The sequence below is a fragment of the Marinobacterium sp. xm-d-564 genome (genome assembly GCF_013283345.1).
In the GTDB taxonomy this organism is placed as follows: Bacteria; Pseudomonadota; Gammaproteobacteria; order Pseudomonadales; family Balneatricaceae; genus Marinobacterium_E.
Genome location: NZ_WBYO01000011.1, coordinates 1 through 57671, shown reverse-complemented (window position 1 = coordinate 57671; position 57671 = coordinate 1). Strand labels below are relative to the sequence as shown.

Here is a 57671-nt window from a genome sequence, read left to right as displayed (position 1 = left end):
TCCTTATTCACGGCACTAATAACCAAAAAACGACAGCCAGCTTTCGCTAACTGCCGTTTTTTATAAGGATCTAAACGAGGTTTAGATCCATTACTCAACAATAATTACTGCTGAGCCGGCTTAAGAGCTTCTTCGTAGCTGACTTTAACTTCCTTCACCTTAGCAGATGCAAGAAGGTGGTCAACAACTTCGTCTTCTAGAGCAAGGCTACGGATCTGATTTAGCATCTGTTCGTTGCCTTTGTAGTAGCTGATCACTTCATCAGCATCGTCGTAGCTCTCTGCGATATCCGCAAGAATCGCATCAACACGCTCGTCAGTCGCTTCAAGGTTACCCGCTTTGATCACCTCTTGTACTAGAAGACCGATCTTAACGCGACGGATTGCCTGCTCTTCGAACAGCTCTTTAGGTAGAGTGTTTGGATCGATTTGAGCCTGGCCACCAAACTGCTGAACCGCTTGCTGACGAAGTACGTTCACTTCATCATCGATCATTGCAGCTGGTGCTTCGATTTCGTTCTGAGCGATCAGTGCATCGAATACAGCTGTTTTAGTCTTAGTTTTAAGCGCGTGGTTCATTTCACGAGCCATGTTCTTTTCAACTTCCGCTTTGAATTCAGCTTCGTCTGCAGAAGAGACACCGAACTTAGCGAAGAACTCTTCGTTTAGCTCAGGAAGTTCTGGTTTAGACACTTCGTTAAGCTTCATCTTGAAGGTTGCAGCTTTACCCGCTAGCGCTTCAGACTGGTACTCTTCAGGGAAAGTGACTTCTACGTCGAACTCTTCGCCTTTCTTCTTACCGATGATGCCATCTTCGAAACCAGGGATCATGCTACCAGAGCCGATGACTAGGTCTTGACCTTCTGCTTTACCGCCTTCGAACGCTTCGCCATCTACGAAACCTTCAAAGTCGATGTTAACTTGGAAGCCTTCTTTAACCATGCCGCGAGTCGCTTTAAACGTGCTCTGCTGCTTGCGAAGTGTGTCGATCATGTTCTTAACGTCAGCCGCTTTGATCGATGCTGTTGCTTTCTCAACTTCAACGCCCGCTAGATCTTTTAGTTCGATCTCTGGGTAAACGTCGAATGTCGCAACGTATGCAAAGTCTTCACCTTCTTTATCGGTTTTGAACTCGATAGAAGGAGCGCCTGCTGGCATTAGTGATTCCTGCTGAACAGCTTCGTAGAAAGTCTCTTGTACGACGCGGTTTAGTACTTCGTAACGAATCGCGTCACCGTACATACGCTTAATTACTTTTGCAGGTACTTTACCTGGACGGAAACCGTCCATACGGCGAGTGCGAGCCTGCTGTACAACCTGCTTCTCAACGTCAGTATCGATACGTTCGGCCGGAACAGTCACGGTTAGTTGGCGCTGAAGGCCTGAAGTAGTCTCTACAGAAACTTGCATGGAATTCCTCATTAATTCTTTTGAGAGTGTCAAACTCTTCTGTCATCAAAAATGACGCAGTCCGAGTCATTAAAATCAAGCGCGAAATTTTCCGGTAACTGAGCCCATTAGTCAAGTAAACATGCCAACAGAACTGAAAAAGTTACAAGGTATAGAAAACGAATATGAGCTTGATAATGTGAGCGATAAAAAAGAGGGAACTTCTAAGGGGTGTTTCCAGATGGTGCGGTCGGAGAGACTCGAACTCTCACACCTTGCGGCACCAGAACCTAAATCTGGCGTGTCTACCAATTCCACCACGACCGCATCTGGATTGTTGCGATTCGGCTGAGCCGAATAGTGTTGCTCATTATAAAAGTATGGTGCGGTCGGAGAGACTCGAACTCTCACACCTTGCGGCACCAGAACCTAAATCTGGCGTGTCTACCAATTCCACCACGACCGCATACTTTTATGATGTACCCAAAAATTGGGGTGGATGATGGGGCTCGAACCCACGACCACCGGAATCACAATCCGGGGCTCTACCAACTGAGCTACACCCACCATTGTGGTACATCTGGACAGGTTGCTTGGCGCGCCCAGCAGGGCTCGAACCTGCAACCTACGGCTTAGAAGGCCGTTGCTCTATCCAATTGAGCTATGGGCGCCTAACGTGCTGCCCGACCTCACAAGTGACTGGATGGAAGTCGTCATCTGCGAGGAGGTGCGTATCCTACGACCTGACCTGCAGAGGGTCAATACCCTGTTTTACTTTTTTAAAGATTTTTTTTGGTTTTGATTAATAGTTGATCAGAAACCGGGGATTTCGGTGCTTTAGCAGGGGTTTCTGGAAGACGGTGAGGTGGCGGATGACAGGCTGAAGGCCTGTCACCGGTGAATTAACTAAGCTACGGAGTGGCAGTGACTGGCTTTCAGCCTGTCACCGGAGAATTATGTTCGCGGTTTGTCGCTTCGCGCCAATTCGCTCCTACAGTCACGCTAAGCAAAAAGAGCGTTGCGAAGTCTTACTGTAGGAGCGCTCTGCCTCTAAGGCAGACCGCGATCAGGAGTGGCGGTGACTGGCTTTCAGCCTGTCATCCGCTCTCAAAGGCAACTACCCTTCCCGATACCAGGTCGTACCCTCTGGACCATCTTTAAGGATGACTCCCGCTGCAGCCAATTGATCACGAATTTCATCAGAGCGGGCAAAGTCTTTGTTCGCTCTCGCCTCTTTACGCTCAACGATCAACGCTTCCACTTCATCGCCACTGATCTCTCCGGCACCGCCCTGCTGTAGAAAATCTTTAGGGTTTTGCTGCAATAGACCGACAACTCCGGCAAGCGCCTTAATCTGACCTGCCAATTGTGAAGCCGCTGCCTCATCTTTACCTTTCAGGCGGTTTAGCTCACTGGCCATCTCAAACAGCACGGCAAACGCCATTGGGGTATTAAAGTCATCATCCATCGCGGCAAAGAATCGATCGCTGTAGTCGTTTGAGGCGATCTCGACTTCAGGTATCTCTACCCCGTCGAGTGCTTGATAGAAACGATCCAGTGCCGAACGGGCCTCTTTAAGGCTATCCAGCGAGTAATCGATCGAAGAGCGGTAATGCACACTCGATAAGAAGTAGCGAACCACCTCTGGATTATGCTCTTTAAGCACTTCACGAATCGTAAAGAAGTTACCCAACGACTTGGACATCTTCTCTTTATTCACTCGCACAGGGCCAGCATGCATCCAATAGTTTACATAGGTCTTGCCATTAGCAGCTTCCGACTGAGCAATCTCATTTTCATGGTGCGGGAACGGAAGATCAGGTCCGCCACCGTGAATATCAAAGGTTTCACCTAGACAGCATTTAGACATTGCTGAACACTCAATGTGCCAACCTGGACGGCCAGCTCCCCAAGGCGACTCCCAACTGGTCTCACCTGGTTTAGCCGCTTTCCAAAGTACGAAGTCGAGTGGACTCTCTTTTGCTGCCTCAACCTCGACACGGGCACCTGAACGAAGCTCGTCAATCACCTTATTGGTTAGGCGTCCATATGTCTCAAACTTCTCAACACGGTAGTAGACATCACCGTTGGCCGCTGCATAGGCAAAACCTTTGTCGATAAGGGCTTGGACCATGTCGATAATGTCTTGAATGTGATGGGTTGCACGCGGCTCTTGATCAGGACGCAGTACGCTTAGCGAAGCCTCATCTTCATGCATCGCCGCGATCATACGCTGAGTCAGCTGATCAGGAGTCTCACCGTTCTCAGCTGCGCGCTTTAGAATCTTGTCATCGACATCGGTGATGTTTCGAACATACTCAACCTCCCATCCACGCGCCCGCAGGTAACGAGTGATCACATCAAACGAGACCATGACTCGCGCATGACCTATATGACACAGATCGTAGACGGTCACCCCGCAGACATACATGCGAATTTTACCCGCTTCAATCGGAGTGAAGGGCTGCTTTGATTTTGAAAGTGTGTTGTATAGTTGAAACATACTCTATCCGTATTAATGCATTTGAGTTGGCAGCTTAACCTCTGCCAACAACGCGCCACCCAGCGGACTGGTTTCGCGTGAAATCAATAAATGACCTTGGTACCAGTGAATCGCTTCCCACTGCCCCATCTTCGCCAGTGAGTAGCGCACCGCCTGATCAAACTCTGCCTCTCCCTGATACACTGGAACTATCCAGATGAAGGGCTGGGTGACGGCAAAGCCACTGCCATAACCTATAAGCGCTAAACGACGACTCTTTGCGTCATAATCAACACCGGTAATTAAACCGGCCACATCAAAACTCTGGTGCGAACTTACCGACTGTTGATCAGAGTTTGGATCGACTATATAGAGCCGACTCTTTTGATCTCGCCAATTCTTAGTAAAGAGCCAGTAGTTACCGTCAACCTCTGTGACTGCTTCACAGTCACGATTGTGATCCTGGCGCTCTACCGCTGGCGTGACATCAGCCAATTTCACATTAATGGTATTGGCATCCACCAAGCCTTGGCTCTCCTCTAGCTGATCCCAACTGATTGAGTGGAACTGAAACCAGATACGATCACCGCGATTATTTCCGCAATCAGCAATGACCAGCGCCTCACTGGTGGTAATCAGTGACTCCCAATCAAGATTAGCCGCATTCCTTAGGGTAACCTTTTCCACCTTTGTGGCTGAGTCATCCGTTAAATCAAACCCATAAAGGATGGGATCATTACCGCCATCATTAATGGACCATAGGGTCTGATTGTGAAGCGCCAAACCAGAGCCTTCTGGCAAATTTTCGCCTAAGGAGCGAATCGATGTTGGCATCAATCTCAGCTCTGACCACTGCGCTCGATTCACCGGTGACGATGAACAACCGATCAAGATCAGCAGTGGAAGAGCCAGAGAGATCCAGCGCATCTATTTCGCCATTTTCGCCCAAGAGTCACGAAGACCCACAGTGCGGTTAAAGACTAAGCGATCTGAGTTACTGTCTGGATCAACCGCAAAGAAACCCTGTCGCTCAAACTGATAACGGCTCTCGATTGCCGCATTAGCCATACCAACCTCTACACGTGCATTGGGGAATACCGATAGAGACTCTGGATTGATGAACTCCAAGAAATCGCGCTCTTTATCCCCATCTGGATTCGCTTCAGTAAATAGTCGATCGTAGAGACGCACTTCACAAGGAATTGAGTTGTCTGCACTGACCCAATGAATGACACCCTTGGGTTTGTAGTCGATTGGGTTTTCACCTTTAGTCGCCGGATCATAGGTCACTAATAATTCGGTTACTTCACCCTGCTCATTGGTGATCACCTCTTCACAGGTGACACAGAAAGCGCCACGCAGACGTACGGCAAACCCTGGTGCCAAACGTTTCCACTTCTTAGGCGCTTCCATCGCAAAATCTTCGCGCTCAATCAGAAGGTTCTTAGTAAACGGAATACGACGTACACCCATCGACTCATCTTTAGGGTGTACAGGCACCTCAAACCACTCCTCTTTACCCTCTTCGTAGTTGGTAATGGTCAGTTTTATAGGATCGGTCACACACATAGCACGAGGCGATTTAGCGTCTAGATCTTCACGAATAGCCGCTTCCAGCATACCCATGTCGACCGTTGAGTTAGAGCGTGTCACGCCGATCATGTCACAGAAATTACGAATTGAATCGGGTGTATAACCGCGACGACGCAAACCAGAGATGGTTGGCATACGCGGATCATCCCAGCCTGAAACGTGCTGCTCATCGACAAGCTGTTTCAGCTTGCGCTTAGAGGTGATGGTGTAGTTCAGATTGAGACGTGCAAATTCATACTGACGGGGTGATGCCGGTACTGGCAGATTGGCAACAAACCAGTCGTATAGTGGACGGTGATCTTCAAACTCTAGCGTACAGATCGAGTGTGTAATCTCTTCAATCGCATCCGATTGACCATGTGCGAAGTCGTAGCTCGGATAGATACACCACTTATCACCCGTCTGGTGGTGATGTGCTTTGCGGATACGGTAGATAACCGGATCACGCATGTTCATGTTAGGCGATGCCATATCAATCTTGGCACGCAACGCCGCTTCACCCTCTTCGAAGCCACCATCACGCATCTTTTCAAACAGCGCTAGGTTCTCTTCAGGTGAGCGATCACGGAACGGGCTGTTTTTGCCCGGCTCGGTCAAATTACCGCGGTACTGACGCATCTCTTCGCCATTCAGCTCACAGACAAAGGCTTTGCCCTCTTGAATCAGGTGAACCGCCCAAGCATAGAGTTGATCGAAGTAGTTTGAGGTGTAGCGGATGTCACCATTCCATTTGTAACCCAACCACTCAACATCGCGCGTGATTGCATCGATGTACTCTTGTGACTCTTTCTCTGGGTTGGTGTCATCAAAACGAAGGTTACAGACACCTTGGTACTTCTCAGCCGTACCAAAGTTCAGACAGATCGATTTGGCATGACCAATGTGAAGAAAACCATTGGGCTCTGGTGGGAAACGGGTAACAACCTTACCCTGATGCGTGCCCTGCTCTAGATCCTTTTCAACGATCTGATGAATGAAATTGGTAACGGTAACCGCTTCGTTTTTACTCATAATTCAACTTTGACGTGACTGTAAAATAATAAGCGCGGAATTATATGCCATCCGAACACGTCAATACAGGGCGAAACCTCTATTTGATCTGATATACTTCGCACAAATTTCAACTTAAAGGGAAAAACTGATGATCGTTCTTACGACCAACTTCGGCGAAATCAAAATTGAACTCGATTTTGACAAGGCTCCAAAAACTGCGGCGAACTTCGAACAGTACGTTAAAGAGGGTTTTTACGACGGTGTGATTTTCCACCGCGTCATCAGCAACTTCATGATTCAAGGCGGTGGTTTTGAGCCAGGCATGCACCAGAAAAAAACTCGCGAACCGATTGAGAACGAAGCCGATAACGGTCTAAGCAACGAGATGTACACCGTTGCAATGGCACGCACAATGGACCCACACTCAGCCTCTGCTCAGTTCTTCATCAACGTAGCGGATAACGCCTTCCTTGATCACTCTGGCAAGAACACGCAAGGCTGGGGCTACGCGGTATTTGGTAAAGTTGTTGAGGGCCAAGAGGTAGTCGACAAAATCAAACTGGTACCTACTACTATGAAAGTGGGTCACCAAGACGTACCGGTTGACGATGTCATCATTGAGAAGGCTGAAGTTCAGGCTTAATCTTGAAACGTCTATTCATTTCAGACCTTCACCTGCAAGCGGAGCGACCCGAGATCACTCGGGCGCTTCGTTACTTCCTCTCACATATCGCGCCTTCTAGCGATGAACTCTACCTACTGGGTGATATTTTTGAAGCCTGGATTGGTGACGATTTTGCCGACCCTGTTCTCAAAGAGATTCAACCCTACTTCGAAGCCTTAAGCCGAACGGGTACGAGCATCTATCTCATGCACGGCAACCGTGACTTCCTGTTAGGCAAGAAAAGTGCAAGTAAACTGTCAGCCGAACTACTACCTGAACAGATCAAGATTGAGCTACCCAAACGCGGCACCGCCCTACTGATGCACGGCGATGAACTCTGCATTGATGATGCCGCCTACCAGGCCTTTCGAAACCAGGTGAGAGACCCAAACTGGCAGCAAGGCTTTCTAGCGAAAAGTATTGAGGAACGCCTCGCCATTGCACGCCAAATTCGCGATGAAAGCCAACAGCAAAACAGCAACAAAGAAGATTACATCATGGATGTAAATTTTGGATTTTGCGAAGAATTACTTACAAAAGAAGAGTGTCAGATACTGATCCATGGACACACTCATAGACCCAGCATTCATACCAATATCAATGGTAATGATTCGCTAACCAGAGTTGTTTTGGGTGACTGGAGCTCAAGCGGGTATTATCTTCTGAGTCACAAAAAGGAGTTCACACTCTCTAAGTTTGAACCCCCAGAAGATTTCACTTAATTGAGTGTAGGCTTACCCGAATGAAAGCGGAACATATCATCTTCTGACTCCACTAACTCTTGCTCTCTCTGGCGGAAAAGTTCAATCCGATCGGTAATCGGCTCACCCGCATAATCTTCAGCCAGTTTTAGATAGTCCTGATAGTGACGGCCCTCAGAGCGCAGCAGTGAGCGATAGAACTTGGCCAACTCTTCATCAAGGTATGGGGCCAATGCAGCGAAGCGCTCACAGGAGCGCGCCTCAATAAACGCACCGACAATCAACGTATCGATCAATCGACCCGGCTCTTCACGTCGAACCAACTCATGCAGACCACTGGCGTAACGCGACGCAGATAGGTTGCCATATTTAAAGCCACGCCTGTCCATCAGACCCAACACCTGTTCGAAATGGATCAACTCCTCCCGAGCGAGTCGTGACATCTTATTGAGAAGTTCTGGACGATCGACGTATCGAAACATCAGTGTCATGGCCGTAGAGGCCGCTTTCTTCTCACAGTGAGCGTGGTCGGTCAGTAGCAGAGATTGATGCTTAGGATCTTTGGCGACTTGGATCCACTGATCCGGTGTCTGGCATCCTAAAAAGCTTTGAATCTCGGTTAACGCGTCCACGTCTCTCTCCATATAATCGTTGGGTGGTGCGAATTATAACGATCAGCGCACGCGTCCGGTAGCCTCTTAGATATGTTGCGCTGCAGCGATATACTTTTTCTTTGTAAAACAATAAGAAAAGGTTCTATAAACAGCCGGTTACAAGCCCAAAGTATAAAGGCCTTTTGGCCTTTGGGTGATTAACAGAGAATGGCGACTCCTGTAGAATAGTGGCGTTTTTTTAATAACCATTGATATCGGGAAGATATCCTCCTTTCGCCTCACAAGGGTGTTAGGTGTAGCCATTAATGAGGGCCATATCGTGCTTGAAGCTTACCGTAAACACGTTGAAGAACGTGCCGCAGAAGGCGTACCGCCAAAGCCACTAGACGCTGATCAAACCAGCGCACTGGTTGAGCTACTTAAAAACCCACCAGCAGGCGAAGAAGAGTTTCTTCTAGACCTTTTAACTAACCGTGTTCCTGCCGGTGTTGACCAAGCTGCTTACGTGAAAGCAGGTTTCTTGGCGGCGATCGCTAACGGTGAAGCTTCATCTCCTCTAATCAGCAAAGTTGCTGCGGTTGAGCTTCTTGGCACAATGCTTGGTGGTTACAACATTGAGCCAATGATCAAGAGCCTAGATGACGCTGAACTAGCACCTGCTGCTGTTAAAGGCCTATCACACACACTTCTTATGTTCGATGCGTTCCACGACGTTAAAGAGAAGATGGATGCAGGTAACGCATCAGCTAAACAGGTGATGGAGTCTTGGGCTAACGCTGAGTGGTTCACAAGCAAGCCTGAAGTTGCTGAAAAAATCACAGTGACTGTATTCAAAGTACCTGGCGAAACAAACACTGACGACCTATCCCCTGCTCCAGATGCATGGTCACGCCCTGACATTCCACTGCACGCTAACGCGATGCTTAAGATGGAACGTGAAGGCATTAACCCAGAAGTACCTGGTGTTAAAGGTCCTCTAGCTCAGATCGAAGAAGTTAAAGCAAAAGGCTTCCCAGTTGCTTACGTGGGTGACGTTGTTGGTACTGGCTCTTCTCGTAAGTCTGCAACGAACTCAGTTCTATGGTTCTTCGGTGATGATATCCCGAACGTGCCTAACAAACGTGCTGGCGGCTACTGTTTCGGCGGCAAAATCGCTCCTATCTTCTACAACACAATGGAAGATGCTGGCGCACTACCGATCGAGATGCCAGTTGACGACCTAAACATGGGCGACGTGATCGACGTTTACCCATACGAAGGTAAAGTATGTAAGCACGGCACTGATGAAGTGATCTGTGAATTCGGTCTGAAAACTCAGGTTCTTCTAGACGAAGTTCGTGCAGGCGGTCGTATCCCACTGATCATCGGTCGTGGTCTAACGGATAAAGCACGTGAAGCACTCGGTCTAGGTCAAACGGATCTGTTCCGTAAGCCACAACAACCTGCTGACTCTGGCAAAGGTTACACTCTAGCTCAGAAGATGGTTGGTAAAGCATGCGGCATGGACGGTGTTCGTCCAGGCATGTACTGCGAGCCTAAGATGACAACGGTTGGTTCACAGGATACCACTGGTCCAATGACGCGTGACGAGCTTAAGGATCTTGCCTGTCTTGGTTTCTCTGCTGATCTTACTATGCAGTCATTCTGTCACACAGCGGCTTACCCTAAACCAGTAGACGTTAACACTCACCACACGCTTCCTGACTTCATCATGAACCGTGGCGGTGTATCGCTTCGCCCAGGTGACGGTGTTATCCACTCTTGGTTGAACCGCATGCTTCTTCCTGACACTGTGGGTACTGGTGGCGACTCGCACACTCGTTTCCCACTCGGTATCTCTTTCCCTGCAGGTTCTGGTCTAGTTGCATTCGCTGCGGCTACAGGCGTTATGCCTCTGGATATGCCTGAGTCAGTATTGGTTCGTTTCAAAGGCAAACGTAACCCTGGCATCACGCTACGTGACCTTGTACACGCGATCCCTTACTACGCAATCAAAGAGGGTCACCTAACGGTTGCTAAAGCGGGTAAGAAGAACATCTTCTCTGGTCGCGTTCTTGAGATCGAAGGTCTTGAAGAGCTAACAGTTGAACAGGCATTCGAACTATCTGACGCATCTGCAGAGCGTTCTGCAGCAGGCTGTACTATCACTCTAGGTGAAGATTCAGTCGCAGAATACTTGAAGTCGAACATCGTCATGCTTAAGTGGATGATCGCTGAAGGCTACGGTGATGCGCGTACTATCGAACGTCGTATCAAAGGCATGGAAGAGTGGCTAGCTAACCCAAGCCTAATGCGTGCTGATTCTGACGCAGAATACGCTTGTGTCATCGAAATCGATCTAGCGGACATCAAAGAGCCAATCCTTTGTGCTCCAAACGATCCAGACGATGCTCGCCTACTTTCAACAGTACAGGGCGAGAAGATCGATGAAGTATTCATCGGTTCTTGTATGACTAACATCGGTCACTTCCGTGCTGCAGGTAAACTGCTTGAAGCATCAGGTGCCTCTATCCCAACGCGTATGTGGATCGCTCCACCAACGAAGATGGATGCGGCTCAGCTAAGTGACGAAGGTTACTACAACATCTTCGGTAAAGCCGGTGCTCGCATGGAGATGCCTGGATGTTCACTCTGTATGGGTAACCAAGCACGTGTTGCTGCGAAATCGACTGTAGTCTCTACTTCGACTCGTAACTTCCCTAACCGTCTAGGTGATGGCGCCGATGTCTTCCTAGCCTCTGCTGAACTAGCGTCAGTTGCTGCTCTAGAGGGCAAGCTGCCAACGGTTGAAGAGTACATGAGCTACGCTCAGAAGATCGACAGCATGGCAGGTGACATCTACCGTTACCTAAACTTCGATCAGATGGAAAACTACGTAGAGAAAGCCTCTTCTGTGATTCCAACGGTTCAAGCGTAATCGGTTGATTAACGCTTAAAAAACCCGGCTTTTGCCGGGTTTTTTTGTTTAATAACGAACCGCTCTGCGGTTGTTTCGCGGTTTACCACTTCGTGGTAATTCGCTCCTACAAACGGAGCATTAAATTGTAGGAGCGAATTGGCGCGCAGCGACAAACCGGGAAATTGTAGGAGCGAATTGGCGCACAGCGACAAACCGCGAAATTAAGATAGCGGATGAGAGGCTGAAAGCCAGTCACCGTCACTCCGTAGCTTGGTTAATTCTCCGGTGTCTGGCTTCAGCCTGAAATCCGCCCTATCAGCGTTTTCCAGAGATCAACTCTTGAATCCCCTTCTCTCCCATCTCCCGCAACAGCTCCACATTACGTTCCGGCACCGAATCGATGTCAGGGTGTGTCTCGACGGCCCAGGCGACGCTCGCTTCGCGAAGCAGATGCATCATGGGATAAGGGGATCGATTGGTATGGTTTGCAGGGTCGATCTCTGCGACACCGTCAAACTGATAATCTGGGTGGAAGCCAGCCACTTGGAAAACGCCCGAATAACCCAGTGCGTCGATCAGTTCATCGACACCGGCCAGATAATCTAAGTAGGCATCAAAGTCTTTCGTAAAGTTGGGGTGGATCAATAGGGTCGTTTCGATACTCTTATCGTTCACTAGTCGCTCTAGCTCTTCGACCAGCAGCTGAGTAATCGACTCAATGTCGTCACCGGTGTAGACAAGATAGCGTAACTGATTTTGATCGATGCTTTTCTTGGCAAAGGGGCAGAGATTTAGCCCGACGACCATTTTATCCACCCAATGCTGGGTCGATTTGATTACTTCATTTTCAAAATCAGTCATTTACCAATACTCGTCGAAAATTAGTGGTTAGTTAATTATACCCAAGGGCGAAGTAAGACAGTATTTTGATCTCTCCCTGTCAAGACCAAAAAGTGTTTTTTTCACCGTTTTTATTACTCACAGAATCTGTGGATAACTTGGTGAATAATGTTTGGAAGAAGTGCGCTACTACCGATGAACTGGGGCGTTCAGCAAATTGGTTCAATTTTGAACCGGTAAAAATATATCCTTAAAATTCAATAACTTAAATTATTCAACAGGATTTTATAATTTTTTTAAAATATTTTTTTACTTTTTTCTTATAAAAAACTTGCACTGTGAACAAAAATTATTTTGTCTCATTTTGGTGCGGATTTAGAGGGGCTGTTCGGCGTCTGGAATTTCGATCTCTATGTGCCCTTTGGGACGACAACAGCAGGTTAAAACCTCTCCTTCTGCACAGTCCACCAGTGCATCCTGAACAGGTTCAACTTCGCCATCTAACAGACGCACCTTACAACATCCACAGTATCCACCGCGGCAGTTGTAAGGTGCAGGTATTTGTTGAGCTTCCAATGCATCAAGCAGTGAAAACTCATACTGGTAGTAGAAGGTGTGATGGTTGCTGACTTTGATGCGTGGGATACCCGACATCGTCAAACCCTCAAATTAAAGGTCAAAGCCTTCGAAATCCTCATCCCCTACTTCGTTGTCGATTTGACCGACCAGGTAGGAGCTGATTTCTGACTCTTGAGGAGCCACTTGGACGTTATCGCTGACCAACCATGAGTTCATCCAAGGCAATGGGTTAGCGCGGTTCTCGAAGATCTCTTCTAGACCCAAAGCTTTCATTCGAACGTTGGTAATGTACTCAACGTAATCACCCAGAATTCGCGCGTTTAGACCGATCATTGAGCCCTGACTAAAGAGATACTCTGCCCAAGATTTCTCTTGTTCTGCCGCATCACGGAAGAGTTTGATCACTTCCTCTTTCTGCTCAATAGCGATCTGTTTGAAATCAGGATCATCAGCACCCGAGGCCATGATGTTGATCATGTGCTGTGTGCCGGTGAGGTGCAGCGCTTCATCACGTGCAATCAGACGGATAATCTTCGCATTACCCTCCATAACTGCACGCTCTGCAAATGCAAATGAACAGGCGAAGCTAACGTAGAAACGGATCGCTTCCAAAACGTTAACAGATACCAGCGTTAAGTAGAGTTTCGTTTTGATGTTGTAGAGCGTTGCATCGACCAGATTACCGTCGATTGTGTGCTTACCTTCACCATGAATGGTGAAGACATTCACTAGCTCTATCAACTCATCGTAAAGACGCGTCACCGCTTCGGCTCGCTCAACAATCTCAGGATTCGTTACGATGGTATCGAACACTTTAGACGGTTCAGTGACAATGTTGCGAATGATGTGCGTGTACGAACGGCTGTGAATGGTCTCACTGAACGCCCAAGTTTCAAACCAGGTCTCAAGCTCAGGGATAGAGACGATCGGCAAAAACGCGACGTTTGGCGACCGACCCTGCACTGAATCGAGTAGGGTTTGGTATTTAAGATTGCTCAAGAAGATGTGCTGTTCATGCTCTGGCAATGCCATGAAGTCTTTACGGTCAGTACTTAGATCAACCTCTTCTGGGCGCCAAAAGAAAGAGAGCTGCTTCTCGATCAGCTTTTCAAAGATTGGGTATTTCTGTTTGTCGTAACGTGCAACGTTAACACTGCGACCTAGAAACATCGGTTCGCGAGTTGCATCGTGATTACTGGTACTGAATGTAGAGTAAGACATCTGCCCTAACCTCTTCGTAAAAGTTTAAACAGCCGCCCGAAGTACTGGGCGGCGAACTACAGATTTAAAGTTTACAAGCGCCGCCTTCACAGCCACCCATGTCATCGTGCTGATCTTTAGCACCGTCACGAGTGTTGTGGTAGTAAAGTGTCTTAACACCGTACTTGTATGCGGTTAGAAGATCTTTCAACAACTGCTTCATTGGCACCTTCTCACCTGGGAACTTAGCCGGGTCATAGTTAGTGTTTGCAGAGATTGATTGGTCTACGAATTTCTGCATGATGCCGACCAACTGTAGGTAGCCTTCGTTGTCTGGGATTGACCACAAGAGTTCGTAGTTATCTTTCAGCTCTAGGTACTCAGGTACGATCTGTTTCATCACACCATCTTTACTCGACTTAACCGAAACATAACCACGTGGTGGTTCGATGCCGTTGGTTGAGTTCGTAATCTGCGAAGAGGTCTCACAGGGCATCAACGCCGTAAGGGTGCTGTTACGAAGACCAAATTCACGGATATCTTCGCGAAGTGTCTCCCAGAAGTAGTTCAATGGCTCTTCGCAGAAGGTATCAACTTCACGCTTGTAGGTGTCGATTGGCAGAATACCCTGAGCGTAGGTGGTCTCGTTGAATTTAGGACAGGCACCGAGCTCTTTTGCCAAGTTGTTTGATGCCTTCAACAGGAAGTACTGAATCGCTTCAAAGGTACGGTGTACTAGGCCATTAGCACTGCCATCGGAGTAACGAACAGAGTTCTTAGCTAGGTAGTAAGCCATGTTGGTGACACCGACACCCAGAGTACGACGACCCATGGTTGCAGTGTATGCAGCTGGAACAGGGTAATCCTGGTAGTCCAACAGACTGTCTAGTGCACGAACAATCAACTCTGACAGCTCTTCAAGCTCATCTAAGTTCTCTAGTGCGCCAAGGTTGAATGCTGACAGTGTACAGAGAGCAATCTCACCGTCCGGATCATTCACCTCTTTCAAAGGCTTAGTTGGCAGCGCAATCTCAAGACAGAGGTTAGACTGCTTAACCGGCGCCACAGTAGGATCGAACGGACTGTGCGTATTACAGTGGTCCACGTTCTGAATGTAGATACGGCCAGTCGATGCACGCTCGGATGCAAGAATACCAAACAGCTCTACCGCTTTGATCGTCTGTTTGCGGATATTTGGATCCTGTTCGTACTGCTCATAGAGACGCTCAAACTCATCTTGGTCAGCAAAGAACGCATCGTACAAGCCAGGCACTTCGTGTGGGCTGAACAAGGTGATGTTGCCGCCTTTGATCAAACGCTGGTACATCATTCGGTTGATCTGAACACCGTAATCTAGGTGACGCACACGGTTCTCTTCGACACCACGGTTGTTCTTAAGAACTAATAGTGACTCCACTTCCAAGTGCCAGATTGGGTAGAACAGAGTCGCTGCGCCCCCACGCACACCGCCTTGAGAACAGCTCTTAACCGCTGTTTGGAAGTGTTTGTAGAATGGGATACAACCGGTATGGAAAGCTTCACCCTGACGGATTGGGCTACCTAGGGCACGGATACTACCGGCGTTGATACCGATACCCGCTCGCTGTGATACGTATTTAACGATCGAAGAGGCTGTCGCGTTGATCGAATCCAGACTGTCACCCGTTTCAATCAATACACAAGAGCTGAACTGACGAGTCGGTGTACGAACGCCCGCCATAATCGGCGTCGGTAGCGACAGTTTAAACAGAGAACAGGCATCGTAGAAACGTTTCACATAACCCAAACGTGTCTCTTGTGGGTATTTAGAGAAGAGACAAGCAGCTACCAACATATAGAGCTGCTGCGGGCTCTCGTAAATCTTACCCGTAACACGGTTTTGTAGAAGGTATTTACCCTCTAGTTGCTTAACGGCCGCGTAGCTGAAGTTCATGTCGCGATCATGAGCAAGGTAGTCGTTCAGCTCATTGAATTCCGCTTCAGTGTAGTCTTCTAAAAGGTGCTTATCGTAACGACCGTCATTCACCATAGCTTGGACATGGGCAAACAAGTGGGGTGGTTCGAATTCACCGAAAGCTTTCTTGCGTAAGTGGAAGATCGCAAGGCGCGCAGCAAGGTATTGGTAATCAGGTGCCTCTTCTGAAATAAGATCGGCAGCCGCTTTGATTAGGGTCTCATGGATGTCTGATGTTGAGATACCCTCAAAGAATTGCATGTTGGCACTCAGCTCTACTTGAGAGACAGATACAGTCTTTAGACCGGTTGCAGCCCAAGTTACAACTTTGTGGATCTTCTCTAGATCCAGTGACTCTTGGCTACCATCGCGTTTTGTGACCTTTAAACCCTGTTGCATAACGACATTCCACTTCTTAGTCGGTGTTATTACTCGTGCTGCCTGAGGGTGCTGATCGCTACTTCACACAACACTGTATCTTGTGGTTGTCTATCTAACATAAATCACTATATATAGTTATTCGACAAACAACAGACACTAAATATAGTGATCTAAACGAACTTTGCAATAGCAAATATGCGTCAAAAATTTCTTGACTTATTGGGCAAGGGGCGAAGAATCAGCTGTGGTGCGGGCTAGAAGAAAATAGATAATTTCGTCACATTTATATGACATTTTTATGTAACAAAATGGGTTGTTATATAAGCGGTGATTAGCGGGTGTGAATCGGCACTCTTAGCGTGAAAGTTGTGCCCTTATTTGGTGCGGAATCAACCAAAAGCTCACCCTGATGGTGGCTAATAATGCCATAGGATATGGATAGACCCAGCCCCGTACCTTTACCAATATCCTTTGTTGTGTAGAAGGGTTCAAAAATACGTTGCTGTATCTCTTTGGTCATCCCTTTACCGTTATCGGCTATAGATATCTCAACCCAGCCTTGGTTCTCTTTGGACGAAATCTCTAGGGTTGGTTCACGCTGCCCCTCAAGCGCTTGTGCTGCATTGACAAGAATATTTAAAAGGACCTGATTGATCTCACCGGGGTTACAGAGCACTGGGGGAATCTCTTCAAGAGAGAGGTTGACCCGCGTGTTGGCACTGATCTGGTTGTTTATCAATTTAAGGGTACTTCGAATCCCCTCATTAAGATCGGCTTCTGTTCTAACCTGAGCATCCATTCGAGCAAAGCTTCTTAAGTTGCGAACAATCTCCTTCACCCTCTGGACACCGTCATTGGTATCAGAAACCAACTCATCTAATTCATCGGTGAAATATTCAAGATCTTCCTCTTCAAGGAACTTGAACACACGCTCAGCAAACGCAGCTCGTTCAGATTCATCTACCGCTAGAGACTCGATCAATAGAGGATAGAGTTTAGCAATGGCGTCACTGTGCTGACCCAAGGTGTCTACATTAGAGTGAACAAACGACAGCGGGTTGTTAATCTCGTGTGCCACGCCAGAGACAAGCGTACCAAGCGTAGCCAACTTCTCAGATCGAATCAGTGCATCTTGCTGCGCTTTTAACTGAACCAAAGAGGCTTCGAGCTCCTGGTTTTTTAGAAACAGCTCACGCGAACGAGTCTCCAGCACATCCTCTGCTGCAAGGCGCGCTTTACGTTCTCGTTCATACGCTTGTTTGTATAGCTCTAACTCTTCAGACATTCACTTTACTTATGCTGAGTTCGCAGTGGTCAGCCTCTCTGTGCATACAGATATGGTGCTCAATCTTGATAGGGGTTTGATAGTAAGTGGCCGCCCCCTGGATTAACCCCTCTGCCAAAATACAGAGTTTTCGCGGCGAACGATAGTTCATTACCAATCGATTGTTGTCACCATTGGCGCAATCAATTGTCGGAAGGTTAGCCTCTGTGTAGAGTTTTTGTACCTCTAAGTGAATCACCGGCTCGATACTTTTCAAGAAACCAAACAGATCGCCCTCAGCTTCAACAAACATAGGGTAACGTTCAGCCAGCTTAGCAAACATGAAATCACCAAAACTGCGAATCACATCCTCTAGGGGAATATCGAGCGCCTGTTGGACTTCATGAACAATCTTAAAGAGTTCGGCATCTTCATAGGTATCGACTGAAATATAGCTACCCGCAACGCCGGCCCTGTTAAGAAGCTGTTGCCAGAGAACAACACCGCCCTTTTCCACCACCATATCCTCAAGGATATTAAACACTACACCTTTCATTAACGATTTCTCTCTAAGCCCTATATGACAATTAGGTAATTAATGAGTTCAGTGTAGAACAGTTTTGAAAAGTTGCTAGCTAATCTCAGATTTATCTTAAGACCAGATAAAACATTGAGCGGCCACGCTGAAGTTGAATCAATAACTGATTGGCACTGCCAGAGAGTTCACGCTGTAGATCCTCTAGGGATCGAACCGAGCGTCGATTGATAGAGACAACAAGATCGCCAGCGACCAACCCTGCCCGAGCGGCCCGGCTTCCCTGTTCAACACCTTTGACCTGAACCCCTCTGCCACTGGTCACTGGCTCAAAGACGGCACCAGAGAGTAACGGATGAAGAGCCCCCTGTTCTGGATCAGATTTAGGTTGTTGATAGGCGACTATCAACTTGGCGGATCGCGGCTCAGCATTGCGCAGTAGTTCCAGCTTTAGTTTATCCCCTTCTCCTGCAAATGCAACGGCGTTAAGAATGGTAGCCGCTGAGATCAGTGCTCTACCATCCAGTGCGGTAATGATGTCGCCGACTTGAAGACCGGCACGATCAGCAGGAGAGCTCTTAATCACCTCGGAAACGATCACACCGTTTTGCTGATCATCCAGCCCAAACGCCTGACGTAAATCAGCGGTTAGCGGTTGTACCGAAAGCCCTGCCCAGCCACGTGTCACGCGACCCTCTTCAATCAATTGATCAGCAACACGTCGTGCCATATTACTGGGGATTGCAAAGCCTATTCCGACGTTTCCTCCGCTTGGCGCAATAATGGCAGTATTAATACCCACCAGGTCTCCATTCAAATCGACGAGAGCACCACCGGAGTTGCCGGGGTTGATAGAGGCATCGGTCTGAATGAAGTTTTCATACCCCTCGATACCCAAACCTGAACGCCCTAACGCACTGACAACACCCGTTGTGATGGTCTGCCCAAGCCCAAAGGGGTTACCGATCGCCACAACAAAATCACCGACTCTGAGTGACGAGGAGTCGCGGATCGATAATTCACTCAATCCCGTGGCATCGATATCCAATACCGCAATGTCCACTTCAGGGTCGGCCCCAATCAAACGGGCTTTAAAACTGCGCCCATCGGTAAGACCAATCTGAACCTCGTCAGCCCCTTTAATGACGTGATAGTTGGTAATGATCGTACCCTGCTCGGCATCGACAATCACACCAGAGCCGGCACTGTTCTGACTGCGTCGCTGTTGCGGAAAGGCATCTCTGGGAATGTTGAAAAAGCGTTGAAAAAAGGGATCGTTCAACAGTGGATTGACGATTTGTCGGGTCGAGAAGGTCGAGATGTTGACGACCGCTGGATTCACCCTCTCCAACATAGGAGCAATAGAGGGTAAAGATTGCCCCTGCGAGTCACTGACCGGCAAGCCAGCCTGACTCACTGAGCTTATCAATAGAGAAAAAAACCAAACAACCGCAATCCGCATAACAGACACCTTTAATCGATATAGTTAATTAATAGGAGCAGATCCATGTTAATTCAAGCTGAAGGTGACGGATTAAAGGGGTCAGACCCCGTTTTAGCTCACTGTTGGAGCGGTCTTGAAAAGGCCGCGATCGGAAGAAAATCGCCTCATCTTCGATAAGGCTCCAACCGTTTAAAACCGATCAATCCCTGAAGCGATTCTTAGCGCTTTTACGCGTGCGGGTTTGGCAGCACCTGCAATACCTAGCATTAGATTGCGTACCAATTTGAGGGGCTTTTTCTGATTACTGAAAAGGCGATAGAAGAGATCCATTGATTGCATCATCAATAGATTAGCGTTGCGGCGTTTCTGTTCGTAGCGTTTAAGTACATCAACTGAGCTGATCGACTCATTTCGCGATAGTGCGTCATGAATGACCTCAGAGAAAGCGGCCACATCCTGAAACCCGAGATTAACCCCCTGACCGGCTAATGGATTGATCTGGTGTGCAGCATCCCCCAGAAGAGCAACGCCCTCGTCCACATAGCGCTGGGCATGTAACCTGCGAAGCGGAAAACTGGCTCTTGCTTGAATCGATTTGATACCGCCTAATCGATTTGGGAAATTGGCTTCGATGGTCGTTTTAAGTTGATCAAACTCCATCGACATCAACTGCTGTACCCGCTCAGGCGCGTCATACCAAACCAAGGATGCATTTGATCCTGGCAGAGGCAGTAGCGCTCTTGGGCCTGACGGGTGGAACTGCTGCCAAGTGATATCTTGTTGCGGCAATAGCGTCTCAACGTTAATGACCATGGCCATCTGCTCGTAGTCCCACTGATGCGCACCTAATGCAGCAGCATCACGCACCATTGACTGTCCACCATCAGCGGCTATCACCAGAGGAATCATTAACGACTTACCCGAATCGAGTTCAATGATGGTCGATGCCGCCGAGTAGTCGATCCGCTCAACCCCGTCAGTGATTAAACTGATATTACTCTGGCCACTCAATTGATCTAATAACGCCCGTTGAACCAGGCGATTCTCAACTATGTAGCCCAGCTCGGACATTGAGATCTCTTGGGCAGAGAATTCTGTTGCTAAATTACGTGCTGCTTGACCTGCTAGACCTGGCGCATCTTCATCCATCTCCCAAACGCGCATGCGTTGATAGGGACAAGCTCGCCAAGAGAGAATGGGCTGCCAAGCACCTAATTGATCCAACAGATCGATAGAGGCAGGACTTAAAGCAGAGACGCGCAAGTCCATAGGTTGATCAGCGCTGAAGGCCTCAGGCAGAGAGCGCTCTAGTAGAGCGATATTAAGTTGGGTATCGGCTAGAGACAGAGCCACCGCAGCACCGACCATGCCGCCGCCAACGATGACTAGATCAAATCTACCTTCCATCTCTAACCTACCCGATTCGATTAGGCGCTGAGCACCTCAGTACCACCCATGTAAGGTTTCAGTACTTCAGGAACAACTACGGAGCCATCGGCTTGTTGGTAGTTCTCAAGCACAGCGACCAGTGTACGACCGACAGCCAAACCCGAACCGTTGAGTGTGTGAAGCAGTTCTGGTTTACCTGTCTCAGGATTTCTCCAACGAGCTTGCATACGACGCGCTTGGTAGTCGGTCATATTTGAGACAGATGAGATCTCACGATACTTAGCCTGACCCGGTAACCAAACCTCGATGTCATAGGTCTTAGCGGCAGAGAAACCTAGATCACCGCCACACAGATTTACCACACGATATGGCAGGTTCAGTGCTTGCAGAATACCCTCGGCATGCCCACACATTTCTTCTAATGCGTTCCACGAAGTATCTGGCTTAACCATTTGAACCATTTCAACTTTTTCGAACTGGTGTTGGCGAATCATACCGCGTGTATCACGACCTGCTGAACCCGCTTCAGAACGGAAACATGGACTGTGACAGGCGTAAGCCATCGGCAGTGTTGCAGCGTCGACAATCTCATCACGAACTAGGTTAGTCACCGGCACTTCGGCGGTTGGAATCAGGTAGTAGTGACGTTCACCGAACGGCACTTTAAATAGATCTTCCTCAAACTTAGGCAGTTGACCGGTACCTTGCAGAGACTCACTGTTGACCATGAAAGGAACATTGATCTCGGTGTATCCGTTCTTCTCAATATGAGTGTCCAGCATAAACTGCGCCAGCGCTCGGTGCAGACGTGCTAGAGGCCCTTTGATCACCGCAAAACGAGAGCCCGTTAACTTAGCAGCTACTTCAAAATCCAGACCGCCTAAGCCCTCACCTAGAGAGACATGATCTTGAACATCAAAATCGAATGAACCAGGCTCACCCCATACACGCACTTCAACGTTATCATCTTCGCTCTCACCCGCCGGTACAGAGTCATCGGGCAGGTTCGGTGTGCTCAGCAGGATATCATCCAACTTAGCTTGTACTTCGTTTAGTTTCTCTTTGGATTGATCAAGCTTAGCGCCTAGCTCGCCGACTTCAGCCAACAGTGGTGCGATATCTTGCCCCTGTGCTTTTGCTTGGCCGATCGACTTGGAACGGGTGTTACGCTCCTGCTGAAGGTTCTCTGTCTCAACTTGAATCTGTTTACGCTCCTGCTCTAGGGCATTAAATGCCGCTAAAGGGAACTCGTAACCTTTCTTTTTAAGCTGTTCAGCAATAGCCTCTGCGTTCTCACGAACCTGGCGTGGATCTAACATCGATCAAATATCCTTACAAAATTTATAGCAGTCGAGTAAACCAAATGGCAGCAGAAAGTGCTGCGACTGATAATACGACGGACAATAGTACATAAAAGATGGCTGCCGTTACATGACCTTCGTTAATCAAGGTAACAGTTTCCAGCGAAAATGTAGAAAAAGTGGTGAAAGCCCCCAAAAAACCGGTCATTAACAGCGGGCGCATCTCAGGTGGCAATTTAGCTCGCTCCATCACCAAAACAAACAGCACCCCCATTAACAACGAACCAACAACGTTAGCCGTTAGGGTACCTACCGGTAACTTTTGATCAGCACTGTTGAGCCAACCACTCAACCAATAACGAGCCATCGCCCCCAGAGCACCCCCTAAAGCAACACTTAATAGATGGACCATCAACTACTCTCCTTAGGGTAACGCTTAGTCGGACTGGCTTGATCAGCCGCTTGTAAGCGGCGCATCTTCTCACTCAGTTTAATCTCTAAACCACGCTCTTCAGGATGATAGTAGGAGCGATCTGCTATCTCCTGTGGCAGGTAGGATTCACCAGCTGCATAGGCGTTGGGTTCATTGTGAGCGTAGCGATACCCTTCACCAAATCCCTGCTCTTTCATTAACCGGGTCGGCGCGTTACGCAAGTGCTCTGGAACCTCGTAACTTGGATCTTTAGCCACATCAGCCAAGCACTGATTAAACGCCTGATAGACAGCATTACTCTTAGGCGCCAACGCACAGTAGATAGCGGCCTGAGCAATGGCTCGCTCACCCTCGGCAGGGCCGACTCGCTCAAAGGCATCCCAAGCACTCAACACCACCTGCATCGCCCTGGGATCGGCATTACCGATATCCTCTGAGGCGATGGCGACTAAGCGGCGCGCAATGTAGAGAGGATCGCAACCCGCATCCAACATACGACAGTACCAGTAGAGCGCACCATCTGAACTGGAGCCCCTCACCGACTTGTGAAAGGCTGAAATCTGGTCATAAAAGAGATCACCGCCCTTATCATAGCGGCGCACACCAGCAGCGAGCACATCAGATAGCGCGGCGATCGACACGTACTCTTTACCCTCGACGGGTTCAGAGAGGTCCGCAGCGATTTCAAGCAGATTTAACGCGCGACGTGCATCACCATCAGCCGCCTGAGCCAGCGCTGTCAAAGCCCCTTCCTCAAAAATTAGATCACGATCTGCAAGGCCTCTTGGGCTACTGAGGGTCTGTTCTAGTAACGCCTCTAAAGTCTCTGCCGTTAACGCTTTTAACGGATAGACACGGGCGCGCGACAGCAAGGCATTATTCAATTCAAACGAGGGGTTTTCAGTTGTGGCGCCAATAAAGATCAGCGTCCCCTCCTCAACATAGGGGAGGAAAGCATCCTGCTGAGATTTATTGAAACGATGAACCTCATCAACAAAGAGGATCGACTGACGACCACTCTGCTGACGTATCATCTTGGCCCGCTCAACCGCTGCACGGACCTCTTTGACGCCATCCATAACAGCAGAGATAGAGATAAACTCAGCGTCTACATAGTGTGCAATCAGTCTGGCTAACGTCGTTTTGCCAACACCTGGCGGCCCCCACAGAATCAGCGAGTGGATTGACCCCTGTTCGAGTTGGCGACGCAACGCCTTGCCCTCAGAAAAGAGGTGCTCTTGCCCTCGATACTCTTCTAGGGACCTTGGGCGCATGCGAGACGCTAACGGCTCATAAGCCGTTACTGGAGCGTCTTCGAATAGATCACTCATCCGTTTTGATCCATCAGGATCACATCAACCGATGTGGGGGGCACAAAACGAAACATCGTCTGATCAAAAGCAGCCGGAAAACTCTGTTCACTCAACATAATGAGGGAACGCTGACCTAGCCCATCTTGTATCAACAGTTCGGCAAGTAGATCACCACTAAAGAGTAGGCGCAGGGATTGGAACTCCGCACTCCCTTCCTCTTTTGGCGTTAACTCGAACAGACTGTTTCCGGCGCCGGCCTCAATCTGCTGAACATTAAAATAGCAATTCAACTGTTCAACATCACCACCCAATACGCGAGCCGGGGTCATCACTTCGCCCTCGCCCAATGGGCGTTGAGTCGCCTGTTCTAAATCCGGATCATAGACCCACAACCATTGGCCATCACTGATGATGGTTTGTGGAAAGGGGCTCTCTGTCTCCCAACGAAAACGATCAACCCCTTCAATCCACAAGCGGCCAGAAGCATTTTCAGACTTTAAATTATCATCACCTAGGGTGTACTGCTGAAACGCAGCAGAGAGCCTAGCGTGGGACTGAAGCAGTGCTGATAACTGATCAGCCGTTTCGGCCCAGGCCATCATCGGCAGCGACAATAGAAGGAGCAGTGCGGTTTTAGTGAATCTCAACATCTCGTTAATCCCTTGGACCTGCCGGTGCCATAACCTCTCGCTGACCGTTCGATCCTGGTGGCGAGACAACACCGGCCGCCTCCATCGTTTCGATCATTCTAGCTGCACGGTTGTAACCAATTTTTAGCTTGCGCTGTACGGACGATATAGACGCTTTACGAGTTTCTAAGACAAACGCGACCGCCTCGTCATAGAGTGGGTCGGCTTCATCATCAAATAGGCCACCGCCACCGCCAGCTGCAGCGCCACCCTCTGCCTCACCGTTTAGGATAGCATCGATAAAATCAGGTTCACCCAGAGCCTTCCAAGCTTCAACCACACGGTGTACCTCATCATCACTTACAAACGCACCGTGAACACGATTTGGCACACTGGTACCGGCAGGCAGGTAGAGCATATCGCCGTTACCCAACAGGTTCTCAGCACCCGACTGATCGAGAATGGTTCTAGAGTCAATTTTAGAGGAGACCTGAAAACCTATGCGAGTCGGGACGTTGGCTTTAATCAAGCCGGTAATAACATCAACCGATGGACGCTGGGTTGCAAGAATCAAGTGAATACCAGCAGCACGGGCTTTTTGTGCAATACGTGCAATCAACTCTTCCACTTTTTTACCGACAATCATCATCATGTCGGCGAACTCATCGATCACCACCACAATGTAAGGGAGTGTCTGCAGTTCCGGCGCAGGGTCTGTCGGTGAAAGCCCCTGCTCCATCGGATTCCATAGCGGATCCCTCAAAGGCTGACCGGCAGCGGCCGCTTCACGAACCTTATCATTGAACCCGGCTATGTTTCGCACACCCACTTTCGCCATTAGACGGTAACGATCTTCCATCTCTGCCACACACCAACGTAGACCACCGGCCGCCTCTTTCATATCGGTAATCACCGGTGTTAACAGATGTGGAATGCCATCATAGATAGAGAGTTCAAGCATCTTAGGATCGACCAGCATTAAACGCAGCTCTTCGGGTGTCGCCTTATAGAGCAGACTCAGAAGCATAGCGTTTACGCCGACCGACTTACCGGAACCGGTTGTACCTGCTACGAGCAAGTGAGGCATTTTGGCAAGGTTGGCTACAACAGGATTGCCGGCGATGTCATTACCCAGCGCCAGCGTCAATTTAGAGGCTGCACCCAGATAGGGTTTAGAGTTAAGCACCTCAGAGAGACGCACCATCTGACGAGAGTGATTAGGTATCTCAATACCCATCACCGACTTACCGGGAATCACTTCAACGACACGCACGGCACTGACGGCCATTGAACGTGCCAAATCTTTGGCCAGATTTGAAATTTTGCTGGCTTTAACACCAGGAGCTGGTTGAATCTCAAAGCGAGTGATCACTGGCCCGGGATTGACCTCAACCACTTCAGCGACGACACCAAAGTCATTCAACTTCTGCTCAAGAAGACGAGAGAGATGCTCCACCTCCTCTTCCGTATAGCCCTGATCGGTCTGTATCTCTGGTGGATCGAGCAGATCAAGACTCGGAATTTTCACCTTAGGCTTCACAGCGGCTTTGGGTTTCACCGGCTCAGCATCATCATCGCTGTCTAAGGGTTTATGAGTCTCAGAGAGCGGCACGATTTTCGGTGTTCGCTTCTCAGTATCCTCGCGGTTAGCATCGTCAAAAACCGATTTTGACGCAGGCTTAACCTCTGCACTGTCTGACTTAGCCTCAGAACCCTCAGGCAGATCATCCATGGTCTTGATCTCAAGCGGTTTAGATCGCGAAGAGTCAAACGAAGGCTCTCCGAAATCGACCACCGGGAGGGATTCCATGCTACCTGGCTCAACGTCAAAATCAGGCTCTACCCGTTGCATCGCAGCTCTTTTTGCAACACGAACTTCCATAGGGCGCTCAGAGACTGTAGCTTTTTGAGTCTCCTCTTCACTCTTCGCAAAAAGACTCTGCCAGAGCGTCTCTAACCCACCACCGATAGAATCCAATACCTGACGCCAGCTTGAGTCAACATAGAGTGTTAGGCCGATTAACAGAGCAATCCACAATACGACGGTGGCACCGGCTACATTCAACCAACGAACCGCAAAATCACCCAGCGCTTGACCGGAAATCCCACCTGCGGAGAAAGGTAACCCAAGATCCGCATTGCTAATGTGAATTGAGGCTAGACAAGAGGCCGAAAGAACAAATAACAGCGCACCCAGGGTTCGCATTACCACAAAGGGCAACATATCTAGAGTGCCAATGTAGCGACGACGCAACCAACGGTAGGCAGGGACAACCAAAATAAAGGGAATGACAAACGCAACTACCCCAAACCAGGAGACCGAGTAGTCTGCGATCCAGGCACCGAACCAGCCGGCCCAGTTGCTAATTTCTGATTGATACCCTTGATGTGACCAACCCGAATCACGCGTGTCGTAACTGATCAAACTCAGCATAAAGAGCAGGTTTAAACCGATCAGTAACACCAGCAAGGTTTCGCGAACCACACGGTTCAACTGGGTGGTTAGCGTCAATGTTGACAGCGATTGATTACTACTCAAAAAAATACCCTTAATTCAATCAACTTTATGCTGTGGGAAAATACCATAAAGTGGTAGGTTAGGTCTTGTGATTGAAAAAAAGGGATTCACCCCCATAAACCCTTTAGACCCATTTTTATGACATCTTATTTGGAAACATTTCTATGATTGACGTTAAACACCACAGTCTTATCATTCTTGGTTCTGGCCCTGCCGGATACACTGCTGCTGTCTACGCAGCTCGCGCCAACCTAAATCCGGTTGTTATCACGGGCATGCAAGCGGGCGGCCAGCTAACCACAACCACCGATGTCGACAACTGGCCAGGTGATGCTGAGGGTGTTCAAGGTCCTGAATTGATGCAGCGTATGCAGGCGCATGCCGAACGCTTCAACACAGAAATCATCTACGACCACATCAATAAAGCTGAATTGACGGAGCGTCCATTCCGTCTAACCGGTGACACTGGCGTCTACACTTGTGATGCTCTGATCATTGCAACCGGCGCCTCCGCTCAATACCTCGGTTTGGACTCTGAAGAGGCGTTTAAAGGCAAAGGGGTAAGCGCCTGTGCAACCTGTGACGGTTTCTTCTACCGCAATCAAAAGGTAGTCGTTGTGGGTGGTGGTAACACGGCCGTGGAAGAGGCACTCTACCTCTCGAACATTGCAAAAGAGGTGGTCCTTGTTCACCGCCGCGATACCTTGCGCTCTGAAAAGATCCTGCAAGATAAGATTTTTGAACGTGCTGAGAATGGCAACATCACTCTGATGTGGAACAACCAGCTCGATGAAGTGCTGGGCGACGATATGGGTGTAACCGGTATTCGCGTGAAAAGTACCGAAACTGGTGAGACTCAAGAGATTGACGCTCAAGGTGTCTTCATTGCAATCGGCCATAAACCCAACACTGAACTCTTTGACGGCCAGCTGGATATGCAACATGGCTACCTTAAAATCAAAACAGGTCTTGAAGGTAACGCCACTCAAACCAGTATTGAAGGGGTATTCGCAGCCGGTGACGTCGCTGACCACTCATACCGTCAAGCGATCACCTCAGCTGGTTTTGGCTGTATGGCAGCACTGGATGCAGAACGCTACCTTGACGATCTAGCTAAGTAATCCAATGATCCCCTGGCTCACTCCGGGAGAGCCCTATTTCCCAGACACCCGCCTCGCACTCGATGACCCAAACGGGTTGTTGGCTGCCGGCGGGGAGCTGAATGCAGCCTGGTTAGCTGCCGCCTACCCACAGGGGATATTCCCTTGGTTTAGCGAAGACGACCCGATTCTATGGTGGTCACCCTCTCCCCGCTGCGTGCTCTACCCAACACAATTCCACGAATCAAAATCGCTTAAAAAGCGCCTCAGAAAAGAGCAATTCACCGTCAGAATCGACTCTCAGTTCGAAGAGGTTATTAGGCAGTGTGCTGCGCCCAGAGGAGAGGATGGCACTTGGATAAGCGAGCAGATTATTTCCGCCTACACCGAGCTACACCACCAAAGGATCGCCCACTCTGTAGAGGTCTACCAAGATGATCAACTTGTCGGTGGTTTATACGGCATTGCGATCGGACGACTCTTTTTTGGCGAGTCGATGTTTTCGCGTGTACCAGACGCGTCTAAACTGGCCACTAAAATTCTTTGTGCAGAATTAGAAAAAGCGAACTATGCTGTAATTGATTGCCAGATCTACAATCCACATCTGGCCTCACTGGGTGCAGTTGAGATCGAACGGACCGAGTTTGAGCAGCTGTTAACACATTGCAAAAGGACTCCTAGCCATAATCCTTGGGCAAAGCGAAATTGGTATCCCGATGTCGAATCTGCAAACGCTTAAGTTTTTTGTCACGCCTGATCATGACTGCAGCTATATAGAGCGAGCGACAGCCAAAACTCTGTTCGTTGACCCACAAGCCCCCCTAGATAAACCGACCTACTCGCAACTGACTCAATATGGCTTCCGACGCAGTGGCACCCACGTTTACCGCCCCCATTGCGATGGCTGTGCTGCCTGTATCTCAGCGCGCATTCCGGTCGATCGTTTTAAACGCTCAAAATCTCAACGTCGCATTTGGAATAAAAACCGAGACATCTTAGTAGAGACGATCGAACCGCGTTTCGATGAAGAGATATACGATCTTTACGCCCGTTACATCAACGCACGCCATGATGACGGTGATATGTACCCACCCTCTCAAGATCAGTTCATCAGTTTTCTGGTGGAGAGCAACCAAAGCACGCAGTTTCACCTGTATCGTGATACTGATGGTGAACTGCTCGCAGTCGCTGTGACCGATCAGCTCGTTGATGGTCTATCAGCGGTCTACAGCTTTTTTAGTCCTGATCATGATCAACGCAGCCTTGGCGTGTTTGCTGTTCTCTGGCAGATGGAGTACCTAAAACAGATTAACCTTCCCTACAACTACTTAGGTTACTGGGTGAAAAACTGTAAAAAGATGGCCTACAAAACACAGTATCAACCCATTGAGATCTTGCTGGATGATGTTTGGGTTGATGCCACGGACGATATGATCAAGTGATTGTCTAGCCGACCAGAGTCTACGACCTAAACTATTTCACTTTTTTAGCAATTTAGTGCAGAATACGCGACCTTCAGGTCAAGTAACGCACAAAAGCGATCAATTCCACGCTAAGCGATACTTGGTAAAGAATTCCAAAGGTAGGTATTAATGGCTAAAGAAGACGCTTTTGAAATGGAAGGAACGGTAATCGATACCCTTCCCAACACGATGTTCCGTGTAGAACTAGAGAATGGTCACGTAGTAATCGCGCACATCTCTGGCAAAATGCGTAAAAACTACATCCGTATCCTTACGGGTGACAAGGTTAAAGTTGAATTGACTCCTTACGATTTGAACAAGGGTCGTATCACTTACCGCGCTCGTTAATTGAGACCTACAAAAAAATGGCCACTATACAGTGGCCATTTTTGTTTCTGTGCTGGTTTCAAGATCGAGTTCACCTTCAGGGTTCACTACAATCTCAACGGATCCGCCCTCTTCCGACAGTTCACCAAACAGGATCTTCTCGGCCAACGGCTTTTTGATCTTCTCTTGAATTAGGCGACGCATTGGACGCGCACCCATCTTCTCATCATAGCCATGCTCGGCCAGCCAATCGCAGGCTTCATCACTGGCATGAATACTGACCTTTTTATCGTCTAGCTGAACCTGTAGCTCCATAAGGAACTTATCAACCACACCACGCACGATCTCTCTCGTCAGCGCTTTGAACTGAACGATAGAGTCCAAACGGTTACGGAATTCAGGTGTAAAGAGTCGTTTAATCGCCTCCATACCGTCACTGCTGTGGTCTTGTTTAGCAAAACCAAAGCTGGCACGTCCCATATCCTCAGCACCGGCATTGGTGGTCATGATCAGAATCACGTTACGGAAATCAGCTTTACGACCGTTGTTGTCGGTCAAGGTACCGTTGTCCATCACCTGCAACAGTAGGTTAAAGACTTCGGGGTGAGCTTTCTCTATCTCATCAAGCAGCACAACAGCGTGCGGTGATTTAGTCACCGCCTCGGTCAACAGACCCCCCTGGTCAAAACCAACGTACCCTGGTGGCGCACCGATCAATCGGGAGACAGTATGACGCTCCATGTATTCCGACATATCAAAACGAATCAGCTCAATACCTAAAATACGAGCCAGTTGCGATGTCACCTCGGTTTTACCCACACCTGTTGGCCCGGCAAATAAGAAGCTACCGACCGGCTTGTTGGGCTCTTTAAGTCCAGCACGTGATAGCTTGATTGCCGCCGACAGGTTATCGATCGCTTCATCCTGACCCAAAACAACCATTTTCAAATTGGTATCAAGCTTAGCCAGTTGTTGCTTGTCAGAAGCTGAAACCGACTTAGGCGGGATTCGAGCGATCTTAGCGACAATCGTCTCGATTTCGGGCACATCAATCGCTTCAACTCGATCCTCTTCAGGAATGAGTCGCTGATAAGCACCCGCCTCATCGATGACATCGATCGCCTTGTCTGGAAGATGCTTCTCATTGATGTAACGATCCGCCATTTCAGCCGCCGACTTCAGGGCAGCATCGGTGTAACGTATCTCGTGATGCTCTTCAAAGCGTGATCGAAGACCTTTCAAAATTTGGTAGGTATCTTCGACACTAGGCTCTAACACGTCCACTTTTTGGAAACGGCGTGCCAAGGCGCGATCTTTCTCAAAAATGCCGCGGAACTCTTGGAAAGTCGTTGATCCAATACAGCGCAACTGACCTGAGCTTAATAGAGGCTTGAGCAGATTACTGGCATCCATAGAGCCACCCGAAGTGGCGCCGGCGCCAATAATGGTGTGAATCTCATCAATGAACAGAATCGCTTCGCGCTGATCTTTGATCTCGTTTAGCAGTGACTTAAGGCGTTTTTCAAAGTCGCCACGATACTTCGTCCCAGCAACCAGCGCACCCAAATCTAAGGAGTAGACCACTGAATTGGCAATCACATCAGGCACTTGCTCTTCAATGATTAGCTTCGCCAAACCCTCTGCAATGGCTGTCTTACCGACACCGGCCTCACCCACTAACAGCGGATTATTCTTGCGACGACGTGACAGAATCTGAACAACACGCTCAACCTCTGAGTCACGCCCCACCAGCGGGTCGATCTGACCAACCGCTGCCTGTTTGTTTAAATTGATCGCATACTTAGAGAGCGCACTCTCCTGTTTCTGCTCATCTTTCGCATCCGCTGCAGCAGACTGCTGCTCATTGTCTGACTCACTGTCCGAAACGCCATGCGATAAAAAGTTCACGACGTCCAACCGCTCTATCCCTTGCATCTTAAGGAAGTAAACAGCTTGGCTCTCTTGCTCACTGAAAATAGCAACCAGAACATTGGCGCCGGTGACCTCGGTCTTGCCCGACGACTGGACATGAAATACCGCGCGCTGAAGGACACGCTGAAAACCAAGTGTTGGCTGGGTTTCGGACGCTTCGACATTATCGGGAAGCTGAGGCGTTGTCTCTTTAAGGAAGTTGTGCAGCTGATTGACCAGTGCAGCAAAGTCAGCCCCGCAGGCAGCCAGTACTTCAAACGCATGACGATTATCGATCAAGGCCAATAACAGATGTTCAACGGTCAAAAACTCGTGACGAGACGTACTGGCTGATTGAAAAGCCTGACTTAGGGTATCTTCTAACTCTCGATTCAACATAGCGAATCTCCTTATGCCTGCTCTACTTCACAGAGTAGCGGATGTTTATTGTCACGTGAATACTGATTAACTTGTGCCGCTTTTGTCTCAGCAACATCTTTAGTATAGACGCCACAGACGCCTTTGCCTTGGGTATGAACGGCCAACATCACTTGAGTGGCTTTCTCTTCGCTCATGTTAAAGAAGCCCATTAACACTTGAACCACAAACTCCATCGGCGTGTAGTCATCGTTCATGAGCAGCACTCGATAGAGCGAGGGTTGCTTCAATTCAGGTTTCGCCTCAGCCGTGGCCAATCCCGGTGGATGCTGTTGATCGTCGTCTTGATCGGACATTTCAGGCTGTGCATGACGCTTTGTAATACTCATTTTCACCAAATTAATCTAAATATAAAAAATTACCGCTTTAGAGTTTATGCATTTTTCGAAAAGCGCTTCATTACCCAGCGCCCGCTAAATACTCTTTAAGTGTAACAAACAGTCAGTGTGTTGAACCCATTACGGATCGTTCATTTAACCAGTTTACGCACTCATGTTACAGATCAGATTGCATAGGAGGATGTCATGCATAGAGGTCAGGTGAAGTGGTTCAACAACGTCAAAGGTTTTGGATTTATTCTGTGTGATCAGTTTGATCAGGAGCTTTTCGTACACTTCAGTGCTATTCAGAAAGAGGGCTATAAAACCCTTAAAGCGGGTCAAGAGGTCGTCTTTGACGCTAAACCCGTCGAGAGCGGCTACCACGCTATCAATATTCAGTTCGACGTAGCCTAAAAGGGCTCATTCTGGGACTTGGGGCTGGCAGACTTATCGCGTACACTGCGCGATAAGTTTTGAGTACTCCTACCCTATGTCTACCCTCTATCTACTGAACAAACCCTTTAATGTCCTACCCACCTTTACCGATGATCAGGGTAGAGACACGCTTGCACAGTTCATTGATATCCCCAAAATCTACGCCGCAGGCCGTTTAGATTACGATTCCGAAGGACTACTGGTCTTAACCAGTGACGGCGAACTGCAGCACCGACTCGCACATCCTAAGTTCAAACTCCCCAAAACCTACTGGGTTCAAGTAGAGGGCAGTATCACTGAACAGGCTTTGGATCAGCTAAGACAAGGGGTAGAGCTAAAAGATGGCTTAACCCGCCCCGCCAAAGCAAACATCATCCAGATCGATGAACCCTGGCCAAGAACACCACCGATTCGTGAGCGCAAAAACATACCAACCAGCTGGATTGAGCTGGTCATCAGTGAAGGGAAAAACCGCCAAGTCAGACGAATGACGGCGGCCGTCGGATTTCCAACCTTACGTTTGATTCGCTATGCCGTGGGTGAGTGGACAATCGATGATTTAGCACCAGGCGAGTGGCGAAAGTTGGACGTTAACCTAGCACCACTGCCTAAAAAGAGAACTCAACCTGCGAATAACAGGCGGACTAGCGGTCGCCCCAGCTCTTCGCGGCCTCGACGTCGCTAGCTTTCTGCTCGACCCAAACCGATCCTTTATCACTCACCTCACGCTTCCAAAACGGCGCGTCACGTTTTAGATAATCCATAATAAAGCTGGCCGCTTCAAATGCAGCATTGCGATGCGCCGAACTCACAGCCACTTGCACAACCTCTTCGGACAGCCCCATAGGACCGACTCGGTGCACAATATAGATACGTTTTAGCGGCCAACGTTCTCGTGCTTGAGTCGCTATATTGGCTAAGGCCTTTTCAGTCATGCCTGGGTAGTGCTCTAGCTCCATGAACTCTAAATCGGCATCCGGCAATTCACGCACCATGCCTGTGAATGAGACCAGTGCCCCCACCCCTTCTGGTGACTCTTTCAACCAAGTCAAACCATCTGAACTGTCAATCGGTTGCGTAACGACTTCAATGCGATCTTGCATTCTGACCTCAAAATTAAGAAACACCGCCTAGAAACGGCTTAAAATCTGATATGATAATCAGCTATTTTATTGCAGATAGTTAAACGATGCACGACTCCAAACCAAACCGCTGGTTTCCACATGCGACCGTCGCAACAATTGTTGAGAAAGAGAATCGCTTTTTACTGGTAGAAGAGATCATCAACGGCGATCAAAAGGTGCTTAACCAGCCAGCTGGCCATGTTGAAAATGGAGAAACTCTGTTTCAAGCAGCACTGCGTGAAACCGAAGAGGAGACCGCATGGAGCGTTGAACTGGATGCCCTACTGGGACTCTATGTCTACCGCGTGCCTGAATTAGATCTCACCTTCCATAGGGTGACTTTTATCGCGAATGCGCTGTCGCATAATCCTGAACAAGCATTGGATGAGGGGATTCTCCAAGCGGTCTGGATGACGCGCGATGAGGTAGCAGAGAACAAGCACCGTTTACGCAGCCACCTGGTACTGGACTGCATCGATGACTATTTGGCAGGCAAACGCTACCCACTTAATTTAATACACGATCAATTAGACTGACTTCATGAGCACAAAATCGATCACCGAGACAAAAGTTATTGTCGGCATGTCTGGCGGCGTGGACTCCTCTGTCTCTGCATACCTTTTAAAAGAACAGGGCTACCAAGTTGAAGGTCTGTTCATGAAAAACTGGGAAGAGGACGACGGTACTGAGTACTGTACCGCTCTTGAGGATCTAGCCGATGCACAAGCGGTGTGCGACAAACTTGAGATCAAGCTTCATACGGCTAACTTTGCTGCAGAGTATTGGGACAACGTCTTCGAACACTTTTTAGAAGAGTACAAAGCGGGTCGCACCCCCAATCCAGATATCCTCTGCAACCGTGAAATCAAATTCAAAGCCTTTCTTGAGTATGCACAACTACTGGGTGCCGACATGATCGCAACTGGTCACTACACACGTCGTCGCCTGCAGGGTGGAAAGGGCGAGCTGTTAAAAGGTCTAGATCCCAACAAGGATCAGAGCTACTTCTTACACCAAGTGGGCCACCAAGAGCTGGCCATGACGCTATTCCCTGTTGGTGAGTTGGAGAAACCTAAGGTTCGTGAGATTGCTGAAAAGCTTGATCTAATTACTGCCAAGAAGAAGGACAGCACGGGTATCTGCTTCATCGGTGAACGTCGCTTTACCGATTTCTTAAAACAGTACATCCCCGCTCAACCAGGCAATATCGTCACACCCACTGGGGATGTCATCGGAAAACACCAGGGCTTAATGTACTACACCCTTGGCCAGCGTCAGGGCCTCGGCATTGGTGGCCTGGCCAACTACTCCGAAGAGCCGTGGTTCGTGGCGGGTAAAGATTTGAACGCTAATGAACTGATCGCAGTGCAAGGCATCGATAATGAGCTGCTCTACAGTGATTGGCTCTATGCGTCCGAGATTTTTTGGATCAACGGTGAAGAGCCTCAGCTACCGATGAGTTGCACCGCAAAAGTCCGTTACCGACAAGCGGATCAAGCCTGCCGCATCGAAAAGCATGAAAAGGGCTACAAGGTCTATTTCGACCAACCTCAACGAGCAGTTACACCGGGACAATCACTAGTTCTCTATCAAGGCGATCTCTGCTTAGGCGGCGGTGTCATTGAACAGAGTTCACGAGATCTGACTTGGGGGGATAGATAGATGTCGAGGGCAAAACAGGAGCAGGCGATCGCAATGGCTGCCATCTTTCAAGCAGCCCACCTCGTCGATCAGATTGCGCGCCAAGGGAGCTGTTCAAGCAGCAGTTTCGAAGTCTCTATCGCGTCACTGTTCGAGATGAACCCAGCTACGACTGAGGATATCTTCGGCGGCCGGCAGCAACTTAAAATCAATCTTAATGACGGCTTTAATTCAATACAGCAAATTATTGATAAAAAAGAGAATGCTTACTCACCAATGGTGATGCGCTACGCACTAAGCCTGATCACATTGGAGCGCAAACTGGCCAAGAACAGCGACTACCTGAATACCATTTCAGAGCGTCTGGATGAGCTTGCAAAAAAAGCGGACTACTTCTGGCTGAACAATCACCGTGATGACGAACCGACCGATGCCAGTCGATTTACTCACAGTTCAGTACTAGCTGGTATTGACGCTCTCTATCAAGAGACGATCAGCAACTTTAATTTCAGAATTCAGGTACAGGGTGACCCACGCAATCTGCAGAACAATGAAAATGCAGCCCGCATACGCGCCCTTCTACTGGCAGGCATTCGAGCGGCTATTCTTTGGAGACAGGTTGGCGGCCAACGCTGGCATCTGATCTTCTTTAGATCGCGCGTCGGTGACGCTCTTCAAGAGCTGAAGCGGAATTAATTAAGGATCGTTGCGAGGTTCTTTTGCGGTTTCAGCTTCGCTGAATTCGCTACTACAATTGTGCTTCGTAGAAATATAGTACGGAACTCGGATGTGGGAGCGAATTAGCGCGAAGTTGCGGTGACTGGCTTTTAGCCTGTCATCCACTGACGGGCTTCCAATGGAGGCGCTGGAAATTGCTGATAGAGCGGATGACAGGCTAAAGCCTGTCACCACAACCTTAGACACTCCCCAACCTCTGCTTTTTTCTATATAATCTCGACCCTTAAATTCACGCTATTCAAGAGACCCCATTCATGGAACTCACTGCTCTAACAGCCGTATCGCCCGTTGATGGCCGCTACGGAAGCAAAACCTCTGCCCTTCGTACTATTTTTAGCGAATTCGGATTGATCCGCTTCCGTGTTGAAGTTGAGATCCGTTGGTTGCAGCAATTAGCTTCACATCCGCAGATCACTGAAGTCCCTGCATTAAGCAGCGAAGCCAATGCACTGTTAGATACACTGGTTGCAGAATTCTCTTTAGAACAGGCTGAGCGCATCAAAGAGATCGAGCGCACCACCAACCACGATGTAAAAGCGGTTGAGTATTTCATTAAAGAGCAGATCTCTGGCAATGCAGAGCTAAACGCGATCAGCGAATTTGTTCACTTTGCTTGCACCAGTGAAGATATTAACAACCTGTCTCACGCACTGATGCTGAAAAACGGCGTCGCCGTAATGCGCACAGAGATGGAAGCGATTGAACAGGCCATTGCAAAGATCGGACAAGATTTTGCCACTCAGCCAATGCTATCGCGCACCCACGGCCAGACAGCTTCACCATCGACCTTAGGTAAAGAGATGGCTAACGTAGCTTACCGTCTGCGTCGTCAAATCAAGCAGCTAGACAGCATCGAGTACCTTGGCAAGATTAACGGTGCCGTTGGTAACTACAATGCCCACCTAAGCGCATACCCAGAGATCGACTGGGAAGAGAATGCCAAGAGCTTTATTGAAGGTCTAGGATTGAACTTCAACCCCTACACGACGCAGATTGAACCTCACGACTACATTGCTGAGTTGTTCGACCTAGTCTGTCGTTACAACACCATCCTGATCGACTTTGATCGTGACGTTTGGGGCTACATCGCCTGGGGTTACTTCAAGCAGAAAACGATTGCTGGCGAAGTGGGTTCATCAACCATGCCACATAAAGTTAACCCAATTGATTTTGAAAACTCAGAGGGCAACTTGGGCATCGCGAACGCAGTAATGGGCCACCTGACCATGAAACTGCCAATCTCTCGCTGGCAGCGCGATCTAACAGACTCAACCGTACTGCGTAACCTAGGTGTCGGGTTTGGCCACAGTCTGATTGCCTATGCATCGACACTGAAAGGCATTAGCAAACTTGAAGTGAACGCGGCACGCCTAGATGAAGATCTAGACAACAGCTGGGAAGTGCTAGCTGAGCCTATCCAGACAGTGATGCGCCGTTATGCGATTGAAGAGCCGTATGAGAAGCTAAAAGCACTGACTCGCGGTAAAGGGATGACTAAAGAGGTGATGCTCGATTTCATCGAAACACTTGAGATCCCAGAGTCCGCTAAAGCAGAGCTTCGCACACTGACACCGGGTACTTACGTCGGTAATGCAGCAGAACAAGCGTCTCGCATCTAATCGATGAAGCGCTGAATAAAACGCTCCTTATGGGGCGTTTTTATTGTTTAACACAACAGATCACCCATCATGCTGAACAACATTCGAATCGTTTTAGTCGAGACCTTCCACCCTGGAAACATTGGAGCGGCGGCTCGCGCACTGAAGAACATGGGACTGGGCCAACTCTGGCTAGTCAACCCTCGTGAGTTTCCAAGTGAAGAGGCCACTTCGCGTGCCGCTGGCGCTAAAGATTTATTGGAGAGTGCGAAGGTAGTTGCAACCCTCGAAGAGGCGATTGCAGACTGTCAGCTGGTGGTCGGCACCAGTGCTCGTGAAAGAACCTTCGACCTCCCCTTGCAAGACTTAGAGAGCGCTGCACAACAGATTCATACTGAATCACACTCCGGCGAAATCGCGATCATCTTTGGGCGCGAGACTATGGGTTTAAACAATAAAGAGATGCTGATGTGTAATCGACACCTGTTTATTGATGCCAACCCGGACTACCCGGTTTTGAATGTTTCACAGGCGATTCAACTGGTCTGCTATGAGTTACGCCGTGCCAGTCGCCTAGCACCTGAAAAAGTTGAAGAGGCACCCTACCCGCGCCAACATGAGATGGTTCTATTCTTTGAACACCTAGAGCGCGTGCTACGTCGCGTCAGCTTTATCATCCCTCAACACGAAGGACGCGTATTGGATAAACTGAAACGCTACTTCAATCGCACCCGTCCAGAGAAAACCGAGATGGGTATGTTACGAGGCATTCTCAACGCCGTCGAAGAGACCCTGGATCGCGAAAACAAGGGAAGCTAACGCGCGAAACCGGACATCGCCTCATCTTCGATAAGGCTCCAACAACAATCCATCGAACGCATTCTCGATCGCAAATGGCCGAACCCCCGTAGGAGCGATCTCGCAGAGGTCGCGAAACCGGACATCGCCTCATCTTCGATAAGGCTCCAACAACAATCTATTGAACTCGTCTTCCCTTTCACACACGCATTAAGGCTTTTCCAAAAACGCCTCTAAACCCGCAGCGGCAACCGCATGATCCTCTGGCGCTTTAGCACCTGCTACCCCTAGCCCCCCGATGGTTTCATCGCCCAGCTTAACGGGTAGACCACCAGCGATCAGAGAGACTTTAGGATTTTGCGCTAGCCCCTGCATCACCAATGGACGCTCACCCACAATCTCCTGCCACTTAGCGGTTGGCCAGCCATAGCTCGCAGCGGTGTAAGCTTTACGCTCCGCAAACTCCAAAGAGGCATCCGGCGCCTTAGGGTTTCTGAGTACCACTAAAGGCAGACCTGAGCGATCGACGACAACCACATTCATGGCGAACCCTTGAGTATCCGCTTCAGCTTGAACGGTTTTAGCCAATTCAAGTGCCGCTTCCATTGTTAAAGAACGAACCGATTCAAACATAGCTTCCCTGGTTACCTCATACCACTCTATGACTTTGCTTGTGGTACTGATCAAAGAGCACAATGATCAGTAACAGCCCCAACAAACTTAAACTCAGGTATCCCAAGAAGCTACCTGCCATTGCAAGATTATCCCCAACGAAATACCCAAAACCAAAATAGATTAACAACCAACCAAGCCGACCTATTAGACAGTTTAGCCAGTATTTTGTTCGACCTAATGAAGAGGCACCTGCCATCAGGCTGACAACCGCACTGATGTGCGCCACCAAAGATCTCGACAGTATTAGTGTCAAAGAGCCCCAACGGTGAAAAAGATGCTCTACCCTGTGACGACTCTTCTTATTGAAACCAAATTTTGCGCCGTGCTTATCGAACCAAGCGGTATCCATTCGTCGACCCAACTCAAACAACAGAACATCACCTAAAAACGCTGCAACCACTATCCCAACAGCCGCAAAAAAAGCATCGAACAGACCTGAGAAGGCCATTAGCCCCACTATTCCGGTCATTGGACCCGCTGGTACAGGCAAACCTAAAGCACCAAGTAATACAACCGCTAGCACGATAGGAAGACCATAAAGAGCCAACCCCTCATACAAGAGCTCATTGAGCGACGCTGACCAAGAGCCATCATCACTCTGCTGCAAATCACCTGACTGGGGAACTAAAGACTGAACCTTAGCAATCAGAGTCAGTTCACTCATACCTCGACTCTCCGCAATCGATTTTAACGTTGAGCTCTTCTCTGGCAACGGCGCACCTAGCACCCCTACCAATCCCTCTAATGAAACCTGATAATGGTCAATTAAATCACTCAGTGTATCTTTAGCACGGATATCTGCAGCGGTCTCAGAACCCAACAACCTCGCATTGTTAAGCACCGTATAGGTTTTATAACTCTTATTCACATTGAACAGAGTAAATGCCGTCAATATTATGAAAACAACCAAAAAGCTCTTTTTAGAGAGCTTGGGGAGGATGATAAGAGGGATTTTCACGACAGTTTTTTCTGCCAAAAGAGGGCTTCACCCCCTAGTTCACCAAGATCGTAGCCTTTATAGCCCAACCGTTTGTAAGCAGACTGAGCAACGCCATTCTCCTCTAATACTTCCAAGGTAATTTTGCAGCAGTTCAACTCCTTAGCCACCGCTTCGATAGCAGCAAAGAGTGCATCGACAACACCCTTACCTCTCGCTTGGGGTGCCACATAAACGTCGTGAATATTGATCAATGGAGCGGCATTAAAGGTGCTAAAGCCCATAAAGGCATTAAGCAGCCCCACTGGCTGATCATTCACATAGGCAATAAAGCTATTTGCACCGTCTACCTCAGCTAATTTAGCAGGAAGAGCCTGCTTCACTTCATCACTAAGCGGAGTGTCACCCCCCAAGGGATCCAATGCATAGGCATTTAATAGAGTGACAAGATCTTTACCCTGTTGCGGGTCTAGGTAATCGACTCGTGTAATCTGTAATTCATTCATCACTGAATAATAGTAGCTCACCCAGGATCGGTCTATCTAATTCATCTATTGGTGACTGGCCTTCAGCCTGTCATCCGCAGTTAGGTTGTTGGAGCGATCTCGAAGAGGTCGCGATTAATTTTCGTATGCATCTAGCTAGTAGCGACGGTGACTGGCCTTCAGCCTGTCATCCGCAGTTAGAATTTAATACCTATCTGGAAAACACCGATAAAGCAGATGACAGGCTAAAGCCAGTCACTGGAATTCTTAACAAAGTAGATATCACCCACCGGCCCTTTAATTTAAAATGAAGCCATCATTTTTAAAGGATTGGCTATGTACACAATTAACTGGGGTGATTTAACGGTTGAGACGTTTCTGCGTGACTATTGGCAACAGAAACCAGTGTTAATTCGCAATGCATTTCCCGACCTTGAACCCGTTGTCAGCTCTGATGAATTGGCAGGCTTATCCCTCGAAGAGGAAGTCGAATCGAGACTGATTCAATTCAAACCGGACAGCTCAGAATACCAGTTGGAATGTGGTCCTCTAAATGAGGAGACCTTCGCACATCTTCCAGAATCGCACTGGACGCTTCTAGTGCAAGCCGTAGACCACTACTCCCCCGAAGCAAAAGCATTGCTAGATGCCTTCAACTTTGTCCCTAACTGGCGCATCGATGATCTGATGATCAGCTATGCAACGCCGGGTGGTGGTGTTGGACCACACTATGACAACTACGATGTCTTTTTAATTCAGGCTAAAGGGACACGTCGCTGGGAGTTGGGTGCTATCGAATCCAGCCAATCACCCCGTTTACCGGATGCGCCGGTTATGATTCTGAGTGAATTCCAATGCCTAGAGAGCTTTGATCTGGAGCCGGGCGATATGCTCTACCTCCCTCCACAAGTCGCTCATAACGGCATAGCAACCAGTGAAGATTGCGTCACCTACTCTGCAGGATTCAGAGCACCATCCGATGCCGAGATACTGCGAACCGTATCAGACAGCATCGGTGAAGCCCTGACTAGCGAACACCGGTTTAGTGATCCTAAACGAACTCTTTGCCAATCGCCGGGGGAGATCGATCAAGCGTCCATCACTCAAATCGAACAGCGCCTAAAAGCACTTTTATCCAATCGGGAACAGCTTGAAAGCGCTTTAGGGTCCTTGTTTTCAGAACCTAAGTATCCTGATCAAACTGAACAGCTTGACCCAGAGGATTACGATGATTGGATACTGGGCGCCACCGAGGACGGTATCGAGCTTCTTCCAAACAACCGCCTGCTCTATTCTGATGGTGAACAGTTCAAACTCTTCTGTAACGGCGTTCAGCTAGAGGTCGATGACGCAGAGATAGAACTTGCTAAACAGCTAGCCAATCAAGGTTACCTATCAGCTAATCAGTACAAGATTGGCGAGTCATCGCTCATCAAACAGCTCTTTACTCAGGGAGCCATTCAGTAGGTAATCGTGCCTTCACATTAAACCAGCGGTTCGCCAAAGGACAGCTTATGTCGCTTTTATACTATTTTCCACCTACAACTTCTTGCCATGCACCAAAGGTCTTATAGAAGAAATTGGTATATAAAAAGAGTATTTAATCGCTGTAAAAACAGACAATTTACGACCATTTACTATTAAACTTAAGTCGCTAAACATATTCTATATTAAAGTAAGTTATTGTTTTATATAAATTAAAACAAATATCACCACATTAACTGCTTGTAGTTTAACTACAAGAAATACGACCACCCCCTAACTGACACCCTCCATTCTATGCTGCTATGCACAAAAGCACTTTGACAGCAGGTGCAGCAATCCTCATGATGTCGCCATCGGTCAGGTTTGATTTTTTTGAACCGACAGAGATTTAACACATTCGGGTGCACAGGTACCCATTATTGAGGATGAGATATGTCTACATACAAACAAGAGATTGAAGCTCAACAAGCGACTTGTAACCAGTACGGCGGCACTTGGTCAGCAATCAATGCTGAATCTGCTGCACGCATGAAACTTCAGAACCGTTTCCACTCGGGTCTAGATATCGCTAAATACACTGCAGCGATCATGCGCAAAGATATGGCTGATTACGATGCTGATACATCTAAATACACTCAGTCTCTAGGTTGCTGGCACGGTTTCATCGGTCAACAGAAACTAATCTCTATCAAGAAGCACTTCGGTTCTACTGACAAGCGCTACCTATACCTATCTGGTTGGATGGTTGCAGCTCTTCGTTCAGAGTTCGGCCCACTTCCTGACCAATCAATGCACGAGAAAACGTCTGTGCCAATGCTTATCGAAGAGCTTTACACCTTCCTTAAGCAAGCGGATGCGTGGGAACTTAACCACCTTTACCGTGAGCTAGACGCTGCACGTGACGCTGGCAACAACACTAAAGAGCAAGAGATCATCGCTAAGATCGATAGCTTCGAAACTCACATCGTTCCAATCATTGCTGATATCGATGCTGGTTTCGGTAACGCGGAAGCGACTTACCTTCTAGCTAAGAAAATGATCGAAGCCGGTGCATGTTGTATCCAGCTAGAGAACCAGGTTTCTGATGAGAAACAGTGTGGTCACCAGGACGGTAAAGTTACTGTACCTCACTCTGACTTCCTAGCCAAGATCAACGCTGTTCGTTACGCATTCCTTGAGCTTGGCGTAGATGACGGCGTAATCGTTGCACGTACTGACTCTCTAGGTGCTGGCCTAACTAAGCAGATCGCTGTGACTAACGAGCCAGGCGACCTAGGTGACCTTTACAACAGCTTCCTAGATGGCGAAGTAATCAACGGTCCTGAAGACATCAACAACGGTGATGTAGTCGTTAAAGCGAACGGCCAACTAATGAAGCCTAAGCGTCTTCAGTCTGGTCTATTCCAGTTCAAAGCGGGTTCAGGTGAAGATCGTGTTGTTCTTGACTGTATCACCTCACTACAGAACGGCGCTGACCTACTATGGATCGAAACTGAAAAACCACACGTTCAGCAGATCGCTGGCATGGTTAACCGCATCCGTGAAGTGATTCCAAATGCGAAGCTTGTTTACAACAACTCTCCTTCGTTCAACTGGACGCTTAACTTCCGTCAGCAAGTGTTTGATGCTTGGACTGCTGAAGGTAAAGATGTTTCAGCCTACGATCGCGCTAAACTAATGAGCGCTGACTACGATGAGACTGATCTAGGTAAAGAAGCAGACGCTAAGATCCAAAGCTTCCAGGCAGATGCATCACGTGAAGCGGGTATCTTCCACCACCTAATCACGCTACCGACTTACCACACGGCTGCGCTATCAACTGATAACCTAGCAAAAGGTTACTTCGGTGACGAAGGCATGCTTGCATACGCAGGCGGCGTTCAGCGTAAAGAGATCCGTCAGGGTATCGCGACTGTTAAGCACCAGGACATGGCTGGTTCTAACATCGGTGACGACCACAAAGAGTACTTCGCAGGTGATGCGGCTCTTAAAGCGGGCGGTAAAGACAATACAATGAACCAGTTTGCTAACGTTTAATCGTTAGACACTGCTCACAAAAAACGCGCCTTCGGGCGCGTTTTTTTCTTATAAAAACCTAGATAAGACCAAATTGGTATAAATTCAGAGGGCCTCACTTCTTAAACTCCAACTATAATGAGTTTATAACAAACCGAAAAAGCCGAAGAGACACAGATTAGATGGCACAAAATTTGCTAAGAATAGTGTTCTTATTAACGCTTAATTACTCATAAGTATGCAGTCTATGAATTCATATCTAAGCAACCTGTTACGCCACCCAATCTACTCATTGGCTGCCGCGCTATTCGTCGGATTGGCCAGTGCTGGGTTAACCCCTACACTTTTCTTCGACGCTGTTCATCGCATTACTTGGTTCGATATTGGACTGTTTTTACCCATGGTGCTTGTCGCTGCCTCGGCAAAAGCGTCTAAAAGCCTAATCCTGCGTAATCGCCAAATTGGGCTATACCTTTTGGGTTATCTCCCACTCCTCTGGTATCTAACTGCTCAATCACTAGAGCAAACTCTGATCAAAGGGGTCATAGTTGCCATTGTGGTTACCGTCGTTGTGCACACTAGCACACCCATTTTTGATGACTGGAAGAGAGAGATCCTAAGCAAGCGTTTACTGGGTGTGCTTTCGGTTATCATCGGATCGCTTTTCATAGCTTATCTTGATGGCAAACTGAGTTACATTGGCTTTTCTGAACAGTTCTTACCGGCCTTTATCGCGATCTTAAGTGCGCGAATCTTCATCACTTGGCTAAACATCGATAAAACAGAGAGAGAGTCTTTTCAGATCTCTCATCTCATTCCGGTTGCACTCTTCATTGGACAATTACTCTTTGTAAACCTAGCACCCGACGCGTTTTTGAGGCCGGGCATTGTCATATCCCTTGCCCTACTCGCTGCTGCCATCACTCTACCCTACAGGCTATTCTCTCTCTTTTTGCCCATTGCCTTGATAATGAACGCAGTAGAGTTCTCTATCAGCCCCTATACCCAGACAATCGTAACCGATCAAGTTCTGCTTACATTAGCCATGATTGCCTTCGTCGCTAGCTTTATTGCACTTAAAATTAGGCAGCTAAATTTTGCTAAACTGCAACTTATCCAAAACCGCTCTGAATTAGAACAAGCCGTTAACCGCTTTGAGAAAGTATCCGCTGTTTCAGAGATCGCTCTTTTCGAGCAGATGGATGCGCAAGGTTCTTTATGGAGTAACCAACAACTAAACAATTTGTTGGGCATTGATCAACAGACCCATCTTTCATTGCAGGCTCTTTTAGACAAGATATCAATTAACGACCAACCGGCACGACTTGAAGATCTAACACCTCTAGATGATCAACCCTTCAGATCAATGGTCAGCATTAATGACAATGCAATGGCTGCCAAAAAAGTATTACTTACTGCGAATGTCGATCAACAAGGTTTTCTATTTGGTTCACTGGTTGATCAAACCGATACGATTGAACGTGGACTGATAGCTATAAAGGCTAAGCGTCAAGCAGATCAATTTGAGAAGATCAGTACAGCATTAATGCACACATTGGAACAGGCGGCTGAAAAGTCAGGTTTCGATCTGGCCACAGTGCACCAAGAATCAGAGACTATCCAATTCGCTTTCAAGGGGCATAGCGTTAATTTTCCCGCAACCGATTTTGCAGTTCATCAATTAGTTGAGAGAGTAAAATCATCGCACAAAGAGGCAATCAACTATCTCTTACAGGGCAAAATTGACAGCTGCGAAATTCCATTAAACCTTTCGAAAACTGAAACCATTTGGTGGAAAATCGACCGTATTGGTGTTGACCCTGAGAATAATGACAACCTGTTTATTCAAGATATAAGCTTGGAGAAACGAAACCAAGATAGAGTTTTGAAGTCTCGATCTGATGCAGAACTGGCCATTCGAAAACTCAACATCACGACAGATACATCGGGCATTGGTCTCTTTGAGATAGACCCGATCAATGAAAAAGTGCGTCCATCTGCAACCTTGCGAGAGATACTAGATTTACCGGTTAGTGAATTTATCTCTATTAAGGGATTTTTAGGCCTCTTCGACGAAGAAAATGATAGTGAATTTAAATTGACACTTTTGAGTTTGCTTGCCTTCAAAGGACCTAAACATTTTAACGTCACAATCGATAGTCAAAATGGTAAACGCTATTTTGATATTACAATGACCAGTCAGGGGTTATTGTCAGTTGACCGGCAAATCCTAGGTAGCATGATCGAAACAACGGATCGACAGCGACTCATAGAGGAGTCAAAAGATCTCTTGCACCAGGCAAACCTATCGTTTGTTCAACTTCAGGAGCGCTTTGACAGTGAAAAACGGCTATTTGGCATTATTGCACATGAGATTAGAACACCCGTCTCAGCCATAAAAATGATGCTTGAAGATGATAACGACCACAGCCTAGAGATCAATCAGAGTGTAAACCATCTATTGAATCTAATAGATGATCTTCGAAATGTTGTTAAACCTGAACAGCAAACTGCAAGACAGAGAAAAACCGGTCAAATTACACAAACTTTGCTAGAAGTGTGTAACTCAATGCAAATCTCAGCCAAAGAGGCTCAAATTGATTTAGTTGTGTCAGAGTTTGACTGGGAAGACCCTGAAACCTATTTTGATACGACCTCTCTTAAGCAGATGCTGATCAACTTTTTGCGCAACGCTTTTATTCATAGCGGGGCTAGCCAGGTCTCTGTTGAACTCTACAGACCGACGATCGACACCAACATCGTCAACTACACCCTTAAAATAAGTGATAACGGACAGGGGATTCCGAAGGAGTTTCAAGCCAATATATTTAATGCCTACTATCGCGGCGACTCAAAAGCGGATGGCAGTGGTATTGGCTTGTATCTCTGTATGCAAATTGCCCGTGAATTGGGCGGCACTGTCCAATACGAAGATACCCCTGGTGGTGGCGCCACCTTCTTGATCAATCTATCCGTGGATCTTATCTCAACGGACTCTAGCACTAGCGAGCTCGATTCACAGAAAACTTCAGAGCCAAAAGAATCAACTCAATCGACTAAGGCTTTGGACCTTACCAATAAGCGCGTCCTGGTCGCTGAAGACAATCTAATGATTCGCACGCTTACCAAAAAAATGATTGAGGGTCTTGGAGCCGAGGTGATTGCCCAGGAAGATGGTCAGTTAGCTCTTGAGGCGGCTAAAGAGAGCGACTTTGACATAGTTGTGACAGATATTTTCATGCCAAACCTCGATGGATATGGCTTAGTGTCAGCGCTTCGTGAGATCGGTTTTTCCGGACCTATTGTCGGGGTGTCAGCCGCCACAATCGGTGAAGAGCGTGATCGATTAATCGAAGCCGGCGCTTCTGCGGCACTGGCAAAACCTATCTCTGTAGAAAAATTGACGGAAGCATTACAATCCATAGATCAACAAAATCAGAGTCTATGATATGTCGGACAGTTATCTATTTACGCCTCGCCCAGTCACCGCCTTAACGATTCGCGGTGACGAACGTAAATTTCCAGTAAATCGCATCTTTTGTGTTGGCCGAAGCTATCAAGCACACGCGGCCGAGATGGGCGATAAGATTGATAAAACCTCTCAAGAGCCCTTCTATTTCATTAAAGACCTTAACGCCATTCAGGCGTCAGGAACCGATCTACCCTATCCTCCAGGAACTGAAGACCTACACTACGAGATGGAGTGGGTCGTCGCGATCGATCAACCGGGCTTTGAGGTTGATGAAGAGAGAGCGGAAGCGATGATCTATGGTTACGCCTGTGGGTTAGACATGACACGCCGCGATCTGCAGCAGAAAGGCAAAGACAAACGTCGCCCTTGGGATCTAGGTAAAAACTTTGAAGGCGGTGCCATCATTACCGACCTGGTACCAAAATCGGTCACAGGAGTGCTTAAACGTGGCAGGATCGAACTGCGTGTGAATGGTGAAACCAAGCAGTCAGCTGACATCTCTGATCTGATCTGGTCACCCGCAGAGTTGGTCATGCACCTCTCTAAATATTACCACTTACAGCCGGGTGATCTTATCTACACCGGTACCCCTGAAGGAGTGGGCCCCGTTGTCAAAGGTGACCGTATCGAAGGCAGTGTTGAAGCTGTGGGCTCAATTTCCCTTAACATCGTATAACGAATTATTAAAACCCTCTCAAAAGGAGATAGTGATATGAAATGTAATGTCGGTGGAATGGATCGCGCTCTGCGCATTATTGTCGGTTTAATCCTGATTGGATTGGCCTTCACAGAGACAGTGGGTAGCTGGGGTTACATTGGTGTAGTACCGCTGTTAACCGGTGTGTTTGGATTTTGTGGTGCTTACACACTGTTCGGACTGAACAGCTGTAAAACTAAGTAACACTTCATGGGTTGGAGCGGTCTTTCAAAGGCCGCGATTATCGCCTCATCTTCGATAAGGCTCCAACATCAATTCAAAGCTTTAAGCGTTGGAGCGATCTCACAGAGGTCGCGAAAAAGGCATCGCCTCATCTTCGATAAGGCTCCAACATCAATTCAAAGCTTTAAGCGTTGGAGCGGTCTTTCAAAGGCCGCGATTATCGCCTCATCTTCGATAAGGCTCCAACAATTGAACTTAACTTGCCTAAACAACTTCGCCGGCGGCATTTCCTGATGCCCACGCCCATTGGAAGTTGTGTCCACCTAAGTGGCCTGTCACATCCAACGATTCACCGATAAAGTAGAGACCTGGGACACTTTTTACTTCCATGGTTTTTTGCGAGATGGCTTGAGTGTCTACCCCGCCAATGGTCACTTCGGCTGTTCGATAGCCTTCGGTTCCCGATGGTTTCACCCGCCATTGAGTCAGTTGCTTGGTGAGCGCTTCAATTTTCTCATTGGAGAAGTCACCCACTGCCCCAGCAAAGCCCCAGATTGAGCACAATACCTGAGCCAATCGCTTACTCATGTATTCACTGAGCACACGCTCAATGCTCTGTTTTGGAGTCGCTTGTCGAGCCTCTTTAAGTTGCTCGTCAATATCAATACCGGGAAGCAGATCAATTTCAACACTTTGACCTGGCTGCCAATAGCTCGAGATCTGAAGAACCCCAGGGCCGCTTATGCCTCGATGAGTAAACAGAATAGGTTCCAAAAAGCTCATACCCGCACAACTGACACGCGCATTTTGTGCTGTCCCAGAGAGCTCTTTGAGTGGTGTTAAAATGTCAGGCTGCAGCGTAAATGGGACCAGTGCGGCGCGGCGAGGGGTAACCGGTAGGTCAAACTGTTCGGCCACATCATAAGCAAAGCCGGTCGCACCACCATTAGGGATGGAGAGTCCGCCTGTTGCAATAACCAACGACTCACATTGAATTGAATCAGCCGAGGTTTCTACGAGAAAACCATGCTCATTTTGTGTAAGCGAATGGACACTCACCTCTGTCTCAATCTTTACACCCGCCCAATCGCACTCAGTGGTTAGCATCGTCAGAATCTCTTTACTGGATTCATTACAGAACAGCTGACCTGGGGTCTTCTCATGGTACTCAATCCCATGACGATCGACCATATCGACAAAGTGTTGCGGTGTATATCGACTCAATGCAGATTTACAGAAGTGCGGGTTATTCGATAGAAAATTGGCCGGTGTTGAGTGAAGGTGGGTGAAGTTACAACGCCCTCCTCCAGACATTAAAATCTTACGGCCCACTTTTTTAGTGTGTTCCAACACCAGAACAGAACGGCCACGATAGCCAGCCGTTAATGCACACATCAGACCGGACGCACCGGCACCTATAATTAGGACATCAACCCTGCGTTTACTCATTCGCTGCCGCTGGTCTGCTCGCTGCTGTTATCGGCTTTTTCAGCACTCTCTTTTTCGGCGTTGTATTGACGGATCTTATCCGCTAAGCGGCCACCCTTGCGCTCACCACGACGGCCGGCCTCGGTATCACGCTCAATTGCTGATTTAGTCGGTTTCGCATTAATACGTTTCTGATCAACCGACACGTGCTTTTTCTTCTGTTTTTGCGCACGCTGTTTTCGGCTCTCATAGCTATCAGGGTCGGCTAGACGCTCCTGCTTACGGGGCGTTTTATCCAGCACAATTTTGTTAGCCATGCGCTTCTGCTTTTTTAAACGGGTCACTTAGAACTCTCCTCTGCCTTGGCCGCTTCTTCGGCCTCTTGGGCAGCTAATTCAGCGGCAATACGATCTTTTTCTTGCCACTCTTCCACTGTTTCAAAACTGATGCGCCCTAGCTTACCACCGCGCATCTCGTTCATGAGTATCTCGGCCGCCTTGTGTATATCGACCACACCGCCGGGTCGCAAGCAGCCTCGTTTACGGCCAATTTGATCCAATAAGCCTTCACCTAACTCCGGCAGCTCTTTCAATTTATAACGCTCTACTAGTCGCTCAGGGTAAGCATTAAGGATGAAGTTAGCACCATAGACAGCCACCTGATCATAATCGATCGCAGTATCTTTAATCGCACCACTGACCGCCAACCGGTATCCAGAGTCTTGGTCCTCAATTTTTGGCCACAAGATACCGGGAGTATCCGACAGAGCCATCCCCTGAAATACACTGTAGCGTTTATTCGCTTTAGTCACGGCAGGTTCATTACCCACTTTGGCAATGCGTCGGCCTAACAGAGCATTGATCAGAGTCGACTTACCCACATTGGGAATGCCCATGATCATGGCACGCACTGGGCGATCTTTGTTAGCACGGGCAGGCACGGCATCTTTACAGATTTGCGGAATCGACTTGATGGTTCTCTTATCACTTGTCGTTAACTCGATGGCCGTAATGCCCTCTTGCGCATTGAACTCCTGCAACCAAGCCTTGGTTTTGTCGGGATCTGCCAGATCGGATTTATTCAGAATTTTAAGAACCGGTTTGCCTCGACGTAACGAGGTCACCAAGGGGTTCTCGCTTGAGCGAGGCAAGCGTGCATCCAACACTTCAATAACAATGTCGACCTCATCCATAAGTTGCGCAATCTCTTTACGCGCTTTATGCATGTGACCGGGAAACCAGTTAATACGTTCCATAATGACCTATGCCTTTAAGTTGGGCGCATTATACCTGTTTATTAAGAATGAATCAGAGACAAAAAAACCGGAGACCCTCTCGGTGACTCCGGTTTTTTTTACAAAAGAGTAATTACTCTTGTGGGAAAGCCTTAAGCGTACAATTGGTAATCTCACGCGCTAGACGGATAACCTGACAGCTGTAGCCGTACTCGTTATCGTACCAAACGTAGAGAACACAGCTCTTACCGCTTGAGATAGTCGCCAATGCATCGACAACACCTGCAGCACGTGAGCCGACAAAGTCGCTCGAAACTGCTTCAGGTGAGTTAGAGTAGTCAACCTGCTTCTGAAGATCAGAGTGCAGCGCCACTTCACGAAGGTAGTCATTCAAAGACTCACGCTCAGTCTCTTTCTCTAGGTTCAGGTTAAGGATCGCCATAGAGACGTTCGGTGTCGGAACACGAATTGCGTTACCGGTTAGCTTACCTTCCAATTGTGGAAGCGCTTTAGAGACCGCCTTAGCTGCACCCGTTTCAGAGATAACCATGTTAAGCGCGGCTGCGCGGCCACGTCGGTCACCTTTGTGGTAGTTATCGATCAGGTTCTGGTCGTTAGTGTATGAGTGAACGGTCTCAACGTGACCATTAGCAACACCGTACTTGTCATCCATCGCTTTAAGGACAGGCGTAATGGCGTTAGTGGTACAGGAAGCAGCCGATAAGATTTTATCCGATGCTTCGATGTCACCATGGTTAACACCCATAACGATGTTTTTGATGCCTTTACCTGGTGCTGTAAGGATAACGCGATCAACACCTTTAGATTGAAGGTGAAGCGCTAAGCCTTTGTCATCACGCCAGATACCCGTGTTATCAATAACAAGCGCATTGTTAATACCGTACTGAGTGTAATCAACTTGATCTGGGCCATCGGCAAAGATCACTTTGATCGCATTACCGTTAACAATCAGGGAGTTCGTTGCTTCATCAACTTGGATAGTGCCTTTGAACGAACCGTGAACTGAGTCACGACGCAACAAACTTGCACGCTTCTCTAGGTCGTTATCGGCTTTGCCCTTACGTACAACAATCGCGCGCAGACGCAGCGTGTGACCTGCACCCGAGCGGTTCAACATGAATCGAGCCAGTAGACGACCGATGCGACCGAAACCGTATAGGACGACGTCTTGACCACCGGTATCTTCTGTTGATGCGCCAGCGAGTTCAGACTCTAGGTAATCATTCAAATCCGCTGCACCCGATTTACGGAAATTAACAGCCAATTTCCCGATGTCGATGTGTGCGTTGCGGATGCCCATTTGAGACACCTTCTCAAGTACTGGGAAGGTATCTACGACTGAAAGCTCTTCACCCTCAACCTGACGAACGTAACGGTGATCTTTAAGTAGGTCGATCACAGATTTACGAACAGACAGTTGGCCGAAAACAGAAATTTCTACGTTTGATTCACGGTACAAACGACCAACCACAGGGACCATCGCTTCGGCGATCGATTCACGAGCATTCCACTCTGCTAGCATCAGTTCTTGAGACACAGCACACTCCTTTATAAAGGTTAAGTAACCCGTTAATTATGACACAGATTGAAACAAAGGATATACAACTTACTGTTCATAAGTTATTGATATAACTTGTAAAAAACCAACAAATGTCGACTACAAAACTACAAAACCCCTATTTTTTTGTAAAAATTACGTAACTATTACAAAAGTTAATTTTTACTTATTATTGAGTTAAAAAATCGTCATCAATTGATACTAAACCACCCCTGATATCGATGTGAGTTAGCTGAGTTACTCAATCAACTCTCCAGCGACTGAATGGCGGCCTGTATTACAGAGCTACTAAAGGGTTTTTCAACAACAGGAACATTTGCATGCTTCTTCTTAAAGCCATCTTTAACGGAGCTATAGCCAGTGGCAAAGATGAAAGGCACACTCTTATTCCGAAGACAATCTGCGACCGTTTCACTCGACTCATCGCCCAAGTTGATATCCAAAACCGCCAAACCTGGAATCTTTTTATTGATCGATTCATGCGCCTCTTGAACGGTTGCAGCTAACTCAATATTTTTGTAACCCATTGCCTGCAGCATTCTCTCCAACTCAAATCCGATGATCATATTATCTTCGACTATGAGAACACTCTCCTTATCCGGTTGCCCCTTGTGAATGATAGATACTGCCTCACTCGATGTAGAGTCGCTCTTATGCTCTGCTTCTGCAGTCTCAAAATGCATCGCAGGTATGACAAATTCTGCAACCACACCGGATCGTTGATACTCAATCTTGGCTACCCCGCCCAAATCATGAGGAATAGATCGATTGATAATGACCGACCCGAATCCAAACTGTGAGGGTGACTGTTCGATCGTTACACCTGATTCGCGCCAATATAAATGCAGTTCCCCTTGGTGAATCTGCCAGTTCAAATTTATTTGACCATTTTCAGATTTAGCCGCGCCGTATTTAACGGCATTGGTTAAAAGCTCATGAATCACCATGGTCATAGTCGTGAAGGCCTTAGGACTCAGTTTGACCTCAGGACCTGATCGTTTCATGAGATTAGTCTTCGCCACTAAAGCTCTCTCTTCATTGTCGAGAATCATTGTGAGCGGAGCGAAATTCCAATTTTTTTCAGTTAAATGCGTCTGTGCAATGGCTAAAGATTGCACACGTCCCCCTAAAATCGATTGAAAATCCTTAATTGATAAATCTTGTGTCGATGTCTGCGAGACAATCCCTGATATCAACCCAAGAATATTACGAACTCGGTGATTAAGTTCGTGTATGAGCATATCTTTTTGACTTTGCGCTTCACTGGCTATGCGGTTGTAATCATCTAAGTTACGTACAATTATTTCCAACAGTACGGTCTTGATCTGTTCAGCCAAGGCAATTTGTTGATCTGTCCAAGGGGCTGAATACCCCTTTCTCATTTCGATCCAAGCTTCGAAACTTTTTCTTGGTGTTAAACGAATACCGTTTGGGCCTAGCTCAACTGGCTTCTCAGGATTGCCAGCCCAGCTCACCTTTTGCGGCTCCTCTTTTCGAAGAAAAATAAGCAGATCCTTAGGCCTTCTAGACATCGGAACCACTAACATACCAGCAAAACGATCAGCGATTGTGAGATCATCATTGAGCCACTCTTGCAGTGACTCCACACTAAAAATACCGCTTTGTGATGAATGATTGAGTCGTTTTACAAGCAGTTGGATATCTTCAGAACTAATCGGATCTCCGGCCACTTGGTATTCACCTCCGACCACCAGCACCATGGAATCGGAGGGAATGAGTTTATGAATAAAATTGACATGCGATTTAAGGTTATCAAAGAGTGACAGATCATTGTTTAAGCTTGTCACCAATTTCATATGCAGCTGTCGGGAGAGCTCAGTATCACTGTGACTTTGGCTGTTAAGCTTTACTCTTAGCTCCAATGCCAAGGACTCAACATAGAGCTCTGCAATTGTTCTATCACACAGCGATACGTATTTATTTGAATAGTGGTGACACGCGAATAACCCCCAAAGTTCACCGTCAACAAGAATGCTAATAGACATAGACGCTGCAACACCCATGTTTTTTAGATACTCAATGTGAACAGGCGATACAGAACGAGTTGAGCTAATCGAAAGATCAATGGTGGCGTGTTGCGGATGGATCGGCACGCCCGTGTCATGTACATCAGCAATCAAACGGGTGAGGTTTCTTTTGTAAAGCGCTCTGGCTTGTCGTGGTATGTCCGATGCTGGGTATCTAAGACCCATAAAGGAATCGACGGATGCATTGCGATGCTCAGCGACAACCTCTCCGCTACCATCTCCATGGAATCGGTAGACCATGACTCTATCAAAGCCCGTTAACGTTGAGACGTGTTCGGCCGAAATTGAGAGCAAATCCTCTAAATTATCAGTGTCTGTTACTTTTCTGATCATCTGCTTGAGGACCTGAAGTTGATCTGAAGAACTATCAACACTCTTTTCAAGCTCAACCACTATGGTGCTGCCCGATAAATGGATCGCCAGATCGTATAGCTGACCTGTTTTAAACAGATCGATATTTGTGAGTCTCTCAGAATGATCGGAGCTATTGATGCTGAGAAAGGTAGTTTTAATCCTATTAACTTCGCTCTTGTTGAATAGAGCCTCTAAATTTCGACCCAGCATCTTATCGACGGGTACTTTGAACAGCTCTGTGACGTTTTCGGAGGCGGCAATGATGCCCCAATCTGAGTTGAACGCGATAAGATAACCAAAGCTCTGTACGCGTCCCAACAGGTGAATGGGTTCTTTTTCACAGGTACTCAAATCGTATTGTGTATTCAGTTTGACGACGTTAGACATAATGTTTTTGCTCGTTTTCATTAATCACGGGTTGGTATTGATTCAGGCGAACCTTATTAAGAACGGCTTCAATGGCAGTCATTCCCGCGGGTTTATTGAGTATCTCGTTAAATAGATGCGCCGTATTGGTGAGCTCAATAGATGAAGAATCCAGTGCCGTTAGACCAATAATGGGAAGGTCATACCCCTTATCCCTAAGTTGTTTAGTGGCTTCAGGTCCATCTAATATCGGCATATTGAAATCCATAAACACTAGGTGAAAGTCTTTCTCTGATTCCACTTTATCAACAGCCTCAGCACCATTTTTGGCCAAAACCACATCGACCTTTCCGATCTTTAATAACTGTGATTTAAGAAGGATTAGATTGGTCATGCTGTCGTCTACAACAAGCACCTTCAACATCAACTCTTGAGGGGGGCTCTCTGCTTTTAATTTAACCTGTTGAGCAACTGAATCACTTAAACCACTTTTTGCAAAAAAGTCGTGTAACAGGCTTGGCAAAATAGGCTCAAAAATTTCATCCGTTCGATCGACCAAGCCTGGTGGAAAAGCACTATTCTCAGATCGAATGATCGCTATTCGTCCCTCAAGGATTTTTAACGTCCAATCCCTACAGAGATGATTCTCTTGAATCGCAATTTTCTCTGAGACGACCAACGCATCAATGTTTGTCTTGGTTAGCTGTTTGAAAGACTGGACTCTGATGACCGAGGCACCCCAATCCCTTAAGAAGGTCTCAATGATTTCAAACTTAACTGATTTATCAGCAACAACCGCCACGATCGGGTCTGATCTAAATTTAAGGGGCGCTGAACCAGCTATTGACTGAGAGACAGGTAGCCTCAATTGAAAAGAGGCCTTAGTCCCCTTTCCTAAATCAGATCTCAGAACCAGGCTTCCACCCATTTTTTGGACTATGTCTAAACATATGCCCAAACCCAACCCTGAACCTAACGGCCTCCCCTTTTGAACATCAACCACTTGACCAAAGGGCGAAAGAATTTTTTGTATATCTTTTTGATCAATACCAATTCCGGTATCAATGACCGAGAAATGGATCTCTACTTCTGATCCAATCTGCCCCTTTAGTGCAGCCCAAAACTCAATCGAACCGCTATCGGTAAATTTGATCGCATTACCGATCAAATTGTTTAAAACTTGCTGAAGGTGAACACCATCGACCTCAACATTTTGTCTGAATAATTTCGGATCAATCATCAAACCGAGTTCAATTCCCTTACCCTCAGCAGCAATTGAGAACGTCTTAACGGTCCTTTCAATAAGGTCCGTTATATCGGTTGTGACGGGATTGATGACAACAGCACCAGACTCACTTTTTGCCGCTTCGATCGCCTTGTTCAGTGAGTCAAGAAGCCCGTTCGACGCCACACTTATTTTATCAACATGCCGTTTCGCCATTGGAGACATCTGTTCCGATTGCAAGAGTTCAGCTAGGCCCATGATGGCATGCAGCGGCGTCCGTAGTTCATGACTTAATGTTGCTATGACTTTTAACTGTTCAGTACGTGATTGGCTTAGCTCTGATTCATTCAATTTGACCTTTCCCCTTAGTTAGTACCACTTCTTCGATGAGATTTTGCTAAGCAGCACGCTTAGCGAATTCCTCTGGTGGCACATAGCCAAGTGCACTATGTGGTCTTACTTTATTGTAATGATCTCGCC

At 47.8% G+C, this 57671-nt stretch carries 50 protein-coding genes and 4 tRNA genes; 19 read left to right on the top strand and 35 right to left on the bottom strand.

Annotated elements, in window-relative coordinates; genetic code table 11:
- Positions 1 to 104 precede the first annotated feature (104 nt).
- From tig to XMD564_RS10495, 8 genes are all read right to left on the bottom strand, one after another.
- Positions 105 to 1409 carry a trigger factor gene (tig, locus tag XMD564_RS10530; RefSeq protein WP_173489224.1) on the bottom strand — a complete coding sequence of 435 codons (1305 nt, stop codon included), beginning with the start codon at positions 1407 to 1409 and terminating at the stop codon, positions 105 to 107.
- Between the two features lie 221 nt (positions 1410 to 1630).
- Positions 1631 to 1715, bottom strand: a tRNA-Leu gene (locus tag XMD564_RS10525).
- Positions 1716 to 1769: 54 nt separating this feature from the next.
- Positions 1770 to 1854, bottom strand: a tRNA-Leu gene (locus XMD564_RS10520).
- 25 nt (positions 1855 to 1879) lie between these two features.
- A tRNA-His gene (locus XMD564_RS10515) sits at positions 1880 to 1955 on the bottom strand.
- A 27-nt stretch (positions 1956 to 1982) separates the two neighbouring features.
- Positions 1983 to 2059, bottom strand: a tRNA-Arg gene (locus XMD564_RS10510).
- Between the two features lie 446 nt (positions 2060 to 2505).
- Positions 2506 to 3891 carry a cysteine--tRNA ligase gene (gene cysS / locus XMD564_RS10505; protein WP_173508303.1) on the bottom strand — a complete coding sequence of 462 codons (1386 nt, stop codon included), beginning with the start codon at positions 3889 to 3891 and terminating at the stop codon, positions 2506 to 2508.
- 12 nt (positions 3892 to 3903) lie between these two features.
- A complete protein-coding gene (locus tag XMD564_RS10500) occupies positions 3904 to 4797 on the bottom strand; it encodes a hypothetical protein (RefSeq protein WP_173508302.1) in 894 nt (297 codons plus the stop codon).
- On the bottom strand, positions 4798 to 6474 hold the full coding sequence (locus XMD564_RS10495) for a glutamine--tRNA ligase/YqeY domain fusion protein (protein ID WP_173481019.1): 1677 nt from the start codon (positions 6472 to 6474) through the stop codon (positions 4798 to 4800).
- A gap of 130 nt (positions 6475 to 6604) precedes the next feature.
- On the opposite strand from XMD564_RS10495, the gene XMD564_RS10490 reads away from it, so the two are divergent.
- Together XMD564_RS10490 and XMD564_RS10485 are read left to right on the top strand one after the other, a co-directional pair.
- Positions 6605 to 7099, top strand: coding sequence for a peptidylprolyl isomerase (locus XMD564_RS10490; protein WP_173483688.1), 495 nt, complete (start codon positions 6605 to 6607; stop codon positions 7097 to 7099).
- 2 nt (positions 7100 to 7101) lie between these two features.
- On the top strand, positions 7102 to 7842 hold the full coding sequence (locus XMD564_RS10485) for a UDP-2,3-diacylglucosamine diphosphatase (protein ID WP_173489220.1): 741 nt from the start codon (positions 7102 to 7104) through the stop codon (positions 7840 to 7842).
- On the opposite strand, the gene XMD564_RS10480 is transcribed toward XMD564_RS10485, so the two are convergent.
- Complete coding sequence (locus XMD564_RS10480) at positions 7839 to 8453, bottom strand: tRNA-(ms[2]io[6]A)-hydroxylase (protein WP_371731762.1); 615 nt, start codon at positions 8451 to 8453, stop codon at positions 7839 to 7841. The two genes, XMD564_RS10485 and XMD564_RS10480, sit on opposite strands and share 4 nt — an antisense overlap.
- Before the next feature lie 301 nt (positions 8454 to 8754).
- Between XMD564_RS10480 and acnB the strand changes: the two genes are divergently transcribed.
- A complete protein-coding gene (gene acnB / locus XMD564_RS10475; protein WP_173494466.1) occupies positions 8755 to 11352 on the top strand; it encodes a bifunctional aconitate hydratase 2/2-methylisocitrate dehydratase in 2598 nt (865 codons plus the stop codon).
- A 297-nt stretch (positions 11353 to 11649) separates the two neighbouring features.
- Here the strand turns inward: acnB and XMD564_RS10470 are convergent, their stop codons facing one another.
- The 13 genes from XMD564_RS10470 to XMD564_RS10410 form a co-directional block, all read right to left on the bottom strand.
- Positions 11650 to 12195, bottom strand: coding sequence for a DUF1415 domain-containing protein (locus tag XMD564_RS10470; RefSeq protein WP_173484008.1), 546 nt, complete (start codon positions 12193 to 12195; stop codon positions 11650 to 11652).
- 354 nt (positions 12196 to 12549) lie between these two features.
- Positions 12550 to 12828 carry a class I ribonucleotide reductase maintenance protein YfaE gene (gene yfaE, locus XMD564_RS10465; protein ID WP_173481025.1) on the bottom strand — a complete coding sequence of 93 codons (279 nt, stop codon included), beginning with the start codon at positions 12826 to 12828 and terminating at the stop codon, positions 12550 to 12552.
- A 15-nt stretch (positions 12829 to 12843) separates the two neighbouring features.
- Positions 12844 to 13974: a class Ia ribonucleoside-diphosphate reductase subunit beta gene (gene nrdB, locus XMD564_RS10460; protein ID WP_173483685.1), complete on the bottom strand. Its 1131-nt coding sequence runs from the start codon at positions 13972 to 13974 to the stop codon at positions 12844 to 12846.
- A 64-nt stretch (positions 13975 to 14038) separates the two neighbouring features.
- Complete coding sequence (nrdA, locus tag XMD564_RS10455) at positions 14039 to 16306, bottom strand: class 1a ribonucleoside-diphosphate reductase subunit alpha (RefSeq protein ID WP_173481027.1); 2268 nt, start codon at positions 16304 to 16306, stop codon at positions 14039 to 14041.
- Between the two features lie 313 nt (positions 16307 to 16619).
- A complete protein-coding gene (locus XMD564_RS10450; RefSeq protein WP_173508301.1) occupies positions 16620 to 17573 on the bottom strand; it encodes a sensor histidine kinase in 954 nt (317 codons plus the stop codon).
- Complete coding sequence (locus XMD564_RS10445; protein WP_173508300.1) at positions 17566 to 18108, bottom strand: heme NO-binding domain-containing protein; 543 nt, start codon at positions 18106 to 18108, stop codon at positions 17566 to 17568. The genes XMD564_RS10450 and XMD564_RS10445 overlap by 8 nt, the downstream gene beginning before the upstream one ends.
- Positions 18109 to 18199: 91 nt before the next feature.
- Positions 18200 to 19504, bottom strand: coding sequence for a Do family serine endopeptidase (locus tag XMD564_RS10440; RefSeq protein ID WP_371740271.1), 1305 nt, complete (start codon positions 19502 to 19504; stop codon positions 18200 to 18202).
- A 216-nt stretch (positions 19505 to 19720) separates the two neighbouring features.
- Positions 19721 to 20938 (bottom strand): FAD-dependent monooxygenase, encoded by a 1218-nt coding sequence (locus XMD564_RS10435; protein WP_173508298.1) that lies wholly within the window; start codon positions 20936 to 20938, stop codon positions 19721 to 19723.
- A 20-nt stretch (positions 20939 to 20958) separates the two neighbouring features.
- Positions 20959 to 22239, bottom strand: a complete 1281-nt coding sequence (gene serS, locus XMD564_RS10430) for a serine--tRNA ligase (protein WP_173508297.1) — start codon at positions 22237 to 22239, stop codon at positions 20959 to 20961.
- 22 nt (positions 22240 to 22261) lie between these two features.
- A complete protein-coding gene (gene crcB / locus XMD564_RS10425; protein ID WP_173481033.1) occupies positions 22262 to 22633 on the bottom strand; it encodes a fluoride efflux transporter CrcB in 372 nt (123 codons plus the stop codon).
- A complete protein-coding gene (locus tag XMD564_RS10420; protein WP_173495491.1) occupies positions 22633 to 23985 on the bottom strand; it encodes a replication-associated recombination protein A in 1353 nt (450 codons plus the stop codon). The genes crcB and XMD564_RS10420 overlap by 1 nt, the downstream gene beginning before the upstream one ends.
- Positions 23982 to 24617: an outer membrane lipoprotein chaperone LolA gene (lolA, locus tag XMD564_RS10415; RefSeq protein WP_173508296.1), complete on the bottom strand. Its 636-nt coding sequence runs from the start codon at positions 24615 to 24617 to the stop codon at positions 23982 to 23984. The genes XMD564_RS10420 and lolA overlap by 4 nt, the downstream gene beginning before the upstream one ends.
- Positions 24618 to 24621: 4 nt before the next feature.
- Complete coding sequence (locus tag XMD564_RS10410; RefSeq protein ID WP_173508295.1) at positions 24622 to 27135, bottom strand: DNA translocase FtsK; 2514 nt, start codon at positions 27133 to 27135, stop codon at positions 24622 to 24624.
- Between the two features lie 143 nt (positions 27136 to 27278).
- Between XMD564_RS10410 and trxB the strand changes: the two genes are divergently transcribed.
- The 4 genes from trxB (at position 27279) to infA (ending at position 30025) form a co-directional block, all read left to right on the top strand.
- Complete coding sequence (gene trxB, locus XMD564_RS10405) at positions 27279 to 28235, top strand: thioredoxin-disulfide reductase (protein ID WP_173508294.1); 957 nt, start codon at positions 27279 to 27281, stop codon at positions 28233 to 28235.
- Between the two features lie 4 nt (positions 28236 to 28239).
- Entirely contained in the window at positions 28240 to 28953 is a 714-nt protein-coding gene (gene aat, locus XMD564_RS10400) for a leucyl/phenylalanyl-tRNA--protein transferase (protein WP_173508293.1), read from the top strand.
- Positions 28931 to 29656 (top strand): arginyltransferase, encoded by a 726-nt coding sequence (locus tag XMD564_RS10395; protein ID WP_173508292.1) that lies wholly within the window; start codon positions 28931 to 28933, stop codon positions 29654 to 29656. Before aat ends, XMD564_RS10395 begins: the two co-directional genes overlap by 23 nt.
- Positions 29657 to 29806: 150 nt before the next feature.
- Positions 29807 to 30025, top strand: a complete 219-nt coding sequence (gene infA / locus XMD564_RS10390) for a translation initiation factor IF-1 (RefSeq protein WP_169450742.1) — start codon at positions 29807 to 29809, stop codon at positions 30023 to 30025.
- A gap of 24 nt (positions 30026 to 30049) precedes the next feature.
- Here the strand turns inward: infA and clpA are convergent, their stop codons facing one another.
- Complete coding sequence (clpA, locus tag XMD564_RS10385) at positions 30050 to 32314, bottom strand: ATP-dependent Clp protease ATP-binding subunit ClpA (protein ID WP_173508291.1); 2265 nt, start codon at positions 32312 to 32314, stop codon at positions 30050 to 30052.
- Positions 32315 to 32325: 11 nt separating this feature from the next.
- The gene (gene clpS, locus XMD564_RS10380) at positions 32326 to 32682 is read right to left on the bottom strand and encodes an ATP-dependent Clp protease adapter ClpS (protein WP_217362057.1); all 357 of its coding nucleotides are present in this window, start codon (positions 32680 to 32682) and stop codon (positions 32326 to 32328) included.
- 195 nt (positions 32683 to 32877) lie between these two features.
- Here clpS and XMD564_RS10375 point away from each other — a divergent pair, with 195 nt between their 5' ends.
- Both XMD564_RS10375 and XMD564_RS10370 read left to right on the top strand, forming a co-directional pair.
- Positions 32878 to 33087, top strand: a complete 210-nt coding sequence (locus XMD564_RS10375) for a cold shock domain-containing protein (RefSeq protein ID WP_173481041.1) — start codon at positions 32878 to 32880, stop codon at positions 33085 to 33087.
- A gap of 76 nt (positions 33088 to 33163) precedes the next feature.
- On the top strand, positions 33164 to 33793 hold the full coding sequence (locus tag XMD564_RS10370; RefSeq protein ID WP_173481042.1) for a pseudouridine synthase: 630 nt from the start codon (positions 33164 to 33166) through the stop codon (positions 33791 to 33793).
- Here the strand turns inward: XMD564_RS10370 and XMD564_RS10365 are convergent.
- Positions 33753 to 34211, bottom strand: coding sequence for a molybdenum cofactor biosynthesis protein MoaE (locus XMD564_RS10365; protein WP_173483679.1), 459 nt, complete (start codon positions 34209 to 34211; stop codon positions 33753 to 33755). The genes XMD564_RS10370 and XMD564_RS10365 overlap by 41 nt on opposite strands.
- Before the next feature lie 86 nt (positions 34212 to 34297).
- Between XMD564_RS10365 and XMD564_RS10360 the strand changes: the two genes are divergently transcribed.
- From XMD564_RS10360 to XMD564_RS10340, 5 genes are all read left to right on the top strand, one after another.
- On the top strand, positions 34298 to 34768 hold the full coding sequence (locus XMD564_RS10360) for an NUDIX hydrolase (protein ID WP_173481044.1): 471 nt from the start codon (positions 34298 to 34300) through the stop codon (positions 34766 to 34768).
- 4 nt (positions 34769 to 34772) lie between these two features.
- Positions 34773 to 35894, top strand: a complete 1122-nt coding sequence (gene mnmA / locus XMD564_RS10355) for a tRNA 2-thiouridine(34) synthase MnmA (RefSeq protein ID WP_173483678.1) — start codon at positions 34773 to 34775, stop codon at positions 35892 to 35894.
- The gene (gene hflD / locus XMD564_RS10350) at positions 35895 to 36569 is read left to right on the top strand and encodes a high frequency lysogenization protein HflD (RefSeq protein ID WP_173494478.1); all 675 of its coding nucleotides are present in this window, start codon (positions 35895 to 35897) and stop codon (positions 36567 to 36569) included. It begins immediately after the preceding gene.
- Between the two features lie 296 nt (positions 36570 to 36865).
- Positions 36866 to 38230, top strand: a complete 1365-nt coding sequence (purB, locus tag XMD564_RS10345) for an adenylosuccinate lyase (protein WP_173481047.1) — start codon at positions 36866 to 36868, stop codon at positions 38228 to 38230.
- Positions 38231 to 38299: 69 nt separating this feature from the next.
- Positions 38300 to 39028, top strand: coding sequence for an RNA methyltransferase (locus XMD564_RS10340; protein ID WP_173481048.1), 729 nt, complete (start codon positions 38300 to 38302; stop codon positions 39026 to 39028).
- A gap of 189 nt (positions 39029 to 39217) precedes the next feature.
- Here XMD564_RS10340 and XMD564_RS10335 read toward each other — a convergent pair whose 3' ends face one another.
- From XMD564_RS10335 to XMD564_RS10325, 3 genes are read right to left on the bottom strand one after another with little or no spacing between them, the layout of a single operon-like run.
- Positions 39218 to 39640, bottom strand: a complete 423-nt coding sequence (locus XMD564_RS10335; RefSeq protein ID WP_173481049.1) for a heme-binding protein — start codon at positions 39638 to 39640, stop codon at positions 39218 to 39220.
- A gap of 16 nt (positions 39641 to 39656) precedes the next feature.
- Positions 39657 to 40640 carry a VTT domain-containing protein gene (locus tag XMD564_RS11610; RefSeq protein WP_173481050.1) on the bottom strand — a complete coding sequence of 328 codons (984 nt, stop codon included), beginning with the start codon at positions 40638 to 40640 and terminating at the stop codon, positions 39657 to 39659.
- Positions 40637 to 41146 carry a GNAT family N-acetyltransferase gene (locus tag XMD564_RS10325; RefSeq protein WP_371731437.1) on the bottom strand — a complete coding sequence of 170 codons (510 nt, stop codon included), beginning with the start codon at positions 41144 to 41146 and terminating at the stop codon, positions 40637 to 40639. The genes XMD564_RS11610 and XMD564_RS10325 overlap by 4 nt, the downstream gene beginning before the upstream one ends.
- Before the next feature lie 294 nt (positions 41147 to 41440).
- Here XMD564_RS10325 and XMD564_RS10320 point away from each other — a divergent pair, with 294 nt between their 5' ends.
- From XMD564_RS10320 to XMD564_RS10300, 5 genes are all read left to right on the top strand, one after another.
- Positions 41441 to 42571, top strand: a complete 1131-nt coding sequence (locus XMD564_RS10320; RefSeq protein ID WP_173484019.1) for a cupin domain-containing protein — start codon at positions 41441 to 41443, stop codon at positions 42569 to 42571.
- Positions 42572 to 43021: 450 nt separating this feature from the next.
- Entirely contained in the window at positions 43022 to 44626 is a 1605-nt protein-coding gene (locus tag XMD564_RS10315) for an isocitrate lyase (RefSeq protein WP_173481053.1), read from the top strand.
- Between the two features lie 226 nt (positions 44627 to 44852).
- Positions 44853 to 48053, top strand: coding sequence for an ATP-binding protein (locus XMD564_RS10310; RefSeq protein ID WP_173508290.1), 3201 nt, complete (start codon positions 44853 to 44855; stop codon positions 48051 to 48053).
- 1 nt (position 48054) lies between these two features.
- Complete coding sequence (locus XMD564_RS10305; RefSeq protein ID WP_173508289.1) at positions 48055 to 48753, top strand: fumarylacetoacetate hydrolase family protein; 699 nt, start codon at positions 48055 to 48057, stop codon at positions 48751 to 48753.
- A gap of 36 nt (positions 48754 to 48789) precedes the next feature.
- Positions 48790 to 48978, top strand: a complete 189-nt coding sequence (locus tag XMD564_RS10300) for a DUF2892 domain-containing protein (protein ID WP_173489206.1) — start codon at positions 48790 to 48792, stop codon at positions 48976 to 48978.
- 243 nt (positions 48979 to 49221) lie between these two features.
- Here the strand turns inward: XMD564_RS10300 and XMD564_RS10295 are convergent, their stop codons facing one another.
- From XMD564_RS10295 to XMD564_RS11605, 7 genes are all read right to left on the bottom strand, one after another.
- Positions 49222 to 50406, bottom strand: coding sequence for an NAD(P)/FAD-dependent oxidoreductase (locus tag XMD564_RS10295; protein ID WP_173484024.1), 1185 nt, complete (start codon positions 50404 to 50406; stop codon positions 49222 to 49224).
- A complete protein-coding gene (locus XMD564_RS10290) occupies positions 50403 to 50729 on the bottom strand; it encodes a hypothetical protein (protein WP_173508288.1) in 327 nt (108 codons plus the stop codon). Before XMD564_RS10290 ends, XMD564_RS10295 begins: the two co-directional genes overlap by 4 nt.
- The gene (gene ylqF / locus XMD564_RS10285) at positions 50726 to 51640 is read right to left on the bottom strand and encodes a ribosome biogenesis GTPase YlqF (RefSeq protein WP_173481059.1); all 915 of its coding nucleotides are present in this window, start codon (positions 51638 to 51640) and stop codon (positions 50726 to 50728) included. The genes XMD564_RS10290 and ylqF overlap by 4 nt, the downstream gene beginning before the upstream one ends.
- A 112-nt stretch (positions 51641 to 51752) precedes the next feature.
- Positions 51753 to 53177: a glyceraldehyde-3-phosphate dehydrogenase gene (locus XMD564_RS10280; protein WP_371731438.1), complete on the bottom strand. Its 1425-nt coding sequence runs from the start codon at positions 53175 to 53177 to the stop codon at positions 51753 to 51755.
- Positions 53178 to 53443: 266 nt separating this feature from the next.
- Positions 53444 to 55987 carry a GAF domain-containing protein gene (locus tag XMD564_RS10275; RefSeq protein ID WP_173508287.1) on the bottom strand — a complete coding sequence of 848 codons (2544 nt, stop codon included), beginning with the start codon at positions 55985 to 55987 and terminating at the stop codon, positions 53444 to 53446.
- Positions 55980 to 57542, bottom strand: coding sequence for an ATP-binding protein (locus tag XMD564_RS10270; RefSeq protein WP_173508286.1), 1563 nt, complete (start codon positions 57540 to 57542; stop codon positions 55980 to 55982). Before XMD564_RS10270 ends, XMD564_RS10275 begins: the two co-directional genes overlap by 8 nt.
- A 46-nt stretch (positions 57543 to 57588) precedes the next feature.
- The coding region (locus tag XMD564_RS11605) for an integrase core domain-containing protein (RefSeq protein ID WP_173489325.1) at positions 57589 to 57671 on the bottom strand (83 nt) is incomplete at its 5' end.

Coding starts and splice junctions, on each gene's coding strand:
- nrdB (WP_173483685.1), bottom strand. CDS start 13,974: ATGTCTTACTCTACATTCAGTACCAGTAATCACGATGCAACTCGCGAA.
- XMD564_RS10500 (WP_173508302.1), bottom strand. CDS start 4,797: ATGCGCTGGATCTCTCTGGCTCTTCCACTGCTGATCTTGATCGGTTGT.
- clpS (WP_217362057.1), bottom strand. CDS start 32,682: ATGAGTATTACAAAGCGTCATGCACAGCCTGAAATGTCCGATCAAGAC.
- yfaE (WP_173481025.1), bottom strand. CDS start 12,828: ATGTCGGGTATCCCACGCATCAAAGTCAGCAACCATCACACCTTCTAC.
- XMD564_RS10295 (WP_173484024.1), bottom strand. CDS start 50,406: ATGAGTAAACGCAGGGTTGATGTCCTAATTATAGGTGCCGGTGCGTCC.
- aat (WP_173508293.1), top strand. CDS start 28,240: ATGATCCCCTGGCTCACTCCGGGAGAGCCCTATTTCCCAGACACCCGC.
- XMD564_RS10435 (WP_173508298.1), bottom strand. CDS start 20,938: ATGGAAGGTAGATTTGATCTAGTCATCGTTGGCGGCGGCATGGTCGGT.
- XMD564_RS10310 (WP_173508290.1), top strand. CDS start 44,853: ATGAATTCATATCTAAGCAACCTGTTACGCCACCCAATCTACTCATTG.
- hflD (WP_173494478.1), top strand. CDS start 35,895: ATGTCGAGGGCAAAACAGGAGCAGGCGATCGCAATGGCTGCCATCTTT.
- XMD564_RS10495 (WP_173481019.1), bottom strand. CDS start 6,474: ATGAGTAAAAACGAAGCGGTTACCGTTACCAATTTCATTCATCAGATC.
- infA (WP_169450742.1), top strand. CDS start 29,807: ATGGCTAAAGAAGACGCTTTTGAAATGGAAGGAACGGTAATCGATACC.
- XMD564_RS10320 (WP_173484019.1), top strand. CDS start 41,441: ATGTACACAATTAACTGGGGTGATTTAACGGTTGAGACGTTTCTGCGT.
- XMD564_RS10395 (WP_173508292.1), top strand. CDS start 28,931: ATGTCGAATCTGCAAACGCTTAAGTTTTTTGTCACGCCTGATCATGAC.
- tig (WP_173489224.1), bottom strand. CDS start 1,409: ATGCAAGTTTCTGTAGAGACTACTTCAGGCCTTCAGCGCCAACTAACC.
- XMD564_RS10470 (WP_173484008.1), bottom strand. CDS start 12,195: ATGACTGATTTTGAAAATGAAGTAATCAAATCGACCCAGCATTGGGTG.
- trxB (WP_173508294.1), top strand. CDS start 27,279: ATGATTGACGTTAAACACCACAGTCTTATCATTCTTGGTTCTGGCCCT.
- XMD564_RS10365 (WP_173483679.1), bottom strand. CDS start 34,211: ATGCAAGATCGCATTGAAGTCGTTACGCAACCGATTGACAGTTCAGAT.
- XMD564_RS10375 (WP_173481041.1), top strand. CDS start 32,878: ATGCATAGAGGTCAGGTGAAGTGGTTCAACAACGTCAAAGGTTTTGGA.
- lolA (WP_173508296.1), bottom strand. CDS start 24,617: ATGTTGAGATTCACTAAAACCGCACTGCTCCTTCTATTGTCGCTGCCG.
- XMD564_RS10370 (WP_173481042.1), top strand. CDS start 33,164: ATGTCTACCCTCTATCTACTGAACAAACCCTTTAATGTCCTACCCACC.
- mnmA (WP_173483678.1), top strand. CDS start 34,773: ATGAGCACAAAATCGATCACCGAGACAAAAGTTATTGTCGGCATGTCT.
- XMD564_RS10450 (WP_173508301.1), bottom strand. CDS start 17,573: ATGTCTGAAGAGTTAGAGCTATACAAACAAGCGTATGAACGAGAACGT.
- XMD564_RS10360 (WP_173481044.1), top strand. CDS start 34,298: ATGCACGACTCCAAACCAAACCGCTGGTTTCCACATGCGACCGTCGCA.
- cysS (WP_173508303.1), bottom strand. CDS start 3,891: ATGTTTCAACTATACAACACACTTTCAAAATCAAAGCAGCCCTTCACT.
- XMD564_RS10275 (WP_173508287.1), bottom strand. CDS start 55,987: ATGTCTAACGTCGTCAAACTGAATACACAATACGATTTGAGTACCTGT.
- crcB (WP_173481033.1), bottom strand. CDS start 22,633: ATGGTCCATCTATTAAGTGTTGCTTTAGGGGGTGCTCTGGGGGCGATG.
- serS (WP_173508297.1), bottom strand. CDS start 22,239: ATGTTAGATCCACGCCAGGTTCGTGAGAACGCAGAGGCTATTGCTGAA.
- XMD564_RS10315 (WP_173481053.1), top strand. CDS start 43,022: ATGTCTACATACAAACAAGAGATTGAAGCTCAACAAGCGACTTGTAAC.
- XMD564_RS10420 (WP_173495491.1), bottom strand. CDS start 23,985: ATGAGTGATCTATTCGAAGACGCTCCAGTAACGGCTTATGAGCCGTTA.
- XMD564_RS10445 (WP_173508300.1), bottom strand. CDS start 18,108: ATGAAAGGTGTAGTGTTTAATATCCTTGAGGATATGGTGGTGGAAAAG.
- XMD564_RS10300 (WP_173489206.1), top strand. CDS start 48,790: ATGAAATGTAATGTCGGTGGAATGGATCGCGCTCTGCGCATTATTGTC.
- ylqF (WP_173481059.1), bottom strand. CDS start 51,640: ATGGAACGTATTAACTGGTTTCCCGGTCACATGCATAAAGCGCGTAAA.
- XMD564_RS10305 (WP_173508289.1), top strand. CDS start 48,055: ATGTCGGACAGTTATCTATTTACGCCTCGCCCAGTCACCGCCTTAACG.
- nrdA (WP_173481027.1), bottom strand. CDS start 16,306: ATGCAACAGGGTTTAAAGGTCACAAAACGCGATGGTAGCCAAGAGTCA.
- XMD564_RS10340 (WP_173481048.1), top strand. CDS start 38,300: ATGCTGAACAACATTCGAATCGTTTTAGTCGAGACCTTCCACCCTGGA.
- purB (WP_173481047.1), top strand. CDS start 36,866: ATGGAACTCACTGCTCTAACAGCCGTATCGCCCGTTGATGGCCGCTAC.
- XMD564_RS10490 (WP_173483688.1), top strand. CDS start 6,605: ATGATCGTTCTTACGACCAACTTCGGCGAAATCAAAATTGAACTCGAT.
- clpA (WP_173508291.1), bottom strand. CDS start 32,314: ATGTTGAATCGAGAGTTAGAAGATACCCTAAGTCAGGCTTTTCAATCA.
- XMD564_RS10335 (WP_173481049.1), bottom strand. CDS start 39,640: ATGTTTGAATCGGTTCGTTCTTTAACAATGGAAGCGGCACTTGAATTG.